The sequence below is a fragment of the uncultured Brevundimonas sp. genome, assembly GCF_937863155.1.
Lineage (GTDB): Bacteria > Pseudomonadota > Alphaproteobacteria > Caulobacterales > Caulobacteraceae > Brevundimonas.
Genome location: NZ_CALMFB010000043.1, coordinates 1 through 49,029, shown reverse-complemented (window position 1 = coordinate 49,029; position 49,029 = coordinate 1). Strand labels below are relative to the sequence as shown.

Genomic DNA, 49,029 nt, shown 5'->3' with positions numbered 1-49,029 from the left:
GGAGACGCTACGGCCGCCTCCCTTAGCCCGCAATCAGTTTGGGCTGACAACACCCTGCTGGACAATCAAGTTCGGCCCGTTGGTCGCCCGACGGCTGAAGAAGCGGCGACCGGCGCCGTCGCCGCAATGGCATCTGGACGAGATGGTCTGCTGGATCGGCGGTCGGCGGATGTATCTGTGGCGAGCCGTCGACGACGAGGGCGAGGTTCTCGACCTGGTCGTGCAGCGTCGGCGGGACAACGAGGCGGCGCTGAAGTTGCTCGGTCGCCTCCTGCGAAATCAGCCGGTTGAGCCAGAACGGATCACCACAGATGGCTTGGCTTCGTACGGATCGGCGATGCGGGAGTTGGGGTTGAAACACCTTCATCGACCAGGTCGGCTCCGCGAGAACAATCGGATCGAGAATTCCCACCTGCCGATCCGACGACGAGAGCGACAGCAGCAGGGCTTCAAATCCCAAGCCTCCGCCCAGAAATTCCTCACCACCCACGCCGCGATCTACAACACCTTCAATCTCCAGCGGCATCTGATCAGCCGATCCACGCTTCGCCGCTTCCGCGCGGAGGCGGATGCCGCTTGGGCGGCGGCTACGGCATGAGCCGAGCGGGGTAGGGGGTTTCTGAGCTCGGGCTACTTAACCTGACAGCACCGTGCCGTCCGCTCGGTGACGGGCGACATCGTCAAGATGCTCTAGGGAGACGCTATCCCCGTCCGGCGCGGAAAACAGGTGGTGGCAGGCGCGCAGCTGCTGAAGCGAGAAGCCGAGGTATTGGCCCGGCGCGGCGGATTTCGCCGGTGGTTCGAGTTCAGCAAGGCTCATGCATAGGACCAGACCGCTGGCGGAATCGTTCCACCGATTGCGAGTTTACCGTGTATCGGCCCGTCCAGCGAGACCATTGCTTTTTCAGATTAGACACGGCGTTTCTTCTAGCCTTGAAGGAGGGATCCGGCGCGACTGGCCCCTGTCCGATCCTGGACCTGCGTGGGAGCAATCGTGAAGACCATAGAGTGCGGAGACTTGGATGCGCTAAAGGCCGCTCTGGCCGATCTTCCGCCTGGCGTTCTTCTGCGCGGCCAGACGCGTGAGTATTTCCGAGCGGATGGCGGCCCCGATCTCCGTAGCAGTATTGATCGCCAAGGCTGCCAGCCCGACCGGATGCTGAAATGGTGGCACTACTCACGGACGATCCTCGCGACCTACGTAAAAAGCTTCGATGGCCAAACCGATATGGCGGTGGATCAGGCGATCCTTCAGCACTACGGGTGGAGATCCTTTTTTCTCGACGCGACCGCTGATCCCGCGGTTGCGGCTTGGTTCGCGGGACAGGCGTACAAGACCGAGCCGTGCGGAGAACTGATCGAGGATTGCTGGGAAGATCCGGCATTCGTCCGTCGCTTGCGCGCGAGCTACACGCCAGCCGACGGTCACGGGTGCATCTACGCGATCAGCCGCAAGGCGCTTCGGGCAGGCAACATCAACGCCGTCGATTTGGTTGAGATCGCGACCGAACAAGGACGGCACCGCTGCTCCGCGCAGTCGGCGTTCATGGTGGGGCCCCTCGCTGGAAACCTGCCGGACGATTGTGTCATCGCGATTATCCGCGCGCCAAACGTCGTTTTCGCTGCCTATGCCGACGAGGCGCGGCTGACGACAGACCGCCTCTTCCCAGGCCCTGCTGTCGATCCCGTCATGGCGTCGTTGTTGTCGATCCCTTGGACCAAGATCGAGATCGAGATCGAGATCGACGATCCGATCGACATCGACTTTTTCCAGCGGGGGCTCCCCCTGCCGGAGTATGAGGTTCAGACGCTTCGAAGACTGCCGCCATCCGCCGCCCTCTATCGGCGGTTCTGGCTGGCGGACAGCGTCAAACCAGGGATGCGCTTCGGCGACACGACCTTCTATCTGACCCACGAGATCCTGTTTCACGGTACGTCAGCAGGCTCGATGAGCTTCCCGCTGCTGACGGCCTTAGTCAGGGAGAAACGTTCGATCGCCGTCGAGATCGACGGCCTCATCCGCCATCCCTACGGTCGGCAGGGATCTGCCTATGGCAAAGGAATCTACCTCGAAGCCCAGCAGGATGGCGCTATCCTTCTGACTGAGCTTGAGGTCGAACATCCCGGCGCTCGTCCTGCAGGCTTCGGCATCAACCGCGGAACATATTTCTCTGTCGGCGCGGACGGCTGCTGGTCGAGGGTCGATCACCCGGAAGAATGCAAATGTGGAAATGCGCTTCACCATGCTCACCATCTGGTTGTCGCGGAGCATTTTGAGCACGTGCTGGCGGACACAGACCCCTTCTTGGTTCGTGACCGAGTCTTTCACCTAAAGGGCGTCAACCCCGTATCAGACCCGCAAACACTACAGTGGATGGAACTGGACGATGGCGACTTTGGGATGCTGGGCAGCTAAGTCCCGAAGGCTCACTTCTTCCGTGGCCGTGTAGGCGGCCGATGATCGACCCGGCTCAGGGCTGGATTGCGAGCAGACCGCTGACGCGTTCAACCTTGTCCATCCAGTTGGCCGCCTCGGGCCTGCGCCATGCGATAAGCCGGCGGACCACGGCGAGATCGTCGGCCAACCGCCGCACGAAGATCGGTTCATGGTGCGCGATCCGGTTGCGAAGCTTGCGGACATGATGGAGGTCCGCATGAACCTGGGCCCTTGCCTGGGCGACGGTCATGCCGCCCGCGATACCGGGGCATCCCGGCAGTACGGCCCAGAGCTGTTGGTCCCAGATTTTGAAGTCCTGGCTTGTGGTGAAGACCTTTTCCCAGAAGACGAAGTTGAGCTCTGAGACGACCTTCCCGACCGTGGGCTGGACTTGGGCCACGGCCTGCAGATTGGTCCCAGCGTCGTAGCTGCGGCCGTGCGCCCGAGGCAGGCCCCGAATGAAGCCGTTGACCCAAGGCCAGTTCGCGCCGTGGACCGCCTGGATGGCTTCCGCTGCGGCGTTGCGGATGGCGACTTCGGCCAGATGGAGAGGCACCATGAAGGCCGCCGACACCTCGGCATTCCAGGCGTAGAGTTCCAGAGCATCGGCGACATGGCCGCCCTTGGCCTGCAGATAGGTCGCAAATCGAGGCGCGGAGATTATATCCGGTAGATCGCGAAGCTCTTCGGCGCTGAACGGCATGGCTTTCTGGCTGTCGCAAACCCCGCGCTGTTTGTCGATGAGCCATACAATGCCAACGCGGGTTGACACCCTCTCAACCGTTGCCCATCTATACACCATCGACTTTGAGACTCGCGGGCTTCGGCCTCCCCTCATCGTCTATGGAATAAGGGAAGCCCGTCAGCGATGACGGGCTTTTCCAATTCGGTTCCCGCGCGTCTTGCAGCGGCCGCGCGCCCACAGAGGGTACTCGTCATCTCAAATCGTTCAGGTCTTCGGTGGGGGCGGCCGAGATCGAACCGGCATGGGCAATGCCCGACGGATTTTCATACCTTCGACTTTCGCCGCCGTCCGAAGACGTTCGTGGTCTGGACTATTCCTTCGTCAAAGACCTGCCCTGATCTATGGCGTCAGAACCGGACGCTGCGGACGCACTGGATTAGGTTCCAGCGTAGGGTCCCGGAGCAGACCTTCCAAGATCAGCGATGAGTCAGGCCCAGACGCTAACGAGCCAAGCCGAATTCTGCTCGACAACGGACATTCCGAACTTCGCCTTCGGGTCAGGAGCCGACGTTCGTTCGGCAGCGCGCGCCGAAGTCCGCTTCTGACTCGAAGCGGCTGTTAGGGAGGTCCGCTTGTCGCGGCCTAAGGCGTCTTTTCGACCACCATCACAGCGTTTCGATCGGAGGCCGCGCCGCTGCTGGAAGCGGGCAGTCTGCGGGAGACGCCTCGTCCGAATCGTTCGAATAACGATGGGATGAGAACGAAGCGGGGGGCGGGAGTGGAAGATTATAGACCGCTGACGGTGGGGGGATACGCAGCAGCCGCGGCACGAACGGACCGCGGTGTCGAAGGCCAATCGCTCGCCTTTCCCCTTCTCGGTCTAGTAGGCGAGGTGGGAAGCCTCCTAAGCGAACTGAAGAAAAAGCAACGCGATCCTGCCTCCTACCGCAGTCATTCAGACGCCGTGACCGAGGAGCTGGGCGACGTTCTTTGGTATCTCGCGGCGGTAGCGCGACGAGGCGGAGTGGCCCTTAGCGCTGTCGCCGCCCATCTTTATAGGCGAGACGCGCAGTGGAGAGGCGTCGACGATCCGACGCTGACCTTTGAGGCGCTCCAGCCTCACCCGATCGCGCCGGGGGGCGCGCCAACCGCCAACTTCGAAGAGACGTTGCTCGACCTCGCTTCGGACGTCGGCCTGCTGATCGGGGATTTCCAGGCCGGCCGACTCGAGCTCGATCAGGGTCTTCTGCCTATGCGTCTGTCGGCGATCCTGACCCGGCTGTTGCGGGCGTCGCGTGAGGCTCACCTGACCTTGGAGGTGGCGGCTATCAAGAACACCTACAAAATCTTTGATCGATGGCCGGAGAAGCGGGAGTATCCGGAGGCCTTCGACGCCGATGCGGATCCGGACGAGCAACTGCCGCGTCGGCTGGAGGTCGAGGTCTACGAAAAGCGTGTCGGAGACAAGGACTATGTTTTCCAACGCTGCAACGCTCTGTTCATCGGCGATCGCCTCACCGACAATTCTCTAGAGCCGGATGACTACCGGTTCCACGACGTCTTCCACTATGCCTTCGTCGCCGTGCTCGGCTGGTCGCCGGTGACGAGGGCCTTGATGCGGCTGAAGCGCAAGAGCCAGCCGCAGATCGACGACGCCGAGGACGGAGCCCGGGCGATCCTGATCGAGGAGGGCGTCTCGACTTGGGTGTTCGGCCAAGCGCAGCGGCTGAATTATTTCGAGGGGGTGGAGATCGGAAAACTGCCCTTAGATTTGCTCAAGCAGATCAAGCAGTTCGTGGCCGGCTACGAGGCGGACCGCCTCCCTCTGTGGCTTTGGGAGGAGGCGATCCTCCAGGGATACGAAGTCTTCCGATATCTGCGTCAGCACCGCCGCGGCCGGGTGATCCTGGATTTCGAGACTCGGTCGCTGCGTGTAGAGCCCCTCGCATCATGACACCCACCGCCTTTGTCGATGCGCTCCAGAGCGCCTCCCTTCCCAATGTGTTCAATCCCTGGCGCGACCAGTGCGCTGTCTGCGACCGGTCAGACGCCCCCTCGCTGCGCCGGGAAAACCTGCGCCTTTTTCTGGAGCGGGCCGTCGAGGTGGACGCTGCCACCATGTGGATTGGGCGAGACCTCGGCTATCGGGGCGGCCGCCGGACCGGAGTGCCCCTGACCGACGAGGTTCATCTCGCCTCGGCTTCGGCCTTGATGGGCGACATCACCCTCGTCAGGGCCACCGAGGGACCGGTTGTGGCGGAACGGACGGCGGCGGTCGTATGGAGCGTTCTGCGGCGGGTGCAGCGCCCGACCATGCTGTGGAACGTCTTCCCCTTCCATCCGCACCTTGCGGAAGACCCGATGTCGAACCGACCGCATACCCGTGTGGAGCGGGATGCGACATGGCCCTTGCTGGAAGCCCTAATCGAGATGGTGCAGCCGGCTAGGATCGTTGCAATCGGTCGGGACGCCAGCCAAGCCCTGGCGGATCTCGGCGTCGCATGCGATGCGGTGCGGCACCCCAGCTATGGCGGCCAAGCCGAGTTCGTGGCGGGCATGCACGCGCTTTACGATGTCGTCGACGCCCAGCTCAGCTTTGGGGGGCTGGAGCCGCCCTCAATGCTCAACTAGAGCGTCGCAGGCAGCCAGCATGGCGTTGATGGCGGCGCGCGACGCCGTTTGCTTGGCGTCATTGCGGGGCTGGTCGATGATCGCGTGCGACGACAGAACGGTCAGGGTGCCGACCTGAAGCTTCGCCTCTTGGGCCACGAAGGCCATCAGCCGCCCCAGGCCGATGAGGTTCCCGAGAAGCTTCTCGATATAATAGTGATTGCGGTACATCACGGTCAGATGCAGCCGATCACCCGCTGCTGTCCGTTCAGGCTTGAAGCTGGCGTGGCTCAGACACTGACCGCCATAGGGGGAACGGTCGACGTCGCGCAAAGGGTCGAAGACCGAGAGCTCGTACTTGTTGAGGGCCTTGACCGAGGGATCCTTCAGACGGTCGACGATGTCGGCCAGCTGATTGAACGCGACGCCTCCATCAGGACGCGGCAGATTGATCATCCGCTCGAAATAGTAGCCGGACCAACGGTCTCCGCCGCGTGCGGCGGCGGGCAAGATATGGTCACGGAACCGGGCATAGAAAGCCGGTGATCCGTGCCGGCGATGCAGGGCGGCGGGGAACAGGGTGTTGGCTACCGTCTCGATCGGCTTGGCGTCCCACTGTCTGAGGAAGTCGTCCACGAGCGCTACCGCCGGATCGGCGAGAGTAGCGCGCGAAAGGGGATCCGCGACGTCGATGATGACGTTCTGGGCCTCGTGGCCCGGACGATCGTCGACCGCCTGGACCGCGGCGCGCCAGGCGCTGAAGCTATCAGGCTGCGGCGGAATGGGGAGATACATAATCGTCCTCTTCGAGAAGGGCGAACCCGTAGAGTCGGGGCTCGACATAGTTCTGCGTCAGCCAAGCGTGACCGGCGACACCCCAACCGGTGCCCCAGCTATTCCGGACCAGGATCGCAGGGGCCCCGCCGATCTCGCCGTGCCCGACCGCCAGCACGGCATGGCCCAGCGCCGGATCTCCGACCTCGCCGGGCGCTGGGTGGACAACGCCCGCGGCGTCCGGTCTGTAGAAGCTGGCGGAGAGTCTCAGCAGGATCAGCGCCGGCCGCTCGGACTGGAGAGCGTCGACGATCTCCGCCCAGCCGAAGGGCAGGGCCTGTCCCTTGCGGGTGAACCGTTCGCCGTCCACCGGCGGCGTACTCCAAGCGTCGTTTGCCGGTGGCGTCGGGACATAGGGCCAATGCTCTTCGGCGGGCTGGCCGTCCTCGCGCAGGGCGTCCAGCATGAACCCCAGACCTGCGCCGGAAGAGGGGGAACGACCCGCGCGCATCTGGGCATGGTGGAAGGCCGCCTCGCAGGAAAGCGGCGTCCAGCCAGGACGCACCGCAGCGTGGAGATCGCTGGCGGCGAAGGCCAGGCAGGTCGGACGCGGACCTTGGTCGCGGGCCGGTCCCAAGCGATGGCGCAGATCCGTCTTGATATCCAAGACCGCCATTCTAGGCCGCCGCCAGCCAGCGGCGTCGTTCAGCGCGGGAGAGGCCGGAGGCCTCGGGGCCGGACAGGTCGAAGGCCATGACTAGGGCGGCGATTGGCGGTTCCTCGAGCCAGGGGCGGCTCTGGCGCAGATCCAGTGCCCCCTCAACGTCCTCGCCGTTGGGACCCGCCAGGACCTCGCGCTCGATTGGATCGCCAATGCTGTCCGGTGGGGTGGCAAGCCGGGTGTCGCGAAGGACGACCAGGCCGCTGGCCTGAAGAGTATCGAAATCCCAGAGATATCCGGCCGAGCCCAGTTCCGGGACACGGATAACGAACAGGTCCCCGCGGCTTCCGTCGATCCGTCCACCCTGATCCTTCTGTGTCAGAAGCCAGACGTCGCCGTGATAGGACGGTGGGGTGAAGTCGCCGAGGAGCTCAACCTTCAAGGCTCGAGGCTTGGTCGCCAGGACGGTCTGGCGCCGAGCGGCGTCGAGCAGGTCGTAGCGCTCCAAGGTACGCGTCATCGCCTCAAAGCTCACACCGAGGCGAAGCGCCAACTGATAGACGACCTGCGGGCGTTCGAGATCGGCAGCCCGCCAACCCTGCCGGGCGCAATGGGCGGTGATCAGCCAGCGGGGCATCAGCAAGGCGGCGGCGAAGGCGTCGGCCTCTGTCTCCTGGAAGCCCGGGCTGAGATCGCGGCCGGGCGCGCGTCGCAGGACCTGGGCCTCGTCATCGAAGCTGGGCTGGTGCCCGAGGGTCGAATGGCCGAGCTCATGCGCGGCGGTGAAGCGCTGGATGCTGAGCGAGCGTTGAGAGGTGATCATGATCCCCGGAATGGGGACGTTGACGAAGGCGCCCAGCAGCCCGTCCAGGGGCCGAACCATCAGGGGAGTGTCGAGTGCCGCGATCAGGTCAAATACATCCACGGCGCCGGGCTCGGCTTCCAGCCGGGCGCGGAGATCGAACTGGCGATGCAGCCGACCGGCGGCCGCCACCCCGTTCCGGACGGCCTCCTGATAGGTCCGCGCCATCCGTCAGTCCGTCTTCCGGGCGCGCGCCAGTAGAAACTCGGTGAAGCGGCCCAGTTCCTCCCGGTCTCTTTGCGACAAGTCGGCCGCCTGGCGTGCCAGATGAGCCACATCGGGTGGCAGATCGGGCGGCCCCTCAATTCCGGTGAGATATCCCACAGACTGTCGATAGAGGCGTGCAAGACGGGTGAGTTCGATCGCCTCCACGCGCCGCTGCCCGCTTTCGATCCCGGTCAGGGCCGTGCGGGGTAGCTTGAGATGCGCGGCCACCTCTTCCTGCTTCAGACCGAGATACTCACGCGCCTCGCGAAGCCGTTCTCCCAGACTGCGCCGGGCCTGTTCGTCGTCGTCCATCATGCGCCGGCCGAATAGGTTTTCTTCCAGGCCGCCTCAAGCCGGGGCATCATATGGTCCAAGGCGGCCTGGATGGAATCGTAGCCGCCGGTCTTGACGATATTCTTGGGCTCGAACCCCAGAATGTCCTCCAGCGCCAAGGTCACATCGACGACCGTCAGGGAATCCAGTCGGATTTTGGTGGTGAGCAGAGCGCCCGGGGCGGCGGGAGGCTTCACCCCCTGCAGGGCAAGCTCGCTTTCCGCCAGTGAGGTCAGCTCCGCCAGCAAGCAGGCGCTCACCTCTTTGACAGGAAACGGCTTAATCTCCGGCTTTTCCTCGACCTGAGTCATGGCTGATTCTCCGACATTCGATCAATGTAATGTCAGAATATCGGACATTCAAGCTGCGCATTGGCCAAGAGCGAAACACACCAGCGAATTAGCCTGAGGCCTCCCATCGAGCGGCGCAGTCGACTCTCCGATCATCTGCCGTGCTTGGCGGGGGGGACTCCGGTAGGTCGTCCAACTTCGGTTGTCAGGCCGAGGGCCAATGTCCGCTCATGGCGCGAAGCCGAAATCGGTGGCGTATACGCCAACAGACTCTCAGGCTTGACCTTCAGCGCCTTCGCCATCCGCTCGAGCACCGTCACGGTTGGATTTCGGATGCCGCGCTCCACGCCCGAGACATAGGTGCGATGCATGTCGGCCTCGAAGGCGAATTGCTCCTGAGACAGGCCGGCCTCGACCCTGAGCCGCCTCACGTTCTCGCCAACCCGCTTGCGGATATCCATGACGCGAGAGGGCCGTGGCGTCGCTCATCGGTCGACAGATTATGAGTCACAAACAACTTGACCCACGCCGCTGTTCGATGTGTCAGTCCAACTGCTGAGGGAGACTCATATGATACAAATGATGGGCTTGATGGATTGGATCGCGCTCGCCCTGCTGCTGGGTTTGATCCCGGCCACCGTGGCGGCCAACAAAGGGCACAACTTCATCGTCTGGTGGGTCTACGGCTCCCTGATGTTCGTCGGCGCCCTGCCTCATGCGGTGTTGACGCCGAGAGACGTGGAGGCCCTGGATTTGCGTATGGCGCGGGAGGGGTATGGCCGTTGCCCAGCCTGCGCGGAAATGGTGCGTAAGCGAGCCCATCGCTGCCGATATTGCCACGAGTCCTTGGTGGAGCCCGGCTGATGGAAAACGGCGGCCGCTCAAGGATCATCGACATCACGCCGAAGCGTCGAGCATCGGATCGTCAAGACTTGGTGCTGGGAGTGATCGCCGGCGGTCTGGCGATCACCGCCACGGTCGGATGGATCGCCTATGAATTATGGCAGGAAGAAAAGACTGCCGCCCAGTGCCGGACGGGGGAGGCCGCCTTTCATGCGGTGCAAGCCGCCTTCGCCCGGGAGAATACTTTCACGGTCAGAACCACGCTACCGCCGTATGGTCATCCTGGGATGCGTGTCACACCGGTCAAGGGTCGGAGCTGTACCTTTGAGATCTATACTTATGTGATCGTGGATGACGGCGGTTCCCAAAGGTCCACGCATCCCTTCACCGGGAGAGCAGGCCTTGAGCGTTCGGAGCGAACATGGCTTGTGGATCCCATCTCGATCTACCCCTGATCATCCCTAGGACCAGCGTCCGCCGATGATCTCGTTCATCAGGTCGGGCTCTTTTTGCAGGCCGGCCAGCATTTCGGGATCCAACCTTGGCGGACGGCCGGCCTCGGTATGGATCAGCAACTGAACCAGGGCGTCCACCTGGTCATCGTGACGGGCCGATGGGAATCCAAGCAGTTCGCCAACGAAAGCTTCGCGCCAGGGCGCTCGGTCAGGCAACAACAGGGCGCCGCTCTCCACCCTGGCGGCGGCCCGGTCAGCGCGGCTGTATTTGTCCTTGTCCGTCTTGATGGGGATGGGTAGCGGCACCCCTCGCGGTTGATCAGCCTGCAAAGTCTGGATCATCTGCGTTCCTGCGGCGGCGTCCTCGATCAACAGCTTCTCGGGGCTGTATTCCAGGGCCAGGGCGATCACCTTCTTCTTCAGAGGCGGAAACGCCAGGCGGTCGCGGAATACGTCGATCACGATGACCTCGGATCGCCTGACGGCGGCGGTGACACAGACCGACCAGTCGTTGCCGTGGCCCGTCTTGTTGGCCATGTCCCAGCTCTGAATGATGCGGTCGCCGCGCTGATGGATGTATGGCGCAGGGTAATCGCGCAGCCACTTCCGCTTGAACACCGAGCCGTCGGGCGGGGTGGGCTCCTGCTGGTACTGGGCCTCGAAGTTGCGGGACCCCGAAGCGCGCCGCGTTTCCTCGACGGTCGCGGGCGTGTCGCGAACGGCATGCAGCAGTTCGCCCGCCCGGCGGTGGTAGGTACGGCCGCGTCCCAGGTCGTAGGTCTGGTCTTGCGGCGCGATCAGGGGGATCGACAGGACTTCCCAATCGCCGGACTCCTGCAGCATGCCGACGACGTCGTCCTGGTGCAAACGCTGCACCACGACCAGCATCTGACCGGTGCGACGATCGTTGAACCGCGACATCAGCGTCGAGCGGATCCAGCTGTTGGCGCCTTTCCGAACGGTCTCGGAGTTGGCGTCGTCGGCCTTGACGGGGTCGTCCAAGATGATGTGGTCGGCCCCGAAGCCGGTCACGGCTCCGCCGACCGAGGTCGACATCCGATGGCCACCCGCCGTGGTGCGCAGGTTCGCCAAAGCGGCGCTCTCCAGGCGGGTGTCGGGGAACAGGCGTCGATACCAATCCGCCTGCATGATGCGGCGTGTCTTGACCGCGAATTGTTCGGCCACGTCCTGGCTATAGCTGACGCAAATGATCTTGGCTGCCGGGTTTCTGCCCAGCAGGTAGGCGGGCAGGATCTCCGAGAGGATGACCGACTTCAGCCCGCGGGGCGGCACATTGACGATACCGCGCATCAGCTCGCCCTCGGCGATACGACTGCCGACATTACAGAGCGCGCTGACGTGCCAGTTGTCGATGAACTCCGGCAAAACGTCCGCCAACGCCCGACGGGCGAAGAACTCGAACTCGGTGCGGCAAGCGTGACGAACCGCGGCCGCCATTTCCTCGGCGGTGGGTTCTTTGGGACGAGGCAGTCCCGGCAAAGGGGCGGACATCGTGCTACTTCCGCTCGGACATCAGGCGGTCGAACAGCTCTTGATCGATGGACCTCAGGTCCTGGTCGCTGGCGTCCATCCCCACCCCGTGGCGTTCCATCTGCTCCAGGACGACCTTGGCGATCCCTGAGCCCTTGCCCTTGGCGCTCTGTTGCAACCCGCCCAGCAGCGCAGCGTGGATCAGGGGAATGGAGCTCACCCCGTCGGCTCGCTCGACGCGCACCGGATGATAGGCGACCTCACTCAAGATGGACGCCAGGCTCGGCTTCTTAGGCGGCCGCCCCGAGGGGTTGCCAGACTGCCCCTTCTTGAACCGCGTCCCTTCCGGCGGTTTGCTATATCCCACGTCATAGTCCCTTTCATCCGGACCCTTGGGGCCACGCGGCGGTTTGCGGTGCTTGCCCATCACGCCGCCTCTCCGATGGCGGTCAGCCGTTCGGCCGCGACCACGTCGAACGCCTCGCTGCCCTCCAGCACGGCCGTTCCGCCGGCGGCGATGAAGCGGCGGCAGATGACGTCGCAGTACAGCGGATCCAGTTCGATCAGCCGGGCGCGGCGCCCGGTGCGGTCTGCGGCCATCAGGGTCGAGCCGGAGCCTCCGAAGGGATCCAGAACGATGTCGTCGCGGTGACTGACGTCCTGAATCGCGTCGGCGACCATGGCCACGGGCTTGGCGGTCGGGTGCAGAGCCAGGTCGGCGTCGCGTTCGCCATGGAAGCCCGAGGCGCCGTCGTATTTCCAGACGTTGGTGCGATAGCGATGCTCGCCCAGGCCGAAATTGTTGACGTGCGGGACACGGCCTTTCTTGAACACGAAGGCCAGCTCATGCTGGCTGCGGTAGAAGGCGCCCATGCCCGCGTTGGGCTTGGCCCAGACGCAGACGTTCTTCAGCTCGCCAATGGCGGACTGACCGGCGGCCAGCATCTCGGCCATGTGCCGCCAATCCATGAAGACGTAGTGGATCGACCCGTCCATCGACACGCCAGCCGCCGCGCCCAAGGTCTGGCTCAGGAATTCGGTGAACTGGGCGGGCGTCATCTCGCCGCTGGCCATCGGGAATTCCCGTCGGCCGCTGTCGCGCTTCATAACGTGGCCCACGATCCGAACATTGTAGGGCGGGTCGGTGAATACCATCCTCGCGGCTTCGCCCTGCATCACCGCGGTGTGCACAGCCGGATCCCGGGCGTCTCCGCACACCAGCCGGTGCGGACCCAGGCGCCAGATGTCGCCCAGCCGGGTGACGGCGACCTCGGCCAACTCGGGCACGGCATCCTGGGCGGCCCCGTCGTCGGTCTCCGGCGACGCCAGCAACAGATCCAGTTCGGCGGTCTCGAAGCCCAGGTCCTGCAGGCTGAAGCTGAGGTCCAGGCTGGACAGCTCCGCCAGTTCCAGCTTCAGGATGTCGTCGTCCCAGGACGCCATCTCGGCCAGCTTGTTGTCGGCCAGCAGATAGGCGCGTTGGTCCGCCTCGGGCAGATGCGCCAGGGAGACGGTCGGGACTTCGACCATGCCCAGGGCCCGAGCCGCCTCCAGCCGGGCCGCGCCGGCCAGGACCTGATCGTCCGTGCCGATGACCAGGGGGACGGTGAAGCCCACGCGCAGGATGGACTTCCTGATCAGCTCGATCTGCTTAGGAGGATGGTCCCGAACCTGGCGTTTAGGAACCTTGAGGCCGGCGACGGGGCGCGGCGTAACGGGCAGCCGCTGGGGGGCGGTAATCGGGCGGGTGAACAAAATGGCCTTCCTTGGTGATCAACACTATCGTTCTCCAAGGAGCCCGCCGTCGGCGCGTGTCGGACGATCCGAACGCGCTGGCGAGACAAATCATCCATGATTCGTGGCGGTGGTCCAAGAGTTCGCTCGACTTCGCGCGCACCGGAAGCATTCCTACCCGACATGAATGCTCAAGCTGTACACGGCGACCAAGACTCTCTGTTCGAGCTCCTGCTGGAAGTTCTGGAATCCACGGCCGAGCTGTGCGCCATGGCCGGCCGGTCCGACCGATTGGCCGAGATCGACGCACGCTGCCGCCGCGCCGCCGAGCTGTCCGGCCAAATGTTGGACATTCGCGACTGAAGCCGCTCGACTTCTGCCCGAAAGGAAGCGTTCTGACGCCCATGCCCGCCAAGCGGGCTTGTCTCGGTAGGGGCGGCTGATCGCCCCGGAACGGAGACAAACCCCATGGCCGATATCGTGCAACTGCCCGACGCCAAGAGCCGCCCCAAGCGGCGCATGAAGCCTACCCCCATCCCCCGCCGGTATGCCCGCAAGATGAAGGCCGAGGTGGTCGCCGCCCTGCACCGGACGAACGCGGATTTCGAGGCCGTTTTCCCGCCGGCTGGCGAGAAGATCGTTCTCTCTCGCCAGAAGATCAGCAAGATCGACACGGTGATCGCGTTGCTGCGCCAACCCGACGGCGCGAGCCTGGATGAGATCGTCGCCGCTACTGGCTGGCAACGGCATTCGGTCCGGGGCGCGCTGGCGGGGGCCGTGAAGAAGAAACTGGGCGCGCCCGTGGCCTCGCAGCTGGTCGATGGCGTCCTGCGCTATCGCGCGGCGGAGGCGCGGCCGTGAGACAGGCCGTAATCCTGGCCGAGGCCGAGGTGAAGGCGCTGGAGGCGGCGAGCCTCCAGGACCTGAGAGTGGCGTGGGTGGATCGGTTCGGTCCGCCCGCGCCGCGCCACCGATCGGCCGATCTGCTGCGCCGGATCCTGACCTGGAACATCCAGGTCGAGGCGGCGGGCGGCCTGAGCAAGGCGACGCTGAAGACGGTGCGTGGGACCGGGCAGTTGAAACCGCCCGGTCCCGTCCTGACCCCCGGCGTCCGGCTGACCCGGGAGTGGAAGGGCCGACGCTGCGATGTCGAGGTGATCGAAGGCGGTTTCCTATTCGAGGACAGGCGCTACGACAGTCTGTCGGTGATCGCGCGCGAGATCACCGGCACGCGCTGGAACGGCCCTCGCTTCTTCGGCCAGCGGGAGGGCGCGGCGAAATGACAGCGAGCCGCTGCGCCATCTACACCCGCAAGAGCTCGGAGGAGGGGCTGGATCAGGCCTTCAACAGCCTGCATGCGCAACGCGAGGCCTGCGAGGCCTATGTCCTATCCCAGGCTGGCGAGGGGTGGAAAGCGCTGGCCACCATCTATGACGACGGCGGGCTATCGGGGGGAACCCTGCAGCGGCCGGCCCTCCAGCGGCTCATGCAGGACGTCGATCGCGGCATGATTGACGTCGTGGTGGTCTACAAGGTCGACCGCCTGACCCGGTCCCTCGCCGACTTCGCCAAGATCGTCGAGCGGTTCGACGCCCGGTCGGTCTCCTTCGTGTCGGTGACCCAGGCGTTCAACACCACCAACTCCATGGGCCGGCTGACCCTGAACGTCCTCTTGTCCTTCGCCCAGTTCGAGCGCGAGGTCACGGGGGAGCGCATCCGCGACAAGATCGCCGCTTCCAAGAAGAAGGGGATGTGGATGGGCGGCAACCTGCCGTTCGGCTACGACCTGCCTACTGACCCCGCTACCCGGGCTCTGGTGGTGAACGCGGGCGCGGCCGAGCAGGTGAGGGGGCTGTTCGCCCGCTATCTGACCCTCGGTTCGGTCCATCGGCTGAAGGCCGAGCTGGACGCCGAGGGCGTGGTGACAGCGGTCAAGACCAGCCGATCGGGCTCCACCCGGGGCGGCGTGGCCTGGAGTCGCGGCGCACTGTTCCATCTGCTGCGCAACCGCGTCTATCTCGGCGAGGTGACGCATAAGGGCGCCTCCTACCCGGGCGCCCACCCCGGCATCGTCGATCCCCATCTGTTTGCCGAGGTGCAGGCTTCGCTGGACGCCAACACCTCGCATCGACGGAAGCGCCCGCTGCAGCTTCAGGGCTCGCCCCTGGCCGGCAAGATCGTGGATGCGGATGGCCTGCCAATGACCCCGGCCATCGCCTACGGAAAGTCCCGAAGGCGCTATCGCTACTACGTCTCCCAGCCTCTGCAGGTCGGGCAGGGGGCCAAGCTGGACCGCGAAATTGTCCGTCGCGTTCCAGCCGGCGTCATTGAAGGGGTGGTCATGGAGCGGCTTGCGGCTTGCGGCCTGACCGAGCCGGCCGACGGATGGGCGGCTATCTGCGAGAAGATAGACCGGGTTACGATCGGGACGGATCGGATCGTGGTTCGCTTGCCGCGCGGCGAGTTGAGCGCGGCTGGCTTGGCTAAGGCCCAAGCCGGTTTGCTCGGCGGTCAGAAGCTTGTCGAGGTTGGCGAGCGCGTCAACAAGCTGGATCTTATCATCCCCGGCCGCCCGGTGTTTCGCGGGGGCCGCACCTGGATCGCCACGGCCGACGGCTCGGCGGTGGCCCGTAACCCGGCGCCGGACGCCAAGCTGGTTCAGGGGCTGCGGCGCGCGCACGCCATCGTCGCCGGCGGCGCCGAGAAAGCGCTCGCTCACAACTACCTGCGCCAGCTGGTCAGGCTGGCCTTTTTGGCCCCTGACATTCAGTCCGCGATCATCGAAGGCCGCCAGCCGGTGGGCCTGACCCTGGAGCATCTCGTGAAGACCGAGATGCCGCTGGCCTGGAGCGAGCAGCGCCACGTGTTCGGGTTCGCGGCCATTCATTGACCGAAGACCGGGTCGGATCTTCGCGGCGCCCTGCTGGTCGCGGCCCGAAAATGAAATTCCCTGATAAATTCCCTGATAGCAGGGAAAACCGTCGTCGGAATTCGCGGCGTGGAGACTGCGGGCCGGAAACGCGTGAAATCGGCCCGGTGACGCCTGTTTAGGCCGGGCAGTTTCGACGCGATGACTGTAGGAATTTGCGCTTTATCAGCGACTTATCGCCGGCAAGGGCCGGTGGAGATATGTCGGTGGGGGCCGGTGGCGGAGAGGGGGGGATTCGAACCCCCGGTACGCTTTCACGCACGCCGCATTTCGAGTGCGGTACATTCAACCACTCTGCCACCTCTCCGCGAGGCCTTCAGTAGGCTTGGTTGAAGGACGGCTTCTCTACGGGCGTCCGGGCCGCCCTGCAAGCGGGCGACGAAAAATTATCGCAAGGTCGGCAGGGGCAGTCCCCCCGCCGGCGCCCCCTGGGGGTCGGGAATGGCGAAACGGAACAGTTCGGCGGGCCGCCCGCCGGTGGCCGACATCACGCCGGTCGGCGCCGCCAGGCCCGAGCGCTCGACGCCCCGGCGGAAATTCTGCTTGTGCAGCAGCAGGCCCGACACCGCCTCGGCCGCGGCCTGAAGCTCGAACAGGGTGAAGGTCTCCGGCGCCAGGTCGAACAGCACCGGCCGGTATTTCAGCTTGCTGCGCAGGCGGCCCAGGCCGGTGGCCAGGATGCGGCGGTGGTCGGACGCCATGGCGCGGCCCAAGGCAGCGGGCGGGGGTTCGTCGCGGTCGCGGGCGGCCTCGGTCACCAGGCCGGCCTCGTACAACAGCTCATAGCGGTCCAGCACCCGCTCCTCGTTCCAGCGCAGGCCGGGCCGCAGGGCGAACAGGGTCTGGACCCGCGCCTGCCGTCGCGGCTCGGCTCCGGCCCAGGCGGTCAGGTCCGCGGCGATGCGATCCATCAGCGCGGCGTCGGGGGATCGGCGATCCTCCCACGGGAAGATGTCGAAGATGGGGGTCCAGCGGGCGGCCGGCGTCTCGGTCGCGGCGCGCGTCAGCGCCAGATAGCCGACCGACACCTCGCGCATCCGTTCCGGCCCCGGCGTGGCGCGCGGCGAGGCGCGGCCCAGGTCGCCGAAGGTGTAGAGCTGCTCGACAAAGCCCAGGCGAAAGCCGGTCTGGGCCGTCACGAAGGCGCGCAGGGCCAGCTCGAAGGTGCGGTCGGCCGCCGGATCGAAGGGGCCGAAGGGCAGGGCGGCCTCGGCCTCGGTTTCGCCGATGGTCAGGACGACGGCCTGGCGGTCATGCAGGGCCATGACCACGGCCGACAGGCCGATGCGGACGCCGGTGCTGTCGCCGCCCCCGCCCATGCCTATTCCGTGTGCCAGGCGTCGGCGGCGGGGATCAGGCCGACCGCTTCGGCCAGTACGCGGTAGCGGTCCAGATAACGTTCCTGGGCCAGCGACGCCGGCAGGGGGTCGATGACCAGATCATAGCCGGCCGGCGGTGCGCCGAAGAAGCCCAGCGCCTCCTTGTGCGAAAAGCCGGCCAGTTGCGTCGCCTCGAAATAGGCGCAGGCCTTGTCGGCCTTCTTGATCAGGGCCTTGATCGCGGGCGGGGTCTTGGGCGGCAGGCCGAAGCGCACATGGATGGCGCCTTCCAACCGCGCCTCGAACGCCTTGTAGTTGACGCCCAGCGCCGACTTGAACGGCGAGATCATGTCGCCGATCACATATTCCGACGCGTCGTGCAGCAGGGCCGCCAGACGCCATTTCGGATCGATGCCGGGTTTCAGGTGGGCCGTGATCTCCTCGACCACCACGCTGTGCTGGGCCACGGAAAAGGCGTGCTCGCCAATGGTCTGGCCGTTCCAGCGGGCGACGCGGGCCAGGCCGTGGGCGATGTCCTCGACCTCGATATCGAACGGCGAGGGGTCCAGCAGGTCCAGGCGACGGCCCGACAGCATGCGCTGCCACGCGCGGGGCGGCTTGGATCGGGCGGCGGTCTTGGAGGGGGCGTCGGCCAAAGAAGTCTCGGATCCTGCGGTTGGGCAGGTCAGGTGACGCATCCGGCCGGTCGGATCAAGCTCTGCACGACGATGGCCTGGGGACCATCGGGCCGGATCAACGCCCGACGTTCAGCGTCACCAGCGCCTTGGCCGCATCCAGCACCGTGTCGTGATCGTTCTCCTTGGTGCGGACGGTCGCCACCACCAGGGGGCCGCCGGCCGGTCCGCGCGCCTCATAGCCGACCATGCGCCAGCCCTGGGCGGCCTCGTCGCCATTGGTCAGGATCCAGGTCGAACGGGTGGCGTCGCCCCCGCTGCGGGTGCGGATTTCGGCGCCGCGGTCGGTGGCGTTGATGCTGACGGCCTCGTCGTCGGTGCGGATATCGACCGTGCCGCCGGCGTCGTCGGCGTTGATGCTGAGGCCGCCGATGCGCACGCGCGCCTTGTCGCCGTGGGCGTCGATGCTGACGCCGGGCAGGCGAACGCGGGCGGAATCGGCCTGGGCGGCCTCGGCGTCGGCCTGGGCGGCGCGACGGTCGGCCTGGGCGGCGCGGCGATCCGCTTCGGCCGCGCGACGGTCGGCGGCATGGGCGGCCAGGTCGGCGTGGGTCTGGGGCAGGGCGGCGGCCAGTTCGGTCTCAAAGGTCTTCAGCGCCTCGGACGCCGGCCGGCCGTCCAGCCGCACCAGATGCAGATTGACCTCGGCGCCCTTGGGTCCGGCGTAGATGCAGACCAGACCCCCGGCCTCGGCCGAGCCCTTGCGGGTCAGAACCCCCTGGGTTTCCGGGCATTGCAGAGCATCGACCACCTTCAGCACGCCCTCTGACCGGGTTTCTGAACCGGTGCTGGTGGTCGTGATGCGAACATTGGGCTGGTCGCAGGCGGTCAGGGCCGTGGCGGCCGCCAGAACGGCGGCCAGCGGCAGGATCGAACGGGGCAGGGCGTACCGTTTCATGACCCCATCCTGCGCCTTCCGACGCGCGTATCCAGTGAAATCGCAGTAATCGGCATGTCGGCTCCGCGTCCGCGATGTGGCGTCAGGCGCCGGGCCGGCCGCCGTCGCGACGGCCCAGGAAGGCCAGCCGCTCGAACAGATGCACATCCTGCTCGTTCTTCAGCAGGGCGCCGTGCAAGGGCGGGATCAGCTTTCCGGCCGCCTGCTCGCGCAGGGTCGCGGGGTCGATGTCGTCGACCATCAGCAGCTTCAGCCAGTCCAGCAGTTCCGACGTCGAGGGCTTCTTCTTCAGTCCCGGCGTGTCGCGCAGCGCATAGAAGGTCTTCAGCGCCTCGCCCACCAGGCGCGGCTTGATGCCGGGATAGTGCACCTCGACGATGGCCTTCATCGTCTCTTCGTCGGGGAAGCGGATGTAGTGGAAGAAACACCGCCGCAGGAAGGCGTCGGGCAGTTCTTTCTCGTTGTTCGAGGTGATGATGACGATGGGGCGCACGGCCGCGCGGATCGTCTCGTCCGTCTCGTGGACATAGAACTCCATCCGGTCCAGTTCCTGAAGCAGGTCGTTCGGGAACTCGATGTCGGCTTTGTCGATCTCGTCGATCAGAAGCACAGGCCGCACCGGGGCGGTGAAGGCCTCCCACAGCTTGCCGGGGCGCAGATAGTTGCGCACGTCATGCACCCGCTCGTCGCCCAGCTGGCTGTCGCGCAGGCGGCTGACGGCGTCATATTCATAAAGGCCGTTGTGGGCCTTGGTGGTCGATTTGACGTGCCAGGTGATCAGTGGCGCATCCAGGGCGGCGGCGATCTCATAGGCCAGCACCGTCTTGCCGGTGCCCGGCTCGCCCTTGATCAGCAGGGGCCGTTCCAGCGTCACGGCGGCGTTGACCGCGATCTTCAGATCGTGGGTCGCGATATAGCTGGCGGTGCCTTCGAACCGCGCGCCCTGATCCTGCATTCCCCGTATCCCCGGACTGTGACTGTCTACAGCCCTAGCCCAGGAGACGGCGGGTTAACAACGATCAGGTGATGCGTTTGACCGAAACCGGGTCGCTGGCGGGGAAGCTTTCCTCGACGCCCTCGTCGATCAGGGCCTCCTGGCGGTCTTCGGCCAGGCCGGATTTGTCACGCAGTTGATCCGGCTTGCCGTCCTGACGCTCGGCGCGGCGGGCGTGGGGCGTGTCGGGGCCGCGGGTGTCTATTTCGGGTCGGGGGGTGGTCATCGGGTCGTCTCCTCGTCGGGGCCATAGCCCAGGTCGGCGATGTCGTCGTCGGACAGGCGTTTGGCCTCCCAATGGGCGGCGCTGGCCTGGGCGCCGCGCTGGTTCCGCATCAGGCCGGCATAGACCAGCTCGACCTCGTCGGGGGCCGAACCGGGGTCGCCGTCGGCGTCGATTTCGGAAACCTGGGGGCTGTCCAGGCCCAGCAGGGCGTCGGCCTTGGCCTCGATGCCGTCCATGGCCAGGACGTCGCCCAGATCCTGGTCGTCCTCGTCGAAATCGTCTTCGTCGGCGTCGCCGTCGGCCTGGGTGACGTCGAACACGTCGTCCGCCTCGTCCAGCAGCAGGTCGCCGTCGCCTTCGTCGTCCAGATGCGTCTCGTCGAAGACCTCGGACTGGTCCTGCTCGTCGCGGTCGCTTTCGATGGCCGGCATGGCGTCGCTCCTGTTCAGGAAGGCAACGCCCGGATGTCAGCCGTCGTTCCAGCCGCCGGCCACGGCCTGGTCCAGCGCATCGCGCACCGCCTGGATGGCGCGGGGCCAGCCGTCGAAGCCGCCCGTCGCGAACGTCCGCACATGCGGATAGAAGACGTAGCGGTCCGTGCCCATCAGATGCCAGTCGTCCGGCGCATGGATCAGCCAGGTGCGCGCGCCCGTCGTCGCCGCTAGATTGGTGCCCGCAATGCCCGGCCCCACCACCAGATCACAGGCGACGGACAGGGCCGCCACATCCTCCAGATCGTTCCTCAGGTCGATCGGCGGGGTCCAGATCTCGACCCCGGCCGCCTGGGCCGCCGCCAGGTCGTCGGACACGTCGCCGCACTGAAGATTGATCATCCGGCAGCCGGGCGTGGTCAGCACCGGCTTCCACCGCTCGAAGCTGGAGAAATAACGCGAGCGCACGCCGGTCAGCACCAGGCTCTTCCAGTGCAGGCCGATCTTCAGTTCCGGGCCCAGCGCCTCCAGCTGGGACTTCCAATGCGCCACCCGCGCCGGATCGGCTTTCAGATAGCCGCGCGTGTCGGGGAAATCCGCCAGGCTGCGGCGGTATTGCGCCAGAAGACTGGCCATCGGAACCCAGGCGTCGGCCTTGATCCCTTCGGCCTCGGCCAGGTCTTCCATGAAGGGGCAGAAGCGGGTCAGCCGGCCTTCCAGCCGCACCGCCCGGTGGGCGCCGACAACGGCGCGGGGAAAGCTGCGCTGGTACATGTCGACCAGCCGCGCCTCGACGGCCAGATAGACCTGTCCGTCCGGTCCGACGGCGTCGATGGCGTCGGGAATGCAGCCGCCGAAGATCATTTCGTCGGCGATGCCCTGTTCGCCCACGATCAGCAGCCGCTTGCCGGCGATGTCGGTCGTCGCCGGATCCCAGCGCGGGGCGTCAACCACCACGCGCATCGCCTCGGGCATCGACGGGTCCAGCCGCGCCTCATAGGCCTCGAACCCTTCGGGTATGCGGCCCATCCCCATCAGCAGCATGGCGCGCGCCATGGTCATCATCGCCTGCTCATAGCCCGGCTCGGCGCCCTCATAGGCGGCGATCAGATCGGCCAGCGCCCCCTCTTCGTCGCCCAGCGGTTGGCGCACATTGGCGCGGTTGTAGCGGGCCTTGGCGAAGTCGGGGTCCAGCCGCAGCGCCTCTTCCAGGAAGATCAGGGCGTTGTGCATGTCGCCCTGGTCGCTCATCACCGTGCCCAGGGTGTTCCACAACAGCGCGCTGCCGGGTTCGATGGCGATCAGGTCGCGCAGGGTGGCGACGGCCTCGTCATAACGGCCCGCGTCGCGCTGCACGCAGGCCAGATTGTTGGTGGCGTCCACATGGCCCGGATTGGCCGCCAGATATTTCACCAGCAGCTTTTCCGCGATCTCCAGATAGCCCAGCCGCTGGGCCAGACGCCCCAGGTCGTGCGCCACCTCCGTCTCGTGCGGCAGCAGTTTCAGCGCGGCCTCATAGGCGTTCAGCGCCTGGCCCACCTCGCCGGCCTTTTCCTGACAGATGGCCAGGATGTGCCACGCCAGACCATTGCGTTCGTCCAGATCCAGGGCTTCCAGGCAGCGTTTGGCCCCCAGGTGATAGTCATGCGCCTGGACCGCCGCCAGGGCGGCCCTCAGCTTCTCGACGGCCTTTTTCTGGACGGCCAGGCCGCTGCGCAGACGGCCGCTGGCCAGATCCCGCGCCAGGCGGCGCAGGGCCTCGGGCGAGGCCGCATCGCCCGCCGTTCCCTGAGCGGCCGGCTGAAGCGCATGGGCGAGGTCGGTAAGATCGATCATGAAGCGGCTCGTACAGGCGGACGCCCCTGATTGCCTGCCCACATCACAAGACATGGTTAACCACGTCTGTTTAGCCTTTGCTCAATGCGCCGTCCCTAGGTTGGGCCGGGCAAAGGGGGGAGTCCTGCCGGATGCCGCTGAAGCTGTCGCTGAAGCCGGGTGAGAAGTTCGTTCTGAACGGCGCCGTCGTCCAGAACGGCGACCGTCGCGGCGTTCTGATTCTGCAGAACAAGGCCAATGTCCTGCGCGAAAAGGACATCATGCAGGTCGACGAGGTGACCACCCCGGCGCGGCGCATCTATTTCCCCGTCATGATGATGTACATCGACGAGAACCAGGCGCCCAAGCTGTACGACGAATTCGCCACCCGCGTGACCGAGTTCATGACCGCCACCCGCAATCCCGAGGCCATGGCCGACTGCGTCGCCGCCTCCAAGCACGTGCTGGCGCGCGAATACTACAAGGCCCTGCTGGCCGCCCGGAAACTGGTGGAATACGAGGACAAGGTCGCGAATGTCGCTTCAGGCCTATAAGACCGCCGCCGCCCGCGCGGAGTCCCCGCGCGAGATGGAATACCGGCTGTTCGGACAGGTGACGCGGGCGCTGGTGCATGCGTCAACGGTTGATCGCAACGACGTCCAGACCCGCATCGACGCCCTGGACTGGAACCGGCGTCTATGGTCGGCGCTGGCGACCGATTGCAGCGACCCGGACAACGCCCTGAACAAGCCCCTGCGGGCCCAGATCATCTCGATCAGCCTGTTCGTGAACCGCCACTCCTCGGCCATCATGCAGGAGGGCGAGGATTTCGAACCTCTGATCGACATCAACAAGATGGTGATGCAGGGCCTGGCCGGCGCCCAGGAAGCCGCCTGACGCCCACTAGGCAATCTGTGACGCCGTCGCCGGGTCGATCCTGCCGGGCGAGTGTCGCCTAGCATGTAAGATACTGAAATCCAGAGATTAAAGGCGGGCATTTTCAGGTCCGCTTCTTGCGTGTGCGCGTGCGAACCAGAACCGGTTCCGCGGCCAGAAGGCCGTTTCAACCGACCAGAATGGAAGGATGCCGCATGCTCTCGAGCTCGGTGAACACGAACGTGGGCGCGATGATCGCGCTCCAGAACCTGAACGCCACCAACGCCGACCTGGCCACGGTCCAAAACCGGATCAACACCGGCAAGAAGATCGCATCGGCCAAGGACAACGGCGCCATCTGGGCCATCGCCCAGGGGCAACGCGCCGAAATCGGCGCCCTGGGGGCGGTCAAACAGTCGCTCGACCGGGGCATCGCTGCGGTCGATGTGGCCATGGCGGCGGGCGAGACGGTCTCCGACCTCTTGCTGCAGATGAAGGAGAAGGCTCTGGCGGCGACCGATGCGTCGCTGAAAACCGCGTCGCGCAATGCGCTGAACGAAGATTTCCGGGCGCTGCGTGATCAGATCACCAGCGTCACCAACAACGCCGAATTCAACGGGGTCAACCTGCTGAAGACCGGCGCCACCGGGTTCCAGGCTCTGGCCAACGCCGCCGGCACGAATTCCATGACCGTCGGCGCCGAGGTGCTGGCTCTGGGCGGAACGATCGTCACCGTGGGCGCGACGCAGTCGATCACCACCCTGTCGCGGGCGACGGCGTCCCTGGCCGCCGTCAATGCGTCGCTGGACAATGTCTCGGGCGCCCTGGCGCGTCTGGGCACCAAGTCCAAGGCGCTGGAGACCCACCGGACGTTCGTCGGCAAGCTGACGGACTCTCTGGAAAGCGGGGTGGGCAATCTGGTCGACGCCGACCTGGCGAAGGAAAGCGCCCGGCTCCAGGCGCTGCAGACGAAGCAGCAACTGGGCGTCCAGGCCCTGTCCATCGCCAACCAGACCCCTCAGCTGGTCCTGTCGCTGTTCCGCGGCTGATCGGCCTTCAGGTTCAAGGACGACGCCGGAGGGGTTCGCCCCCTCCGGCGTTTTCTGTTGGGCGCTGTGCGCCGCGCTAACGCTCGCGCCGCGGGCGCTCGCTGCTTGAGCGCGAGGGCTGTTTATTGCGCTATCGCTCGGGACGCGGTCCCTCGCTGCTTGAGCGCAGGCTTTCCCCGCGCGTCATCACGAAAGGGCGAGCCGGCTTGGCGAAGCCGGCGAACTGCTCTTACCTCTGACTCGTGCGCTCGATTGGGGGCGCGTCGTGAAAGGAGGTGATCCAGTGTCTCATTGTCATCAATCGCGTGCGGTGGCCGCGACCCTGGTCTCGGTGGAGGCCTGGGCCTGACCTTTCAGGCTTTCGGTTTCGGCTGACCGTTTCGCGGTCAGACAATGTCGGGGCCGTCGCGGCGACGCGGCGGCCCTTTCATTCATCCGAACACCTGCGACCACCAGCCCATGGTCGCCAGGAAGATGCGGCTGATGATCTCCCACGCCAGCCAGACGAAGGCGGCGAAGCCCGCCGTTCCCACCCAGGCCAGGGCCACGGCCACGCCATCCCGCTGCATCATGCCGAAGCCGAACAGGGCCACGAACAGCGACGGAAACAGATTGCCGCCGAAGATGGGCAGCATGACGATCACGGTCAGCAGACTGGTCGCCAGACCGATCAGCACCTCTGAAACCTCGTTGGTCATGAACAGCCAGCGCGGGCAGGACAGGCGCTCGATCGTCTTCAGGGGTTTGCTGATGCGGGCCGTGACCTTGCGGAACTCCTCGCGCGGCAGGCTGCTTTTCAGCGCCCAGCGCGGCAGCCACAGCTGGTCGCGCAGAAACAGCCCTTGCAAACAGATCAACAGCAGCGGCGCCCCCAGCACCGTGGTCGATCCGGGAATGGGCGAGGCCAGGGCGTTCAACAGCCCCAGGAACACCATCATCGCCCCAAAGCCGCGCTCGCCGAAGGCGTTGACCAGTTCGCCCAGGTACAGCTTGGGCTCATCGCGCGCGCCGATGTCCTCCAGCACCTGCGAAAAGGTGCGCGCGTCGCTCTGATAATCGTAATCGGGCATGACGCGCTCGGCGGGGAAGGGAGGCTGGTCCAGCATTTAGGGACGGCCTGCTCCCAACGCCACTTAACAATCCGCAAGATGCGATCAGTGGTCGCCGACGTGCTCGGGCTTGCCTTTGCGCGGTGTGGCGGCCAGGTCTTCCAACTGCGTCTCCGTCATGGTTTCGACCATCGACCGTGACGCCCCCTTCAGCTTGGACTTGGGCATATCGCCGCGCTTGGCCGACAGGGCGGCGCCGGCGGCCTTCTGCTGGGCGGCGGATCTGGCAGGCATGGCGTAAGGCTCCTTCCGCAGAAGGAAACCCTCACGACCCCAGCAGTTCCCGACCGATCAGGAAGCGGCGGATCTCGTTGGTGCCGGCGCCGATGTCGTACAGCTTGGCGTCGCGCACCAGGCGTTCGACCGGCCATTCCTTGGTGTAGCCGGCGCCGCCGAGGGCCTGGACGGCCTCCAGCGTGACCTTCACCGCATTCTCGCTGGCCAGCAGGATGGCGCCCGCCGCGTCATAGCGGGTGGTCAGGCCCTGGTCGCAGGCGCGCGCCACCGAATAGACATAGGCGCGGGCGCTGTTCAGGGCCACGTACATGTCGGCCACCTTGCCCTGCATCAGCTGGAAGCTGCCGATCGCCTTGCCGAACTGTTTGCGGTCGCGGACGTAAGGCAGAACCACGTCCAGCGCCGCCTGCATGATGCCCAGAGGCCCGGCCGACAGCACCGCCCGCTCATAGTCCAGGCCGCTCATCAGCACGGCCGCGCCGCGCCCTTCGCCGCCCATGATGTTCTCGGCCGGGATCTCGCAATCCTCGAACACCAGTTCGGCGGTGTCCGAGCCGCGCATGCCCATCTTGTCCAGCTTCTTGGAGACGCTGAACCCCTTCATGCCCTTTTCGACCAGGAAGGCGGTGACGCCGCCGTTGCCGTCGCCGGTCCGGGCATAGACCACCAGGGTCTCGGCGTGGGGGGCGTTGGTGATCCAGAATTTCGTGCCGTTCAGGACATAGCGGTCGCCCTTCCTGTCGGCGCGCGTGCGCATGGACATGACGTCCGAACCCGATCCGGCCTCCGACATGGCCAGCGAGCCGACGTGTTCGCCGCTGATCAGCTTGGGCAGGTATTTTTGCTTCTGCTCGTCGGTGCCCCAGCGGCGGATCTGGTTGACGCACAGGTTCGAGTGGGCGCCGTAGCTCAGGCCGATCGAGGCCGAGGCGCGCGACACCTCCTCCATGGCCACGACGTGTTCCAGATAGCCCAGGCCCAGGCCGCCGAACTCTTCTTCCACCGTGACGCCGTGCAGGCCCAGCTCGCCCATCTCGGGCCACAGGTCGCGGGTGAATTCGTTCCTTTCGTCGATCTCGGCCGCGCGCGGCGCCAGACGGTCGGCGGCCCAGCGGGCGGTGGTGTCACGAATGGCGTCGGCGGTTTCACCCAGGCCGAATTCCATGGGTTGGGGCGCGAAGGGAATGCTCATGACGGCGGGGTTAGCACCCCCGGCGCGAGCGCGCAAAGCGCCCTTATTCGACCTCGGCCCGGCCCCAGCGCTGGTACAGGTTGAAGGCCGACACCCCGACGCAGATCAGGGCGATCACCAGCAGCACCCACCCCATCAGCGCCGTCTGGTCGCCGGCGGAGCCTTCCATCGCCGCGCGGCGGAAGGCGGCCATGGCGGCGCCGAACGACACCAGGCCGATGCCGCCCATCAGCATGAAGGCCCCGGCTTCGGCCAGGTTCACGCCCCGCTCGGGCGTCTCTTCCGCCTCGTGCCGCACGATAGGGCCCAGGGCGGCCTCGCCGTCTTCAAACAGGGCCTCGGCCGTTTCGTTCGTGGTTCCGGCGGCGGCCTCGCCGAACGTGCGCTGTTCCGGCGTCCACAGAGGACGAGCCTCGGTCGCCGCCTCGGCTTCGGTCAGCGGAGTCAGGACCAGGGGTTCGGGCGCGGCCGGTTCGATGACCAGCGGCGTCACCGGTTCGTCTGCGACGGCCGGCGCGGTGTCGATCTGAACCTCGGCCTGAGTTTCGACCTGGGCCTCATTCTGGGCCTCGGCCTGGGCGGCGCTGGCGGGGAACACCGGCTCGGTCGGCGGCTCGATATGGGTCGGCGCAGGCGTCGGCGTCTGGTCGACGTCATTGGCGGCTTCGACCGCCAGAGGCGAGGCCGGGCTGATCGCCAGGGGCGCCAGGCTGACGGCCGCTACGCTCTGTTGCGGCTCCAGCGACGGCAGCGGGCCGATCACGGCGGCCTGATAGGGCGAATAACGCTGGAACTGCGGATCCTGCGTCGTGGTCGCGGGCGTGGGGGGCGGCGGCGTCGGTTCTGCCAGAGGCGCAGGCTCCGCTTCGCCCAGCAGATGCGCCAGGGCGGCCGCGCGGGCGTCTTCCGATGCGCTCAGGGGCTGCGGTTCGGGCTGCGGCTCCGGCTCCGGCTGGGCCGACGACGCGGGCAGGGGAAGGGGCGCGGCCAGCAGGTCGGCCAGGGTCACCGGCGTCTCGGGCGCCGCGACGAACAGGGCGCGCTCGGCCGCGCGACGACGCAGGGCGGTTTCCGCGCCGGCCGGCTCGGGCCATCCGAACAGGGCGTCCGCGGCGTCATGGGGGGCGCCGGCGTTGATCCGCTCCAGCACGTCGGACGCCAGGAAGCGCTCGACCCCCAGGGAAAAGGCGAAACTGGCCAGGGCGTCGAACTGGTGCTGGTTCAGCGGCGTCTGAACCCGCTCATGCAGGGCCTTCACCACCGGCATCAGGTCGTATTGCAGCAGCAGTTCGGCGTCCGCCTCGCCGACGGTCAGCCCCTCACGCGCCGAGGCGGTGTGACCATAGCCGATCACCCAGCCGCCCTCGGGCCGCGCCACGGCCTGGGGCCGGAAGCCCTCGAAGCTCTTGATGAGCACGATCCCCTCGCGGGAGACCTTCATGCGGCTGGACGTGACGTCGGACACCTGGATTGACCCAAATCGAGACGGAATCGTTCGCCTCACAGGGGATGGAGCAAGCGCCGGGCCGCAACGACTACAGCAGAACCGCCGTCGCCAGGCCCAGGAAGATCAGGAAACCGAAAAAGTCTGTCGTGGCCGTGACAAACACCGCCGAAGACACCGCCGGGTCCTGTTTCAGCTTGGACAGGGTCAGGGGCGTCAGCACCCCGACCGTGGCCGCCACCAGCAGGTTCAGCACCATGGCCACGGCGATCACCGCCCCCATGCGCCAGTCCCAGGCCCACAGCCCCGCCGCCACCCCGATCAGGGGCGCCAGAACCAGGCCGTTGGCCAGACCCACCATCAGTTCGCGCACGAAGGTGCGTCGGGCGTTCGAGCTGTTCAGCTCGCGCGTGGCCAGGGCGCGCACCGTGACCGTCAGCGACTGCGTCCCCGCATTGCCGCCCAGGGCCGAGACGATGGGCATCAGCGCCGCCAGGGCCACGATCTGTTCGATGGTGGCGCCGAACCAGGCGATGACGCTGGCCCCCAGGGCGGCGGTGGCCAGGTTGATCACCAGCCAGGGCGCGCGGCCACGCACGATTTCCGGCACGGACGAGCCGCGGTCCTCGTCGCGCACGCCGGCCAGGCGCAGGATGTCCTCGCGGTTCTCTTCCTGGATGATGTTGACGATGTCGTCGACGGTGATCTGGCCCACCAGGCGACCGCCGTCGTCGATGACCGGCGCCGAGATCAGGTGGTATTTCTCGAAGACATAGGCGACCTCTTCCTGATCCTGATCGACGGCGATCTCGTTCACCGGCTCCATGATCTCGGTCAGGGCGGTCGTGCGCGGCGCGCGCAGCAGGCGGCTGATCGGCACGCCGCCGACCGGCCGGTTCATCGGATCGACCACATAGATGTCGAAGAACAGCTCGGGCAGGTCCTCGCCCTGGGCCCGGACGTGGTCGATGGTGTCGCCGACGTTCCAGAACTGGGGCGCGGCCATCACCTCGCGCTGCATCAGGCGGCCGGCGGTTTCTTCCGCATAGGCCAGGGCGTGTTCGATGGCGGCCCGTTCGACGTCGGGCATGGCGGCCAGCACCCGCTCGCGCTGGTCGTCCTCCATTTCCTCGACCACGGCGACGGCGTCGTCGGAATCCAGCTCCTGCAGAGCCTCGGCCAGGGTGCCGTGCGGCGCGCGCTCCAGCACCTCCTCACGGATGCCGTCGTCCAGTTCCGGCAAGGTCTCGGCCAGCAGGTCCGGCGGCAGCCACAGCACCGTCACCGCCCGATGTTCGGCCGTCAGAAAGCCCATCAGATCGGCCACGTCGGCCGGGTGCAGGTCTTCCAGCAGGCCGCGCAGCCGCAGCCCGTCGCCATCGTCGGCGGCGTCGACGACCTTTTCCACGAAGGCGGGCGTCAGGACATAGTCCTCGTCCAGCGCCTCATGCTCTTCGATCTCGATATCGGATTCGGGCAGGGGTGCGGTTGCGGTGTTGCTCACGCGGGGCCTCCCTGTCCTGTCGATCAGCTGTTCAGCCGATGAATCCGTCCTTCAAAGTCGATGGTGCGGTCGAGAAGACTCGAACTTCCACTCCGGTTAAGGAACAGCGACCTCAACGCTGCGCGTCTACCAATTCCGCCACGACCGCTCGCATCGGAGGCGCGGAGATAGCGGAGGCGGAACTGAAAGGGAAGTGGCCAGTGGCCGGCGGCCCTACGCCGCCCCCGCCATGAAATCATAAACGTCGGCCGGGCGCGTCACCGTGATGGCGATGCGGTCGTCGCGGATCTCGATCTGGCCGCGCGCCACGGGGTGGTTGTTGGCCAGAATCCACACTTCGTCGCTTTCCGAGGCGTTCAGCGGAATGACCGCGCCCCGGCCCATCTTCAGCAGTTGCGACATCGGCAGCACCGAACGGCCCAGCACGACGGACAGTTCGACATCGACGGCTTCGATCTGACTCATGCGCAACCCGACTGCAGAGATGATGACCGGGCAGGGACTTGCACGGCGCACTCTCCGACCACATTGAAGCGTCATGCTTTCCCAGCCGTTAAGCCCGCCCGTCGAATGGGCCGTTTCCACCGCCCCCGTCGGCTATGACGACGCGGTGGCGTTCATGGAGGCGCGCGTGGCCGCCATCGCCGAGGGCCAGGCGGCCGAGATGGTCTGGCTGCTGGAGCATCCGCCCCTGTACACCGCCGGGGTGTCCAGCAAGGACGCCGACCTTCTGATGCCCGACCGGTTTCCGGTGCATCGCACGGGGCGGGGGGGGCAGTTCACCTATCACGGGCCGGGGCAGCGGGTGGCCTATGTCATGCTGGACCTGAACCGGCGCGGGCGTGACGTGCGGGCCTTCGTGCGCGGGCTGGAGGGGTGGATCATCGGCGCGCTGGATCGTCTGGGCGTGCTCGCAGGGGTGCGCGACGGCCGTGTTGGCGTCTGGGTCGAGCGCAAGGGGGCGGGCTGGAGCCGCGAAGACAAGATCGCCGCCATCGGGGTCAAGGTGCGCCGCTGGGTCAGTTTCCACGGCGTCAGCCTGAACGTGGACCCCGACCTGGACCATTTCGCCGGCATCGTGCCGTGCGGCATCGCCGAACATGGGGTCACCAGCCTGCTGGACCTGGGCCTGACCGCCTCGATGGACGACGCCGACGCGGCCCTGAAGGCGGCGTTTCAGTCGGTGTTCGGCGAGGTGACCGAGGCCGCGCCGCCGGTCTGAGGCCTCAGTCGATGCGCGGGGCCTGATAATCGTGGCGTCCCGACCCTTTGGGCGAAGGGCCGTATCGGTTCGCCCCCTTCTTGCCCGGCAGTAATCCCAGCGAGATCACCAGCCAGATCGCCAGAGGGATGAAAGCTATTCCTACCAGTCCCAGCAAAAGCTGAGGCGTTGTCGGCGTGGCCGCCGGATCGATCTCGAACATTTGCGGCTGAAAGACCTGGATCGCCAGGAAGGTCAGATTGGCCACCATATAGACGAAGGGCAGAAGGCCGGGGCCGCTGCGGTCATGGGCGCGTTTCACAGACGCCGCCAGAATGGGCCAGAACAGCAGAGCCGCCAACGCCAACTGGATTTGGTGAAAGACCGGATGCTCTCTCAAGGCCGGGCCGAAATGCTCGGCGCCGATCAGAACAGTGGCCGCCGCGAAAGCCGCAACCGACTGCAAGATCGAAAAGCCGAAGCCGATCAGCCACCATTCACCGCGTCCGATGCGCCCCTTGAAGCTCAGCATCTCGGAAAAGGCGTTCGTCTTGGCCATGTCATCGTCCTCCCCCCATCACTGTGAAAGACGAGACTGGAAGCGGTCAAGCCGGCGGCGCGCCATAGCGGTTGAACGTCACCTGGCCCGGCCGCAGGGCCAGATCGGCCAGGGGCGCCAGCAGCAGGACGCCTAACGCCCAGCCGAACGGCGTCTCGCGCCAAATCCAGGCCGCAACCACGGCGCCCAATAGCGGCCAGATCCACCATCCGGCCCGGCCCCGGTCATGCAGCCGCTGCGCCGTCACGCAGGCCGCCAGATACAGCAGGATCGCCGCGACCAGTCGCCCGGCCCAAGACGGCGCATCCGGCGTCAGCAACATCAGGGCCGCCCAGCCCGCCGCCAAGGGCGCGAGGCCCAGCACGAACGCCCGCCGCCCGATCCGGCCGGACGCGGTCAGGTAAAGGTCGCCCAGCCGTTCGGCCGCGCTCACTCGAACTCCACCAGCACGTCGTCGGCGGCGACCGGGTCGCCCGCCTGGGCGCCGATGGTCTTGATGACGCCGTCGCGTTCGGCCTTCAGGATGTTCTGCATCTTCATGGCCTCGATGATGGCCACGGTCTCGCCAGTCTTGACCTCCTGGCCCACGGCGACGGGGATGGAGACGACCAGGCCCGGCATGGGCGACAGCACCTGTTTCGAGGTGTCGGCGGCCTGTTTCTCGGGCAGGCGGGCGTAAAGCTCGGCATGGCGGGGGCTCAGCACCCGCACGCGTGCGCGGGCGGCGCGGTGGCGGATGTCCCAGCCGTCGGCGGTCTTCTTCACCTCGGCGGTGAAGGGCTGATCGTCCAGCACGGCGCGGAACTGAGCCAGACCGGGACGCCAGTCGATGGCTTCCAGTCGCAGCGACCGATCCTGACCCGTCAGGTCCAGGATCAACGCCTCGTCGTCGTCATAGGACAGGCTGACGCCGTGCGGTTCGCGGTCGATCATCACGATCCAGTCGGTGCGGTCCGACGGATCGCCGGCCTGTTCGGCCGCGATCTCGTTCATGGCGCAGGCGGCGGCGATCATCTGGTCCGCCTGAGCCCGCGACGGCGTCAGGCCGTGGAAGCCGTCGGGGAATTCGTCCTGGATATATCGGGTGGTCAGGGCGCCGGATCGGAACCGGTCCTGGTCCATCACCGCCGACAGGAAGGGGATGTTGTGGCCGACCCCGGCCAGATGCGTGTCTTCCAGCGCCCGCGCCATGCCGTCGATGGCGCCGTCGCGCGTCGGCGCCCAGGCGCACAGTTTGGCGATCATGGGGTCATAGAACATCGACACCTCGTCGCCCTCGCGCACGCCGGAATCGTTGCGGACCGTGTAGTCGCCCTGATCGCCTTCCTCGGGCTGCTCATAGCGGACCAGTCGGCCGATGGACGGCAGGAAGCCGCGATAGGGGTCTTCGGCGTAGATGCGGCTTTCGATGGCCCAGCCGTCGATCTTCAGATCGTCCTGCTTGAACGCCAGGTGTTCGCCCCAGGCCGAGCGGATCATCTGTTCGACCAGATCGACGCCGGTGATCAGCTCGGTCACCGGATGCTCGACCTGAAGACGGGTGTTCATCTCCAGGAAATAGAAGGATTTGTCCTGGCCGGCGACGAATTCGACCGTGCCGGCGCTGTCATAGTTCACCGCCTTGGCCAGAGCGACGGCCTGGGCGCCCATCTCGGCGCGGGTCTTTTCGTCCAGCAGGGGAGAGGGAGCCTCTTCGATGACCTTCTGGTTGCGACGTTGGATCGAGCATTCACGCTCGAACAGGTGGACGACATTGCCGTGCTTGTCGCCCAGCACCTGAATCTCGATGTGGCGCGGATCGACGATGAATTTCTCAAGAAAGACCCGGTCGTCGCCAAAGGCGTTCAACGCCTCGGCCTTCACGACGGCGAAGCCCTCGGCCATGTCGGCGTCGCTCTCGGCCACGCGGATGCCCTTGCCCCCGCCGCCGGCCGAGGCCTTGATCATCACCGGATAGCCGATCTCACGCGCGATCCGCACGGCTTCCTCGGGTGTTTCGATCAGGCCCATGTGGCCCGGCACGGTCGAGACGCCCGCCTCGGCGGCGAATTTCTTGGACGTGATCTTGTCGCCCATGGCCTCGATGGCCTCGGGGTTCGGGCCGATAAAAGCGATTCCCTCGTCGCGCAGGCGTCGGGCGAAGCCGGCGTTTTCCGACAGGAAGCCGAAGCCGGGGTGGATCGCCTCCGCGCCCGTTTGCCGCACCGCCTCGATGATCCTGTCCGCCAGCAGATAGGACTGGGCCGCCGGGGCCGGGCCGATCAGCACCGCCTCGTCCGCCATCTCGACGGCCAGGGAGCCGGCGTCGGCCTCGGAATAGACCTGCACCGTCGCAATGCCCATTTTCCGGCATGTCTTGATGATGCGGACGGCGATCTCGCCGCGGTTGGCGATGAGGATTTTCTTGAACATGCGACAGCGGGCCCGACCGCCCCGCCGGTCGTGGCCGGGCCGCCCCGGATTAGGACGCGCATGGGAACGAGTAAACCCGGACGAACACGTCGCAGGCGTGCGGGCTTTGCAAGCGTGTCGTGGATGGGGTTTAACGCATGCCTGCAAGTAAGACCCCTCCCTGGAGCGATCCATCCTATGCTTCGACTGATTTCCGCCGCTTCCACCCTGGCCCTGACCGTCGTCGCCGGTGCGGCGCAGGCTCAGGACTTCCGCACCCTGGCCCGCCAGGATCTGCAGGCCGCCCATGATCAACTGCGCGACAACCACCCCGCCGCCGTGATTCCGGGCGCCGCCGGCGACCGTTTCCGCAGCTGGCTGGACGCCGGCCTGGCCGAGGCCCAGGGCAAGGCCGGTCAGGTCCAGAGTGGCGACACCCACGCCTATCTGATGCGTTATTACGCCAACGGCTTCCGCGACGGGAACATCGCCATCCGTCCGACCTACGAAGGTCTGGGGCCGTTCTTCGCCATCGCCTGGCCGGGCTTCACCACCCGCTGGTCGGGCAATCAGTATGAAGTCGCCTATGTGCGCCAGGGCCTGCGTGGCGCCCCGCCGATCGGTTCTGTCCTGGTGTCGTGCAACGGCGTTTCGGCCGAAGATCTGGCGCGGTCCAAGCTGGACCTGTGGGAAGGCGATCTGAACACTGAATCCGGCCGGGTGCGCACGGCGCCCTATCTGCTGTGGAACCGCAACAACACCTTCGCCACCGGCATGCCGCAGTTCTGCACCTTCCGTCAGGGCCGCCGCGAGCGCGAATATGAGCTGAAGATCCAGCCCATCGACGCGGCCCAGATCGAGGCCGCCTATCGTGGCGCCGTCTATACGCCCGGCGCCACCCCCCTGGCGATCGAGACGATCAACGGCCGCCCGTGGATCAATGTGCATTCGCTGGCGGACAACGCCGACTGGGCCGGCTTCTTCGGCCAGGTCGAAAGCCAGGTGCAGACCCTGCGCGGGCCCCAGGGCTTCGTGATCGATCTGCGCGGCGCCGAAGGCTCGTCGATGAATGCGACGGCGCGCGGCTATGGCCTGGCCAACCGCATCTGGACGCCTGAGTTCACCGCCCCGCGCCAGCCCGAGGCCGGAACCATCACCTATCGCGCCACCCCGGCCAACCGTCAGTGGTTCGTCGACACCCTGGCCCGCATGCAGGCCGATCCGCGCTTCGTGCAGGAATCGGCGTCGGTGATCGAACAGACGGCCGCCATCGTGGCCGCCTTCGACGCCGCCCTGGCCGCCGGCCAGCAGACCTTCGCCATGCCGGGCCGCCCCCTGGCCGAAGACACCGGCGCGGCCAACCCCGTTCAGGGGCCGGTGGTGGTGCTGGTCGACGGGGGTTGCACCGGCGGCTGCCTGGATGTGCTGGACATGCTGACGCGCCTGCCGAACGTGCGTCTGGCGGGTTCGACCACCGGCGTGGACTCGATCTTCATCGAGCCGACCGTGGTGCGCCTGCCGTCGAACTATGCGGACCTGAGCTATGGCCACAAGGCCTGGACCACCCGCCAGCGCGGCGACAACCAGCCCTATCAACCCGCGCAGGGCCTGGCCTACACCGGCAACCCGGCGGACGAGACCGCGGTGCGGACCTGGGTCGGCACGCTGTTCCAGTAAGATCGTCGTTCGCGACGACTGCGGGGCCGGGCAGGGTGGAACCCTTGCCCGGCCCTTCCTATTTCAGACGCATGACCCGATCCGCCGCCGGCTATGACCTGACCCCGCCGACCGAGGCCGAGCGCGATGCGCTGGAGGCCGCTCTGTCGCCCGAGGAAAAGCGCGTCCTGCTGGCGCACGGCACCGAGGCGCCGTTCTGCGGGACCTTGCTGGGCGAGAAACGCGCCGGCGTGTTCTGCTGCCGTCAGTGCGGCCTGCCCCTGTTCCGCAGCGCGACCAAGTTCGAGAGCGGCACCGGCTGGCCCAGCTTTACCCAGCCTGTCGATCCGGCCCATGTCCGCCCGGTGCGGGACGCCAGCTATGGCATGATCCGTATCGAGACCCGCTGCGCCCGCTGTGACAGCCATCAGGGCCATGTCTTCCCCGACGGCCCGCCGCCCACCGGCGACCGCTACTGCATCAACTCGGTCGCCTTGAGCTTCGTGCCAGAGGGGGAAGCCCTGCCGGACCCGCTGGGGCGCGGCGACGGCGCGGCCTGACACTCGGAAACCCTCGTTCTTGCCTGTGGGGCGTTCAGCGGCTAACCGTTGGGAAATTGCGATTTCGCAATTGATCGCCTTTCGGGAAGCGCTGCTGAGGGCGGCGCCGTGAAGAAATGGGGGGTGGGTGTGCGTGTTTTTCTGAGCTGTCTGGCCGCCGTGTGGGTGGCGCTGGTCGCTGCGCCTGCATCGGCGCAGGTGACCTATACGTACGTAACAGCGGCCAGCACGCCCGCCAATATCGAGACTCAGGTCACCTGCGTCGCGCCTGCCGTATGCGCGGCCTATACTCCGGGGGACGTGATCACCGTCAGTTTCACCACGGCGGCGCCGCTGGCGACCAATCTGGCGAACGCAGACATTTCGTTGTTGGTCACCGGCTACACCGTATCGGATGGTGTGCAGACCATCGTGCACACCGATCCGCAGGCGCGCCTGCATGATTTCCGCGTCACGACGAATGGCGCAGGTGCGATCACCTCGTCGAATATCGATATCTATCGTTGGCGTGGCGTCGTTGCCGCTGGTGCGTTCATCGACAACATCTTTCTGAGCAACAATGCGCCGGAAGCCTATATCAACGGTGTGTGCGCTGTGGTCGTGAACGGGCTTGCCGCGGCTAGTCCAGCCGATAGCTGTTCGGCTGGGGGCTATGATTCCAATCGGCTGCGGCTCGTCGGCATGGCTCCGGGGCCCTGGGTCATGTCCGTGGGACTTCCGACCGTCACGTCTCTGGCGCCGGCCAGCGGCAGCCTGGCGGGGGCGACCAGCGTCGTCATCACCGGCACCAATTTCGTCGGCGTGACGGGCGTGACCTTCGGCGGCGTGGCGGCGGCCAGCTATATCGTGAACAGCCCGACCCAGATCACCGCCGTGTCGCCGCCGGGCGCCGCGCTGGGCGCCGTCGATATTGTGGTGACCACCGGTTCCGGCTCCAACGTCAATACGCCCTCCGACGACTATAGCTACACGCCGGCCGTGGTGCCCACGCTGTCGGAGTGGGCCATGATCCTGCTGGCGCTGATCCTGGGCGCGGCGGCGGTCGTCACCTTGCAAAGACGTCGTCTCGCTGTCTGAGTTTTGACCAACCTCTCGCCGCAATCTGGTTTAGACTGGGCGGCGAGAGGAGCGCCTGCATGCTCATCAGCCTGATGATCCTGGCCGTGACGGTCATGGATGAACCGCAGTCGGTCATCGCGACGGCCCGCGCCGCCGTCGCGCCGCCCGTGGCCGTGGAAGCCCCGGTCGATGTCGCGCCTTCGGTGTTGCAGACCACCCTGGACACGGCCACACCGCACAATCTGACCACGGACCAGCAGATCGCCCGCTGGATCGACCAGCGCCAGCCCGGAGAGCCGGCCTTCGACAAGCCGGTCGGCCCCGTCGACGACCGCCGCCTGCACGGCGAGGTCTCGGCCGGCATCGGCACCGGCGGCTATCGTGATGTGGGCATGTGGGTTTCGATCCCGCTGGGCGACAGCGGGCGTCTGGACCTGTCGTTCGACCATACGGAAAACGGGCTGTTCCCCTATTCGCATGATCCGCGCGGGATGGACCGTTTTTATCGCGACCCGGACAGTCCTTTCCGCGTTCGCGACGCCGCCACGCGTTCGGACGCCTGGGACGAACGGATTCGCCGTCACCGCGCCCCGGCCCATCCGCCCACGGCGCTGGAACAGGACTGAAAAACAAAAGGCCCGGTCTGATCGACCGGGCCTTCGTCTTAGGTGGTGCCGCCGGGCAGGATTGAACTGCCGACCTCAGCCTTACCAAGGATGCGCTCTACCACTGAGCTACGGCGGCGAAATCTGAGGAAGCGGCCGTATAGCCAAAGGTCCGCCGGGGGGAAAGCCCCAAATCGCCTGCTTGCGCAAAAGTTTTGATCGGGCGACATGGCGGCATGACCGCGCCGCCCGAAAAGCCGGACCGTCCCGAGGGCAAGGCCCAGGATAAAGCCAAGGCCGAACGCGCCGCCCGCCTGGCCGCCGCACTTCGCGACAATCTGAAGCGCCGCAAGGCCGCCCGGCCGCCGGCGGACAGGAAGAGCAACTGAAAGTCATCGCCGACCGCTCTTTCGCATCGCCACGTGCGCTTGCTAGATAGCCGATCCGCCGAAGCACGCCGCTTCGTCGGCGCGTTTTAAGGATCACATGGACCGCATCGCCATCCAGGGCGGCGCCCAGCTGTTCGGCGAAATCCCGATCAGCGGCGCCAAGAATTCCGCCATCAAGCTGATGGCCGCCTCGATCCTGACGGATCAGCCCCTGCGGCTGACCAATATGCCGCGCCTGGCGGACACCAAATTCCTGGGCCAGTTGCTGCGCCAGTTCGGCATCACGGTCACCGAATCGGACGGGCCGGACGGCCAGCAGACCCTGTTCGACGCCAAGGCGATCACCTCCACCTTCGCCCCGTATGAGCTGGTGCGTCAGATGCGGGCCTCGTTCAATGTGCTGGGGCCGCTTTTGGCGCGCACCGGCCATGCGCGGGTGTCGCTGCCGGGCGGCTGCACCATCGGGGCGCGGCCGGTCGATCTGCATATCGACGCCTTGAGCCGTCTGGGCGCCTCGATCGAACTGGATGAGGGCTATGTCTCGGCCACGGCCCCGAAGGGCCTGCGCGGCGCCGAGATCGTCTTTCCCTTCGTCTCGGTCGGCGCCACCGAGCATGCGCTGCTGGCCGCGGTGCTGGCGAACGGGACCACGGTTCTGCGCAATGCGGCGCGCGAGCCCGAGATCGGCGACCTGGCCCGCTGTCTGATCGCCATGGGCGCGCGGATCCAGGGGCTGGACACCGATGTCCTGACCATCGACGGCGTCACCTCGCTGAACGGGACCGACTGGTCGGTCATTCCCGACCGGATCGAGATGGGCAGCTATGCCGTCGCCGCCGCCATGGCGGGGGGCGAGGTGCGACTGACCCACGCGCGCGCCGATCTGATCCAGGCCCTGACCGACAAGATGATCCAGGCGGGGGTCGAGATCACCCCCACCGACGACGGCGTCATCGTGCGGCGCGATCCGGCCCGGCGGCTGAAGGCGGTGGATGTGACCACCGAAATCTATCCCGGCTTCGCCACCGACCTGCAGGCCCAGTTCATGGCCCTGATGACCACGGCCGAAGGGACCAGCGTCATCCATGAGACCATCTTCGAGAATCGCTTCATGCACGCGCCCGAGCTGGCGCGGCTGGGCGCCGACATCGCGGTTCATGCGGGCGAGGCGCGCGTGAACGGGGTCGAGGTTCTGCATGGCGCCCCGGTGATGGCCACCGACCTGCGCGCCTCGGTCAGCCTGGTGATCGCGGGGCTGGTCGCCCAGGGCGAAACGACGGTGGGCCGCGTCTATCACCTGGATCGCGGGTTCGAGCGTCTGGAAGAGAAGCTGGGGGCCTGCGGCGCCCAGATCCGCCGCATCCACGGCGAGGACGATTCCGATGGCCACTGAAGAGGCCCCCGCCAAGACGCCTCCGACGCCGCTGCGTATGCTGGCGGCCGACGCCGACGATCTGCAGATCATGTCGGCCGCGCTTCAGGACTCCATCCTGCGGCCGGTCGATATCGTGTGGGAGAAGTCGGCCCGGCGGGTGACCATCGCCCTGTCGCGCTTCTGCTGGGAATGCGGCGGCACGCGGGTGATGGCGGCCATGCAGTTCGGCGACGTCCAGGCGGTCAAGAGCCGGCGCCTGCCGCGCGGCCCCGAATCGGCGCTGGAGCTTCTGGCCATCGACTTCGAGCCGGTCGAGGCGCCGGGCGGCCGTGTGATCCTGATGTTCGCCGGCGGCGGGGATCTGCGCATCGACGTGGAATGCCTGGACGCCGTGGTCACCGACCTGTCGGAGCGCTGGCCCGCGCGGGTGGCGCCGGCCCATCCTGAACAGGCGCCGCAAGAGACGGTGGCCGAATGAACGGGGGCGAGCACCGCCTGGCCTCGGTGACGCTGGACGCCGCCAGCCTGCCGGCCGCCTCGGCCGAGGTGGAGCATGAGCGCCGCGTGGCGGTGTTCGACCTGGTCGAGACAAACAGCTTCGAGCCGGTCGGCGCCGAAGGCGGCCCCTACGCCCTGACCCTGTCGCTGCAGGACAGTCGGCTGGTGTTCGATGTCGCCGGACCCGGATACGCCCGCGCGCACGGCCTGTCGCTGACGCCTCTGAAGACGGTGCTGAAGGACTATGGCCTGATCTGCGACAGCTATTACCAGGCCCTGCGCGGGTCTTCGCCCAGCCAGATCGAGTCGGTCGACATGGGCCGGCGCGGCATGCACAACGAAGGCGCCGAACTGCTGCGGAACCGGCTGGACGGCAAGATCGCCATCGACCACGAAACGGCCCGGCGCCTGTTCACCCTGGTCTTCGCCCTGACCCGGCGTTGAGACCATTGACGCCGCGCCTCGACTTTTGCGCGGTTTTCCGGCATTAGCGCGCCTCTTCGCCCCCGGCGCCCGCCCGGCCGGGGTCGTTGTCGTATCCCAAGGGCGTGAGAGGCCGCATGGCTAAGGAAGAACTGCTGGAGTTTCCGGGCGTGGTCAGCGAACTGCTGCCGAACGCCACCTTCCGCGTGACGCTGGAAAACGACCACGAGATCATCGCCCACACCGCCGGCAAGATGCGCAAGAACCGCATCCGCGTGCTGGCCGGTGACAAGGTGCTGGTCGAGATGACGCCCTATGATCTGACCAAGGGCCGCATCACCTATCGCTTCAAGTAAGGGCGCAGACGCCATGACGCGTCCGCCCCTGGTGCTGGCTTCGGCCAGCCCGCGCCGGATCGAACTTCTGGCGCAGATCGGGATCGTTCCCGACCGCATCGACCCCGCCGACATCGACGAGACGCCGCTGAAGGCCGAGACGCCGCCGCGTCTGGCCGAACGTCTGGCGCGGACCAAGGCCCAGGCCGTGGCCGCCCGGTCGCCCGGCGCGGTCGTGCTGGCCGCCGACACCGTGGTCGCCGTGGGCCGCCGGTTCCTGGAAAAGGCCGCTGACGAGGCCGAGGCCGCGCGCTTCCTGCGCCTGCTGTCGGGGCGCAATCACCGGGTCTTCACCGGCGTGGCCGTGGTCGCCGACGGCCGCACCACCACCCGCGTCAACGAAACCCGCGTGACGTTCAAGGTTCTGTCCGAAGCCGAGATCGCCGCCTATGTCGCCACCGGCGACTGGCGTGGCAAGGCGGGCGGATATGGCATCCAGGGCCCGGCCGGGGCCTTTGTGCGCCGTATCGTCGGCAGCCACCCCTCGGTCATGGGACTGCCGTTGTACGAGGCCGCGCATCTGCTTGAAGGCGCGGGCTGGCGCCGGTGAGCGGCGAGATCGAAGCCTTCCTGGACGACACGCCGGGCGAGGTGCGGGGCATGGTCGCCCGCGACGGCCGGTTCGAGCGCCTGATCATCCAGCGCGAGGACGACCCGCCCCAGCATCGCCTGGGCGCGCGCTGCGTCGGGCGGGTGATGGAGGTCGAGGCGGGCTATCGCGCCGCCTTCGTCGATCTGGGCGTCGAGAATGCGCCGGGCTTCCTGCCGCTGACCAAGGCCGCGACCGTCAGGGAAGGCGACCGGATCGAGGTTCAGGTCACGGCCGAGCCGCGCGAGCGCAAGGGGCCGACCTTACGCCTGACCGGGCCGGGGCAGGGAGCGCCGCGCCTGCTGGCGCCCGGGCCGGAGGTGTCGGCGCTGTTGGCCCAATGGGCGCCGGGCGTGGAGGTCCAGACCGGCCTCGCCGCCATCCAGGCGTCCTGGGACGCCGAGGAGGAGGCCCTGGGCCAGGGGGACTTCTTCGCCGAACAGGGCATCGATCTGGCGGTCCAGCGCACCCGCGCCCTGATCGCGGTCGATATCGACTATGCCCACCTGCCGGGCCGCGACGCGCGCAAGGGACGCGAGCGGGCGAATCGCGAGGGGCTGAAACACGCCGCCCGCCTGATCCGCCTGGCCCACTGGGGCGGACTGGTCGCCATCGATCTGGTGGGGGCGAACCTGAACCCCGACGCGGTCATGACTGCCGCGCGTTCGGCCTTTGACGGCGACGGGCCCGTGTTCGGGCCGCTGAGCCGGTTCGGCCTGCTGCAACTGGCCCTGCCTTGGGGGCGTACCCCGATCGAGGATCGGCTGAACGACCGCGACCGGCGGCCCAGCGAGATGACCCGCGCCATAGACCTGACCCGCCACCTGCGGCACGCGCTGCTGTCCGACACCACCGTGGCCCGGTTCACCGCCGTCTGTTCACCGCAGGAGGCGGCGACCGCGGCGCCGTTGATCGCGCGGCTGGGCCTGCGCGCGGCGTTGCGGGCCGATCCGTCTGTCGCGCCGGGCCGGTCGGACATCGTGGAGGGCTGAAGATGGCGAACTGTCCGATCTGCAAGAAGGCGCCGCCGGACCCGGCCTATCGCCCCTTCTGCTCGCGCCGCTGCGCCGATGTGGACCTGCAGCGCTGGCTGTCGGGCGTCTATGCGGTTCCGGGCGAGCCGGTCGAGGATTCGCCCTCGGATCACGAAGAGTGAAACGGGCGCTGGACAAGGCTGGGGCCGCTCGCCTATAGACCCCGCTCCCGCGAGCAGATGCGGCGCGCCTGGGTAGCTCAGTTGGTAGAGCAGCGGATTGAAAATCCGCGTGTCGGTGGTTCGAATCCGCCCCCAGGCACCATCTTTTCCGGCCTCATGTCCCATTCAGACGAGGCCGTTTTTCCTCAAACCTGGTTCGACGACGACGTATCTTTCCGCGTCTGGCGTCTGGCGCACGGCTTGTGCGTCGCGCTTGCGCGATTGATGGAATGGTTTTCATCATAATGTCGCGTTTGGCGGCGATTTATTGCCGCATCGCCAGTGTTTCTACTGGTGGGCGAAAAGGCGCATTGCGCACTTGACGCTCTGGTATGCGTTCTTCAAAGGAAGCTCGACCGCTTCCCAAAGGGCGAACGGGCGATGGCGTATGGAATCACGGTTCCGGGCGTTCATCGACCGGTCCGGGCGCTTCAACGCAACCGGACGCACGAGGTAGGCGTTTCTCTGGGCCTGGTCTTCGGGCCGGTCCAGTGAACGATTTTTCATTCACGGGCGGTCGTCCATTCGGGCGGACGTTCATGGGTCCACTGAGTCAGACCAAAGCAAGCAGGAACTGGCGGAAAATGCTCACGAAGAAGACCAACATCATTCTCGCCCTGGCCGGCGCTGCCGTCCTGATGGCGGGCTCGCCGGTTCTGGCTCAGGCCCCGGCCGCTCCGGCCCCGGCCGCCGCGACCACGGCCGCCCCGGCCGCTGAAACCTCGGCCCCGGCTGCTCCGGCCGCCGACGCCGACCCGCAAACCGTTGCCGAAGCCACCGGCGGCGGCAGCGGCGAAAGCATCACCCCGATCTCGATGTTCGTGCACGCGACCCTGGTCGTGAAGGTCGTCATGATCGGCCTGCTGCTGGCCTCGGTCTTCACCTGGACCCTGCTGCTGATCAAGATGTTCGAGTTCGGTTCGCTGAACCGCTCGACCGACCGCTTCCTGGAAGCCTTCCGCGGCGCCCGCACCATCGCTGACATGCGTCGTGTCGCCACTTCGGACGAGTTCGACGGCAACCCGCTGGCCGACATGGCCGCCGCGGCCACCGAAGAAGTCGAACTGTCGCGTCAGTCGGGCCTGTCGGTCACCGGCGAACACCGCGACTCGACCATCGGTCGCGCTCAAGCCGCCGTCGCCGCGGTTCAGTCGGGTCTGGCCAAGCGCCTGTCGGGCGGCCAGCAGTTCCAAGCCTCGGTCGGTTCGTCGGGTCCGTTCATCGGTCTGTTCGGCACCGTGTACGGCATCATGAACTCGTTCATCGGCATCGCCGAATCGAACACCACCAACCTGGCCGTCGTGGCTCCGGGTATCGCCGAGGCCCTGCTGGCCACCGGCATCGGCCTGTTCGCGGCCATTCCGGCGGTTATCATCTACAACTACTTCAACACCCGCATCTCGGCGTACGGTTCGCGCTCTGACGGCTTCAGCGCCGAACTGCTGAACGCTGTCTCGCGTCAGCTCGACAAGGGGGCGTAAGCAGCATGGCCGCCAAACTCAGCGGTGGCGGCGGCGGGAAGTATCACGTCGAACAGAACAGCGAGATCAACGTCACGCCGTTCGTCGATGTGATGCTGGTGCTCCTGATCATCTTCATGGTGGCGGCTCCGCTCGCCACCGTGTCGGTGGAGGTGAAACTTCCCCGGGCCGTGGCCCCCCCGCAAACCAACCCGCCCAAGCCGATCTACATTTCGATCCAGGATGATGGCGATGTTTACATCGGCGACTTCCGGACCGACGTGAATTCGATGGGCACGGAGCTGACTTCGCAGATCGGCCGGCGCAATCCGGCGGACGAGCGGATCTATATCCGCGCTGACCAGCAGACCCGCTATGGCGACTTCATGCAGGTCATGAACGCCTTGCAGGACAACGGCTTCTATTCCGTCGCCCTGGTCGGCGAAGACACGTCGCTTCAGTAGAGGGTGAGCAATGACAGACGTTGAATATCATCGCTCTCGCTACGACGCGCCGCGCGGAAAAGGGTTCATGGGCGTCAAGCCCTCGACCTGGGTGCTGAGCTTCTTCCTGGTCTGCGTGCTGTTCGCTGTCCTGCTGTTCTATCTCCAGCAGGCGAAGTTCAAGCTGCAGGTGTTCGAGTACTCGGACGACAGCGTCGACGTGGAGCTGGTGGAACCCATCCCGCCGCCTCCGCCGCCGCCGCCGCCTCCGCCGCCGCCGACCGACACGCCCCCGCCGCCCAAGCTGCAGGTGCGTGAGCCGGTGGTGACGCCGAACGCGCCGCCGCCGCCGGTCACGGTGAACGTCGAGCCGACCAAGAAAGACGATCGCGTCGAGTATACCGGTCCGCCGGCCAACATCCCCGGTCCGCCGCCGCCGCCGGCCCCGCCGGCTCCGCCGCGCCCGTCGGTCATCACCAACCCCTCCTGGTCGCGCCGCCCTGCCGCGGACTTCCCGGAACGGGCCCAGAGCCGCGGCATCGAGTCGGGCTATGCGGTGGTGAACTGTCAGGTGAACGCCAACGGTTCGGCCTCGGATTGCCGCATCGTGGAGGAAAGCCCCAGCGGCGCCGGTTTCGGTGCGGAAGCCCTGCGTGCCATGCGCTCGGCCCGCCTCAACCCGCAACAGGTCGACGGCGCCGCCGTTGGCGCTCGGGTGCAGTACCGGATGAGCTTCCGTCTCGACTAAGAGCCGGATCGCTCAAATGCCTTCCAGAACGCCCCGGGTTTCGGCCCGGGGCGTTTTCTTTTGGGCCCGTGTCGCGCTAGCCTTGCGATAAACCCTAGCTTCGAGGAGCCCCATCATGCGCCGGCGTCTTGCATCGCCCCTTATCCTGGCTGTCCTGAGCGCCACGACTGCGCTGGGGGGCTGCGCCTATAACGAAGCCCTGGGGCGCAACCAGCTGATGATCGTCGATGAATCCTCGATGCTTCAGTCCTCGAACGCCGCCTGGCGCGAGGCCATGACGACCCAGAAAATATCGCGCGACGCCACCCAGAATGCGCGGGTCCGGCGTGTCGGCGACCGGATCGTCCAGGCGGCGGGCCTGGGCGGAGTGGCCTGGGAGTATGCGGTCTTCGAGGAAGGGGCGGCCAACGCCTTCGTCCTGCCGTCGCGCCAGATCGGTGTGACCCAGAGCCTGCTGCGACTGGTTCAGAACGACGACCAACTGGCGGCGGTGATCGGCCACGAGGTCGGCCACGTCGTCGCCCGTCATGCGGCGGAACGCTATTCCAGCAGCGCCCTGGCCAGTGTCGGCGTCGAAGTGGCGCGCGGCGTGGCCGGCGATTACGGCAGTCAGGCCGGCACGGCGGCGGGAGTCTTCGCCCAGTACGGCGCGCTGCTGCCCTTCTCGCGCCGCGACGAGTTGGAGGCGGATCGCCTGGGCGTCGACTATCTTCAGGCCGCCGGCTATCGCCCGTCCGAAGCCGTCGCGCTGTGGCGTCTGATGTCGCAGGATCGTCAGGCGGGCCTGCCCGAGTTCGCCTCGACCCACCCATCCGACGCCACGCGGATCCAGGCGCTGGAGCGCTATATCGGCGAACGCGGCTGGCGCTGAACCTTTATTGTACGCGCCCGCTTGATCGACGCCGCCAAGATCGTTAGACAGCGCCTCTCGCGCGGATAGCGCCGCCTTAGCTCAGCTGGTTAGAGCGCCGGTTTGTGGAGCCGGAGGTCCTCAGTTCAAGCCTGAGAGGCGGTACCATCCTTCCCACGGTCCCAGGTCCATGGTTTCTGGCCCACGGTCCCTGGCTTCGAGCGGTTCCGTGGCCTCGTCGCGATCCTCGACCCGACTTAAGAGGCTTGCGGCCCAACGACCGCCTGGGTCTGTTCGCGCGCGCGGCGCAGCAGGGTCGCCGGGCCGTTCAGCGTCGACAGGGCCGCCACCGCCGCCGCATAGCCGGCCTGGACCGGCGCGTCGTAGGTCTTCCAGTCGCGGATATCCATGCCTTCGGGAGTCGGCTGGATCAGCAGGTCGGTGATGCTGCGGGACGCCTCGATCTCGGCGTCGGTGGTCAGGGTGGCCGAGCGCATCAGCACCGCCACGATCGGCGGCCCCTTCTTCCACGCCCCCGACACCAGCCAGCGCAGCCACGACGGATTGTGCAGCGAGGCCGGATCGACGCCGCGCGTCTGGGACACGTCCGAGCCGATGATCGGGCCGCTGTTGATCTGGCGCATGATCTCGGCGGGGAAATTCTTCAGCACGGCGCCGTCGACCAGAACCTGATCGTTCATCACCACCGGCGGCATGACGCCGGGGATGGAGATCGAGGCCCGCATGGCCTGGCGCAGCAGACTTCGGCGGTGAATCTGCACCTGGCCGCTGGTCAGATTGGACGAGGTGCAGAAGAAGGGCAGGGGCATGTCTTCGATCAGCAACTCGCCATAGGCCTCCTGCAACAACCGCTCGACCTTGCGCGCCCGGGTCATGGCCACGATCGGAAAGGCGATGTCGGACAGGGGATCGGATCGGACGAAGGCGTGGCGGATGCGGGCGTCCAGTTCGTCGTCGGTCCAGCCCAGGGCCGGGCCGGCGCCGATCACTGCGCCCATCGAGGCCCCGCCGACGAAGTCGAACGGCACGCGCGCGTCATGCAGCGCCTGCACCACCCCGATGTGGGCATAGGCCCGCGCCCCGCCGCCCGAGAAGACCACCCCCACCGATGTGCCGGTGACGACACGGGCGATGCGGGCCGCATCGGGGGCCGAATCCTCGGCCGCATGGAACCAGCGGGCGGGGTCCAGCCCATCCAGCCAGATCCGGGTGTTGGCCGGCCGCTCCATCCGCGCATCGCGCAGCAGGATCAGGTCGGGCCGGCGATGCGCCTCGTCCGGCCCGGTACGGCGGGGCGTCGCGGCGGGCGGGGCCAGCAGGGGGTCGCCGATCACGAAAACCCGATCCACCTGACGCTCGCACAGGGCGGCCCAGGCCGGTTCGTCCGCCTCGGCGACGTACAGCACATAGTCGTGGGCGTCCTCGACCCGCGAAAACCACTCGGCCGCCGAACTCAGCGCCGAATGGTCGATGATGCGACAGGTGAAGCCCATGGCCTGAATGGCGGCCCCCACGCGTTCGACAAAAGCGCGCACCGGGCGGTGGCGCGCGCCGATGAAGCCGAACACGCTGGGTTCCGCCGCACCCGAGCGCCGGTCGCGCGCCCGCTGGATCATCAGGCGCGACAGCTCGACCATCAGGTCCGGCTCGGTGCGGGCGGCCTCGAAGAAGGCGTCGCGCGGCAGGGCCAGGATCTCGCTGTCCCTCAGGGCCACCACGCTGGCGGTATGGGGCGCATCGGCCAGCATGGCCATTTCGCCCACCGGCTCTCCGGGGCGCACCACGCCGATGAACTGGCTGGGCTGGCCCGGCTCGTGCCGGAACACGCCCAGGCGCCCGCTGCGCACCAGATAAAGGGTGTCGGCCGGATCGCCTTCATGAAACAGCGCCTCGCCTCCGGTCAGGGCGAACCAGCTGGCGCGGTCGATCATCCGGCCCTCGAACACCCGGGACAGGGCGGCTTCCAGGGTGTCGGTGCGGGGCGGGGTCATCGGTCCCTGTATCGCCCTTCCGCGCGGGCGGGGGAAGGGTTAGGGAAGGGCCATGCCCAAGCTGACCTCCGCCATCGACCGAAACAGCGAACGCTTCGCCGCCCTTGACGCCCACAACCGCGCCCTGGCCGACGACCTGCGCGCCCGCGTGGCCAAGGCGGCGCTGGGCGGGCCGGAAAAGTCACGCGAACGCCATGTGGCGCGCGGCAAGCTGTTGCCTCGCGACCGGGTCGAACGGCTGCTGGACCCCGGCTCGCCGTTTCTGGAGGTGGGCCAGCTGGCCGCCAACGGCATGTATGGGGACGAGGCGCCGGGCGCGGGCATGATCTGTGGCGTCGGCCGGGTCTCGGGCCGCGAGGTGATGATCGTCGCCAACGATCCGACGGTGAAGGGCGGCGCCTACTTCCCGCTGACGGTCAAGAAACACCTGCGCGCCCAGGAGATCGCCGAGCAGAACCGCCTGCCCTGCGTCTATCTGGTCGATTCGGGCGGGGCCAATCTGCCGCACCAGGCCGAGGTGT

Annotated in this window: 59 protein-coding genes and 5 tRNA genes; 33 read left to right on the top strand and 31 right to left on the bottom strand. The window is 66.8% G+C overall.

Going from position 1 to position 49,029, the window contains the following annotated elements; translation table 11 throughout:
- Nucleotides 1-598, top strand: a 598-nt coding sequence (locus Q0581_RS06690) for an IS6 family transposase (protein WP_298698797.1), incomplete at its 5' end; no start/stop codon positions are given.
- Nucleotides 599-634: 36 nt separating this feature from the next.
- Here Q0581_RS06690 and Q0581_RS06685 read toward each other — a convergent pair.
- A complete protein-coding gene (locus tag Q0581_RS06685; RefSeq protein ID WP_298698796.1) occupies nt 635-820 on the bottom strand; it encodes a hypothetical protein in 186 nt (61 codons plus the stop codon).
- A 174-nt stretch (nt 821-994) separates the two neighbouring features.
- Here Q0581_RS06685 and Q0581_RS06680 point away from each other — a divergent pair, with 174 nt between their 5' ends.
- Nucleotides 995-2,416, top strand: coding sequence for an FRG domain-containing protein (locus tag Q0581_RS06680; RefSeq protein ID WP_298698794.1), 1,422 nt, complete (start codon nt 995-997; stop codon nt 2,414-2,416).
- A gap of 55 nt (nt 2,417-2,471) precedes the next feature.
- Here the strand turns inward: Q0581_RS06680 and Q0581_RS06675 are convergent, their stop codons facing one another.
- A complete protein-coding gene (locus Q0581_RS06675) occupies nt 2,472-3,140 on the bottom strand; it encodes a hypothetical protein (RefSeq protein ID WP_298698792.1) in 669 nt (222 codons plus the stop codon).
- A 736-nt stretch (nt 3,141-3,876) separates the two neighbouring features.
- On the opposite strand from Q0581_RS06675, the gene Q0581_RS06670 reads away from it, so the two are divergent.
- Nucleotides 3,877-5,076, top strand: coding sequence for a nucleoside triphosphate pyrophosphohydrolase family protein (locus Q0581_RS06670; RefSeq protein WP_298698791.1), 1,200 nt, complete (start codon nt 3,877-3,879; stop codon nt 5,074-5,076).
- Nucleotides 5,073-5,753, top strand: a complete 681-nt coding sequence (locus Q0581_RS06665; protein WP_298698789.1) for a uracil-DNA glycosylase — start codon at nt 5,073-5,075, stop codon at nt 5,751-5,753. Before Q0581_RS06670 ends, Q0581_RS06665 begins: the two co-directional genes overlap by 4 nt.
- Here Q0581_RS06665 and Q0581_RS06660 read toward each other — a convergent pair.
- From Q0581_RS06660 to Q0581_RS14720, 6 genes are all read right to left on the bottom strand, one after another.
- The gene (locus tag Q0581_RS06660; RefSeq protein WP_298698787.1) at nt 5,739-6,527 is read right to left on the bottom strand and encodes a hypothetical protein; all 789 of its coding nucleotides are present in this window, start codon (nt 6,525-6,527) and stop codon (nt 5,739-5,741) included. The genes Q0581_RS06665 and Q0581_RS06660 overlap by 15 nt on opposite strands.
- Nucleotides 6,499-7,182, bottom strand: coding sequence for a C1 family peptidase (locus Q0581_RS06655; protein ID WP_298698786.1), 684 nt, complete (start codon nt 7,180-7,182; stop codon nt 6,499-6,501). The genes Q0581_RS06660 and Q0581_RS06655 overlap by 29 nt, the downstream gene beginning before the upstream one ends.
- A 1-nt stretch (nt 7,183) precedes the next feature.
- Nucleotides 7,184-8,197, bottom strand: a complete 1,014-nt coding sequence (locus Q0581_RS06650; RefSeq protein ID WP_298698785.1) for an ImmA/IrrE family metallo-endopeptidase — start codon at nt 8,195-8,197, stop codon at nt 7,184-7,186.
- Nucleotides 8,198-8,200: 3 nt separating this feature from the next.
- Nucleotides 8,201-8,548, bottom strand: a complete 348-nt coding sequence (locus tag Q0581_RS06645) for a helix-turn-helix transcriptional regulator (protein ID WP_298698784.1) — start codon at nt 8,546-8,548, stop codon at nt 8,201-8,203.
- A complete protein-coding gene (locus tag Q0581_RS06640; protein WP_298698782.1) occupies nt 8,548-8,880 on the bottom strand; it encodes a hypothetical protein in 333 nt (110 codons plus the stop codon). The genes Q0581_RS06645 and Q0581_RS06640 overlap by 1 nt, the downstream gene beginning before the upstream one ends.
- A gap of 131 nt (nt 8,881-9,011) precedes the next feature.
- Entirely contained in the window at nt 9,012-9,320 is a 309-nt protein-coding gene (locus tag Q0581_RS14720) for a helix-turn-helix transcriptional regulator (protein ID WP_324523891.1), read from the bottom strand.
- A gap of 130 nt (nt 9,321-9,450) precedes the next feature.
- On the opposite strand from Q0581_RS14720, the gene Q0581_RS06630 reads away from it, so the two are divergent.
- Both Q0581_RS06630 and Q0581_RS06625 read left to right on the top strand, forming a co-directional pair.
- A complete protein-coding gene (locus Q0581_RS06630; RefSeq protein ID WP_298698781.1) occupies nt 9,451-9,723 on the top strand; it encodes a hypothetical protein in 273 nt (90 codons plus the stop codon).
- Entirely contained in the window at nt 9,723-10,157 is a 435-nt protein-coding gene (locus tag Q0581_RS06625) for a hypothetical protein (RefSeq protein WP_298698779.1), read from the top strand. Before Q0581_RS06630 ends, Q0581_RS06625 begins: the two co-directional genes overlap by 1 nt.
- 6 nt (nt 10,158-10,163) lie before the next feature.
- On the opposite strand, the gene terL is transcribed toward Q0581_RS06625, so the two are convergent.
- From terL to Q0581_RS06610, 3 genes are read right to left on the bottom strand one after another with little or no spacing between them, the layout of a single operon-like run.
- Nucleotides 10,164-11,669 carry a phage terminase large subunit gene (terL, locus tag Q0581_RS06620; RefSeq protein ID WP_298698778.1) on the bottom strand — a complete coding sequence of 502 codons (1,506 nt, stop codon included), beginning with the start codon at nt 11,667-11,669 and terminating at the stop codon, nt 10,164-10,166.
- 4 nt (nt 11,670-11,673) lie between these two features.
- Entirely contained in the window at nt 11,674-12,075 is a 402-nt protein-coding gene (locus Q0581_RS06615; protein WP_298698800.1) for a DUF5681 domain-containing protein, read from the bottom strand.
- Entirely contained in the window at nt 12,075-13,403 is a 1,329-nt protein-coding gene (locus Q0581_RS06610) for a DNA modification methylase (RefSeq protein WP_324523888.1), read from the bottom strand. Before Q0581_RS06610 ends, Q0581_RS06615 begins: the two co-directional genes overlap by 1 nt.
- A 162-nt stretch (nt 13,404-13,565) precedes the next feature.
- Here Q0581_RS06610 and Q0581_RS06605 point away from each other — a divergent pair, with 162 nt between their 5' ends.
- The 4 genes from Q0581_RS06605 to Q0581_RS06590 all read left to right on the top strand — a co-directional run bounded on the left by Q0581_RS06605 (nt 13,566) and on the right by Q0581_RS06590 (nt 16,272).
- Complete coding sequence (locus Q0581_RS06605) at nt 13,566-13,745, top strand: hypothetical protein (RefSeq protein ID WP_298698774.1); 180 nt, start codon at nt 13,566-13,568, stop codon at nt 13,743-13,745.
- Between the two features lie 105 nt (nt 13,746-13,850).
- On the top strand, nt 13,851-14,243 hold the full coding sequence (locus tag Q0581_RS06600) for a DUF3489 domain-containing protein (RefSeq protein ID WP_298698772.1): 393 nt from the start codon (nt 13,851-13,853) through the stop codon (nt 14,241-14,243).
- Nucleotides 14,240-14,665, top strand: coding sequence for a DUF2924 domain-containing protein (locus tag Q0581_RS06595; RefSeq protein WP_298698770.1), 426 nt, complete (start codon nt 14,240-14,242; stop codon nt 14,663-14,665). The genes Q0581_RS06600 and Q0581_RS06595 overlap by 4 nt, the downstream gene beginning before the upstream one ends.
- Nucleotides 14,662-16,272 carry a recombinase family protein gene (locus tag Q0581_RS06590; protein WP_298698769.1) on the top strand — a complete coding sequence of 537 codons (1,611 nt, stop codon included), beginning with the start codon at nt 14,662-14,664 and terminating at the stop codon, nt 16,270-16,272. Before Q0581_RS06595 ends, Q0581_RS06590 begins: the two co-directional genes overlap by 4 nt.
- 256 nt (nt 16,273-16,528) lie before the next feature.
- On the opposite strand, the gene Q0581_RS06585 is transcribed toward Q0581_RS06590, so the two are convergent.
- The 8 genes from Q0581_RS06585 to Q0581_RS06550 form a co-directional block, all read right to left on the bottom strand.
- A tRNA-Ser gene (locus tag Q0581_RS06585) sits at nt 16,529-16,618 on the bottom strand.
- 79 nt (nt 16,619-16,697) lie between these two features.
- Entirely contained in the window at nt 16,698-17,630 is a 933-nt protein-coding gene (locus Q0581_RS06580) for an NAD regulator (RefSeq protein ID WP_298698767.1), read from the bottom strand.
- Between the two features lie 2 nt (nt 17,631-17,632).
- The gene (locus tag Q0581_RS06575) at nt 17,633-18,226 is read right to left on the bottom strand and encodes an HD family hydrolase (protein WP_298698799.1); all 594 of its coding nucleotides are present in this window, start codon (nt 18,224-18,226) and stop codon (nt 17,633-17,635) included.
- 157 nt (nt 18,227-18,383) lie between these two features.
- Nucleotides 18,384-19,223 carry a methyltransferase type 11 gene (locus Q0581_RS06570; RefSeq protein WP_298698766.1) on the bottom strand — a complete coding sequence of 280 codons (840 nt, stop codon included), beginning with the start codon at nt 19,221-19,223 and terminating at the stop codon, nt 18,384-18,386.
- An 82-nt stretch (nt 19,224-19,305) separates the two neighbouring features.
- Nucleotides 19,306-20,178 (bottom strand): MoxR family ATPase, encoded by an 873-nt coding sequence (locus Q0581_RS06565; RefSeq protein ID WP_298698764.1) that lies wholly within the window; start codon nt 20,176-20,178, stop codon nt 19,306-19,308.
- Between the two features lie 64 nt (nt 20,179-20,242).
- On the bottom strand, nt 20,243-20,443 hold the full coding sequence (locus tag Q0581_RS06560) for a hypothetical protein (protein WP_298698763.1): 201 nt from the start codon (nt 20,441-20,443) through the stop codon (nt 20,243-20,245).
- Entirely contained in the window at nt 20,440-20,874 is a 435-nt protein-coding gene (locus Q0581_RS06555) for a hypothetical protein (protein ID WP_298698762.1), read from the bottom strand. Before Q0581_RS06555 ends, Q0581_RS06560 begins: the two co-directional genes overlap by 4 nt.
- A 36-nt stretch (nt 20,875-20,910) precedes the next feature.
- Nucleotides 20,911-22,710, bottom strand: a complete 1,800-nt coding sequence (locus Q0581_RS06550) for a tetratricopeptide repeat protein (protein WP_298698760.1) — start codon at nt 22,708-22,710, stop codon at nt 20,911-20,913.
- Between the two features lie 131 nt (nt 22,711-22,841).
- Here Q0581_RS06550 and flbT point away from each other — a divergent pair, with 131 nt between their 5' ends.
- From flbT to Q0581_RS06535, 3 genes are all read left to right on the top strand, one after another.
- The gene (gene flbT, locus Q0581_RS06545) at nt 22,842-23,243 is read left to right on the top strand and encodes a flagellar biosynthesis repressor FlbT (RefSeq protein WP_298698758.1); all 402 of its coding nucleotides are present in this window, start codon (nt 22,842-22,844) and stop codon (nt 23,241-23,243) included.
- Nucleotides 23,224-23,586: a flagellar biosynthesis regulator FlaF gene (flaF, locus tag Q0581_RS06540; protein ID WP_298698756.1), complete on the top strand. Its 363-nt coding sequence runs from the start codon at nt 23,224-23,226 to the stop codon at nt 23,584-23,586. The genes flbT and flaF overlap by 20 nt, the downstream gene beginning before the upstream one ends.
- 194 nt (nt 23,587-23,780) lie before the next feature.
- Nucleotides 23,781-24,614, top strand: coding sequence for a flagellin (locus Q0581_RS06535; RefSeq protein WP_298698754.1), 834 nt, complete (start codon nt 23,781-23,783; stop codon nt 24,612-24,614).
- 431 nt (nt 24,615-25,045) lie between these two features.
- Here the strand turns inward: Q0581_RS06535 and Q0581_RS06530 are convergent, their stop codons facing one another.
- The 7 genes from Q0581_RS06530 to Q0581_RS06500 form a co-directional block, all read right to left on the bottom strand.
- Nucleotides 25,046-25,720, bottom strand: coding sequence for an exopolysaccharide biosynthesis protein (locus Q0581_RS06530; protein WP_298698753.1), 675 nt, complete (start codon nt 25,718-25,720; stop codon nt 25,046-25,048).
- Between the two features lie 48 nt (nt 25,721-25,768).
- Complete coding sequence (locus tag Q0581_RS06525; protein ID WP_298698751.1) at nt 25,769-25,957, bottom strand: DUF3008 family protein; 189 nt, start codon at nt 25,955-25,957, stop codon at nt 25,769-25,771.
- Between the two features lie 31 nt (nt 25,958-25,988).
- Entirely contained in the window at nt 25,989-27,152 is a 1,164-nt protein-coding gene (locus Q0581_RS06520) for an isovaleryl-CoA dehydrogenase (protein WP_298698749.1), read from the bottom strand.
- Between the two features lie 43 nt (nt 27,153-27,195).
- Nucleotides 27,196-28,617, bottom strand: a complete 1,422-nt coding sequence (locus Q0581_RS06515) for a glycoside hydrolase family protein (RefSeq protein ID WP_298698747.1) — start codon at nt 28,615-28,617, stop codon at nt 27,196-27,198.
- A 70-nt stretch (nt 28,618-28,687) separates the two neighbouring features.
- The gene (gene mgtE / locus Q0581_RS06510; protein ID WP_298698745.1) at nt 28,688-30,100 is read right to left on the bottom strand and encodes a magnesium transporter; all 1,413 of its coding nucleotides are present in this window, start codon (nt 30,098-30,100) and stop codon (nt 28,688-28,690) included.
- Between the two features lie 61 nt (nt 30,101-30,161).
- Nucleotides 30,162-30,248, bottom strand: a tRNA-Leu gene (locus Q0581_RS06505).
- Between the two features lie 65 nt (nt 30,249-30,313).
- Nucleotides 30,314-30,565, bottom strand: coding sequence for a FliM/FliN family flagellar motor switch protein (locus Q0581_RS06500; RefSeq protein WP_298698744.1), 252 nt, complete (start codon nt 30,563-30,565; stop codon nt 30,314-30,316).
- A gap of 73 nt (nt 30,566-30,638) precedes the next feature.
- Between Q0581_RS06500 and lipB the strand changes: the two genes are divergently transcribed.
- Complete coding sequence (gene lipB, locus Q0581_RS06495) at nt 30,639-31,322, top strand: lipoyl(octanoyl) transferase LipB (RefSeq protein WP_298698742.1); 684 nt, start codon at nt 30,639-30,641, stop codon at nt 31,320-31,322.
- Between the two features lie 4 nt (nt 31,323-31,326).
- On the opposite strand, the gene Q0581_RS06490 is transcribed toward lipB, so the two are convergent.
- The 3 genes from Q0581_RS06490 to Q0581_RS06480 are packed head-to-tail and all read right to left on the bottom strand — an operon-like array spanning nt 31,327 to nt 34,272.
- Nucleotides 31,327-31,860 (bottom strand): DUF805 domain-containing protein, encoded by a 534-nt coding sequence (locus tag Q0581_RS06490; RefSeq protein WP_298698740.1) that lies wholly within the window; start codon nt 31,858-31,860, stop codon nt 31,327-31,329.
- 46 nt (nt 31,861-31,906) lie between these two features.
- Nucleotides 31,907-32,293, bottom strand: a complete 387-nt coding sequence (locus Q0581_RS06485) for a DUF805 domain-containing protein (RefSeq protein ID WP_298698738.1) — start codon at nt 32,291-32,293, stop codon at nt 31,907-31,909.
- A complete protein-coding gene (locus Q0581_RS06480) occupies nt 32,290-34,272 on the bottom strand; it encodes an acetyl/propionyl/methylcrotonyl-CoA carboxylase subunit alpha (protein WP_298698737.1) in 1,983 nt (660 codons plus the stop codon). Before Q0581_RS06480 ends, Q0581_RS06485 begins: the two co-directional genes overlap by 4 nt.
- Before the next feature lie 177 nt (nt 34,273-34,449).
- Between Q0581_RS06480 and Q0581_RS06475 the strand changes: the two genes are divergently transcribed.
- From Q0581_RS06475 to Q0581_RS06460, 4 genes are all read left to right on the top strand, one after another.
- Nucleotides 34,450-35,928, top strand: a complete 1,479-nt coding sequence (locus Q0581_RS06475; protein WP_298698735.1) for a hypothetical protein — start codon at nt 34,450-34,452, stop codon at nt 35,926-35,928.
- Nucleotides 35,929-35,999: 71 nt separating this feature from the next.
- A complete protein-coding gene (gene msrB / locus Q0581_RS06470) occupies nt 36,000-36,467 on the top strand; it encodes a peptide-methionine (R)-S-oxide reductase MsrB (RefSeq protein WP_298698733.1) in 468 nt (155 codons plus the stop codon).
- 108 nt (nt 36,468-36,575) lie between these two features.
- A complete protein-coding gene (locus Q0581_RS06465; RefSeq protein WP_298698732.1) occupies nt 36,576-37,544 on the top strand; it encodes an IPT/TIG domain-containing protein in 969 nt (322 codons plus the stop codon).
- 59 nt (nt 37,545-37,603) lie between these two features.
- Nucleotides 37,604-38,152 carry a hypothetical protein gene (locus tag Q0581_RS06460; protein WP_298698730.1) on the top strand — a complete coding sequence of 183 codons (549 nt, stop codon included), beginning with the start codon at nt 37,604-37,606 and terminating at the stop codon, nt 38,150-38,152.
- A 43-nt stretch (nt 38,153-38,195) separates the two neighbouring features.
- On the opposite strand, the gene Q0581_RS06455 is transcribed toward Q0581_RS06460, so the two are convergent.
- Nucleotides 38,196-38,270 (bottom strand) — tRNA-Thr (locus tag Q0581_RS06455).
- 97 nt (nt 38,271-38,367) lie between these two features.
- Here Q0581_RS06455 and Q0581_RS06450 point away from each other — a divergent pair.
- The 14 genes from Q0581_RS06450 (at nt 38,368) to Q0581_RS06385 (ending at nt 46,664) form a co-directional block, all read left to right on the top strand.
- Nucleotides 38,368-38,520: a hypothetical protein gene (locus Q0581_RS06450; protein ID WP_298698728.1), complete on the top strand. Its 153-nt coding sequence runs from the start codon at nt 38,368-38,370 to the stop codon at nt 38,518-38,520.
- 97 nt (nt 38,521-38,617) lie between these two features.
- Nucleotides 38,618-39,913 (top strand): UDP-N-acetylglucosamine 1-carboxyvinyltransferase, encoded by a 1,296-nt coding sequence (gene murA, locus Q0581_RS06445; protein ID WP_298698726.1) that lies wholly within the window; start codon nt 38,618-38,620, stop codon nt 39,911-39,913.
- Nucleotides 39,903-40,373: a DUF2948 family protein gene (locus Q0581_RS06440; RefSeq protein WP_298698724.1), complete on the top strand. Its 471-nt coding sequence runs from the start codon at nt 39,903-39,905 to the stop codon at nt 40,371-40,373. The genes murA and Q0581_RS06440 overlap by 11 nt, the downstream gene beginning before the upstream one ends.
- Nucleotides 40,370-40,837: a UPF0262 family protein gene (locus Q0581_RS06435; RefSeq protein ID WP_298698722.1), complete on the top strand. Its 468-nt coding sequence runs from the start codon at nt 40,370-40,372 to the stop codon at nt 40,835-40,837. Before Q0581_RS06440 ends, Q0581_RS06435 begins: the two co-directional genes overlap by 4 nt.
- Before the next feature lie 116 nt (nt 40,838-40,953).
- Complete coding sequence (gene infA / locus Q0581_RS06430; protein ID WP_003164348.1) at nt 40,954-41,172, top strand: translation initiation factor IF-1; 219 nt, start codon at nt 40,954-40,956, stop codon at nt 41,170-41,172.
- A gap of 13 nt (nt 41,173-41,185) precedes the next feature.
- Entirely contained in the window at nt 41,186-41,761 is a 576-nt protein-coding gene (locus Q0581_RS06425) for a Maf family nucleotide pyrophosphatase (protein ID WP_298698720.1), read from the top strand.
- The gene (locus Q0581_RS06420; RefSeq protein WP_298698718.1) at nt 41,758-42,792 is read left to right on the top strand and encodes a ribonuclease E/G; all 1,035 of its coding nucleotides are present in this window, start codon (nt 41,758-41,760) and stop codon (nt 42,790-42,792) included. Before Q0581_RS06425 ends, Q0581_RS06420 begins: the two co-directional genes overlap by 4 nt.
- A 2-nt stretch (nt 42,793-42,794) precedes the next feature.
- Complete coding sequence (gene yacG / locus Q0581_RS06415; protein WP_298698716.1) at nt 42,795-42,956, top strand: DNA gyrase inhibitor YacG; 162 nt, start codon at nt 42,795-42,797, stop codon at nt 42,954-42,956.
- A 66-nt stretch (nt 42,957-43,022) separates the two neighbouring features.
- Nucleotides 43,023-43,098, top strand: a tRNA-Phe gene (locus tag Q0581_RS06410).
- Nucleotides 43,099-43,579: 481 nt separating this feature from the next.
- Nucleotides 43,580-44,476, top strand: a complete 897-nt coding sequence (gene exbB, locus Q0581_RS06405; protein WP_298698714.1) for a tonB-system energizer ExbB — start codon at nt 43,580-43,582, stop codon at nt 44,474-44,476.
- Between the two features lie 5 nt (nt 44,477-44,481).
- The gene (locus Q0581_RS06400) at nt 44,482-44,919 is read left to right on the top strand and encodes a biopolymer transporter ExbD (RefSeq protein WP_298698712.1); all 438 of its coding nucleotides are present in this window, start codon (nt 44,482-44,484) and stop codon (nt 44,917-44,919) included.
- A gap of 10 nt (nt 44,920-44,929) precedes the next feature.
- The gene (locus Q0581_RS06395; protein ID WP_298698710.1) at nt 44,930-45,646 is read left to right on the top strand and encodes an energy transducer TonB; all 717 of its coding nucleotides are present in this window, start codon (nt 44,930-44,932) and stop codon (nt 45,644-45,646) included.
- Nucleotides 45,647-45,761: 115 nt separating this feature from the next.
- Nucleotides 45,762-46,517 (top strand): M48 family metallopeptidase, encoded by a 756-nt coding sequence (locus tag Q0581_RS06390; RefSeq protein ID WP_298698708.1) that lies wholly within the window; start codon nt 45,762-45,764, stop codon nt 46,515-46,517.
- Between the two features lie 70 nt (nt 46,518-46,587).
- A tRNA-His gene (locus Q0581_RS06385) sits at nt 46,588-46,664 on the top strand.
- 89 nt (nt 46,665-46,753) lie between these two features.
- Here the strand turns inward: Q0581_RS06385 and Q0581_RS06380 are convergent.
- Nucleotides 46,754-48,508, bottom strand: coding sequence for a patatin-like phospholipase family protein (locus tag Q0581_RS06380; RefSeq protein ID WP_298698706.1), 1,755 nt, complete (start codon nt 48,506-48,508; stop codon nt 46,754-46,756).
- A 52-nt stretch (nt 48,509-48,560) separates the two neighbouring features.
- On the opposite strand from Q0581_RS06380, the gene Q0581_RS06375 reads away from it, so the two are divergent.
- On the top strand, nt 48,561-49,029 hold a 469-nt coding region (locus Q0581_RS06375; RefSeq protein ID WP_298698704.1), incomplete at its 3' end, for a carboxyl transferase domain-containing protein.

Excerpts from the sequence above, each read along its gene's own strand:
- Q0581_RS06685 (WP_298698796.1), bottom strand. The coding sequence starts at position 820 with ATGAGCCTTGCTGAACTCGAACCACCGGCGAAATCCGCCGCGCCGGGC.
- Q0581_RS06675 (WP_298698792.1), bottom strand. The coding sequence starts at position 3,140 with ATGCCGTTCAGCGCCGAAGAGCTTCGCGATCTACCGGATATAATCTCC.
- Q0581_RS06670 (WP_298698791.1), top strand. The coding sequence starts at position 3,877 with ATGAGAACGAAGCGGGGGGCGGGAGTGGAAGATTATAGACCGCTGACG.
- Q0581_RS06665 (WP_298698789.1), top strand. The coding sequence starts at position 5,073 with ATGACACCCACCGCCTTTGTCGATGCGCTCCAGAGCGCCTCCCTTCCC.
- Q0581_RS06660 (WP_298698787.1), bottom strand. The coding sequence starts at position 6,527 with ATGTATCTCCCCATTCCGCCGCAGCCTGATAGCTTCAGCGCCTGGCGC.
- Q0581_RS06655 (WP_298698786.1), bottom strand. The coding sequence starts at position 7,182 with ATGGCGGTCTTGGATATCAAGACGGATCTGCGCCATCGCTTGGGACCG.
- Q0581_RS06650 (WP_298698785.1), bottom strand. The coding sequence starts at position 8,197 with ATGGCGCGGACCTATCAGGAGGCCGTCCGGAACGGGGTGGCGGCCGCC.
- Q0581_RS06645 (WP_298698784.1), bottom strand. The coding sequence starts at position 8,548 with ATGGACGACGACGAACAGGCCCGGCGCAGTCTGGGAGAACGGCTTCGC.
- Q0581_RS06640 (WP_298698782.1), bottom strand. The coding sequence starts at position 8,880 with ATGACTCAGGTCGAGGAAAAGCCGGAGATTAAGCCGTTTCCTGTCAAA.
- Q0581_RS14720 (WP_324523891.1), bottom strand. The coding sequence starts at position 9,320 with ATGGATATCCGCAAGCGGGTTGGCGAGAACGTGAGGCGGCTCAGGGTC.
- Q0581_RS06630 (WP_298698781.1), top strand. The coding sequence starts at position 9,451 with ATGGATTGGATCGCGCTCGCCCTGCTGCTGGGTTTGATCCCGGCCACC.
- Q0581_RS06625 (WP_298698779.1), top strand. The coding sequence starts at position 9,723 with ATGGAAAACGGCGGCCGCTCAAGGATCATCGACATCACGCCGAAGCGT.
- terL (WP_298698778.1), bottom strand. The coding sequence starts at position 11,669 with ATGTCCGCCCCTTTGCCGGGACTGCCTCGTCCCAAAGAACCCACCGCC.
- Q0581_RS06615 (WP_298698800.1), bottom strand. The coding sequence starts at position 12,075 with ATGGGCAAGCACCGCAAACCGCCGCGTGGCCCCAAGGGTCCGGATGAA.
- Q0581_RS06605 (WP_298698774.1), top strand. The coding sequence starts at position 13,566 with ATGAATGCTCAAGCTGTACACGGCGACCAAGACTCTCTGTTCGAGCTC.
- Q0581_RS06600 (WP_298698772.1), top strand. The coding sequence starts at position 13,851 with ATGGCCGATATCGTGCAACTGCCCGACGCCAAGAGCCGCCCCAAGCGG.
- Q0581_RS06590 (WP_298698769.1), top strand. The coding sequence starts at position 14,662 with ATGACAGCGAGCCGCTGCGCCATCTACACCCGCAAGAGCTCGGAGGAG.
- Q0581_RS06580 (WP_298698767.1), bottom strand. The coding sequence starts at position 17,630 with ATGGGCGGGGGCGGCGACAGCACCGGCGTCCGCATCGGCCTGTCGGCC.
- Q0581_RS06575 (WP_298698799.1), bottom strand. The coding sequence starts at position 18,226 with ATGCTGTCGGGCCGTCGCCTGGACCTGCTGGACCCCTCGCCGTTCGAT.
- Q0581_RS06570 (WP_298698766.1), bottom strand. The coding sequence starts at position 19,223 with ATGAAACGGTACGCCCTGCCCCGTTCGATCCTGCCGCTGGCCGCCGTT.
- Q0581_RS06565 (WP_298698764.1), bottom strand. The coding sequence starts at position 20,178 with ATGCAGGATCAGGGCGCGCGGTTCGAAGGCACCGCCAGCTATATCGCG.
- Q0581_RS06560 (WP_298698763.1), bottom strand. The coding sequence starts at position 20,443 with ATGACCACCCCCCGACCCGAAATAGACACCCGCGGCCCCGACACGCCC.
- Q0581_RS06555 (WP_298698762.1), bottom strand. The coding sequence starts at position 20,874 with ATGCCGGCCATCGAAAGCGACCGCGACGAGCAGGACCAGTCCGAGGTC.
- Q0581_RS06550 (WP_298698760.1), bottom strand. The coding sequence starts at position 22,710 with ATGATCGATCTTACCGACCTCGCCCATGCGCTTCAGCCGGCCGCTCAG.
- flbT (WP_298698758.1), top strand. The coding sequence starts at position 22,842 with ATGCCGCTGAAGCTGTCGCTGAAGCCGGGTGAGAAGTTCGTTCTGAAC.
- flaF (WP_298698756.1), top strand. The coding sequence starts at position 23,224 with ATGTCGCTTCAGGCCTATAAGACCGCCGCCGCCCGCGCGGAGTCCCCG.
- Q0581_RS06535 (WP_298698754.1), top strand. The coding sequence starts at position 23,781 with ATGCTCTCGAGCTCGGTGAACACGAACGTGGGCGCGATGATCGCGCTC.
- Q0581_RS06530 (WP_298698753.1), bottom strand. The coding sequence starts at position 25,720 with ATGCTGGACCAGCCTCCCTTCCCCGCCGAGCGCGTCATGCCCGATTAC.
- Q0581_RS06525 (WP_298698751.1), bottom strand. The coding sequence starts at position 25,957 with ATGCCTGCCAGATCCGCCGCCCAGCAGAAGGCCGCCGGCGCCGCCCTG.
- Q0581_RS06520 (WP_298698749.1), bottom strand. The coding sequence starts at position 27,152 with ATGAGCATTCCCTTCGCGCCCCAACCCATGGAATTCGGCCTGGGTGAA.
- Q0581_RS06500 (WP_298698744.1), bottom strand. The coding sequence starts at position 30,565 with ATGAGTCAGATCGAAGCCGTCGATGTCGAACTGTCCGTCGTGCTGGGC.
- lipB (WP_298698742.1), top strand. The coding sequence starts at position 30,639 with ATGCTTTCCCAGCCGTTAAGCCCGCCCGTCGAATGGGCCGTTTCCACC.
- Q0581_RS06490 (WP_298698740.1), bottom strand. The coding sequence starts at position 31,860 with ATGGCCAAGACGAACGCCTTTTCCGAGATGCTGAGCTTCAAGGGGCGC.
- Q0581_RS06480 (WP_298698737.1), bottom strand. The coding sequence starts at position 34,272 with ATGTTCAAGAAAATCCTCATCGCCAACCGCGGCGAGATCGCCGTCCGC.
- Q0581_RS06475 (WP_298698735.1), top strand. The coding sequence starts at position 34,450 with ATGCTTCGACTGATTTCCGCCGCTTCCACCCTGGCCCTGACCGTCGTC.
- msrB (WP_298698733.1), top strand. The coding sequence starts at position 36,000 with ATGACCCGATCCGCCGCCGGCTATGACCTGACCCCGCCGACCGAGGCC.
- Q0581_RS06460 (WP_298698730.1), top strand. The coding sequence starts at position 37,604 with ATGCTCATCAGCCTGATGATCCTGGCCGTGACGGTCATGGATGAACCG.
- Q0581_RS06450 (WP_298698728.1), top strand. The coding sequence starts at position 38,368 with ATGACCGCGCCGCCCGAAAAGCCGGACCGTCCCGAGGGCAAGGCCCAG.
- murA (WP_298698726.1), top strand. The coding sequence starts at position 38,618 with ATGGACCGCATCGCCATCCAGGGCGGCGCCCAGCTGTTCGGCGAAATC.
- Q0581_RS06440 (WP_298698724.1), top strand. The coding sequence starts at position 39,903 with ATGGCCACTGAAGAGGCCCCCGCCAAGACGCCTCCGACGCCGCTGCGT.
- Q0581_RS06435 (WP_298698722.1), top strand. The coding sequence starts at position 40,370 with ATGAACGGGGGCGAGCACCGCCTGGCCTCGGTGACGCTGGACGCCGCC.
- infA (WP_003164348.1), top strand. The coding sequence starts at position 40,954 with ATGGCTAAGGAAGAACTGCTGGAGTTTCCGGGCGTGGTCAGCGAACTG.
- Q0581_RS06425 (WP_298698720.1), top strand. The coding sequence starts at position 41,186 with ATGACGCGTCCGCCCCTGGTGCTGGCTTCGGCCAGCCCGCGCCGGATC.
- yacG (WP_298698716.1), top strand. The coding sequence starts at position 42,795 with ATGGCGAACTGTCCGATCTGCAAGAAGGCGCCGCCGGACCCGGCCTAT.
- exbB (WP_298698714.1), top strand. The coding sequence starts at position 43,580 with ATGCTCACGAAGAAGACCAACATCATTCTCGCCCTGGCCGGCGCTGCC.
- Q0581_RS06400 (WP_298698712.1), top strand. The coding sequence starts at position 44,482 with ATGGCCGCCAAACTCAGCGGTGGCGGCGGCGGGAAGTATCACGTCGAA.
- Q0581_RS06395 (WP_298698710.1), top strand. The coding sequence starts at position 44,930 with ATGACAGACGTTGAATATCATCGCTCTCGCTACGACGCGCCGCGCGGA.
- Q0581_RS06390 (WP_298698708.1), top strand. The coding sequence starts at position 45,762 with ATGCGCCGGCGTCTTGCATCGCCCCTTATCCTGGCTGTCCTGAGCGCC.
- Q0581_RS06380 (WP_298698706.1), bottom strand. The coding sequence starts at position 48,508 with ATGACCCCGCCCCGCACCGACACCCTGGAAGCCGCCCTGTCCCGGGTG.